The sequence below is a fragment of the Pseudomonas sp. PIC25 genome (genome assembly GCF_002286785.1).
Lineage (GTDB): Bacteria > Pseudomonadota > Gammaproteobacteria > Pseudomonadales > Pseudomonadaceae > Pseudomonas_M.
On record NZ_MUJY01000033.1, the window covers coordinates 1 to 55,632 of the forward strand.

Genomic DNA, 55,632 nt, shown 5'->3' on the forward strand with positions numbered 1-55,632 from the left:
CGCCCAAGGCCATCAAGGCCCAGGACGGTGAAGATTTCGAAGACCCGCTATCCAGTGGATCGGAAGGCTGCTCCGCTTAAGTGAACAGCATTACGCCGGGTGGCGGGCTTTATCTATGCGCTGACGTTTAGAACAGCGGCAAGGTGTAGCTGACGATCAGACGGTTTTCGTCCAGGTCGTTACCAAAGTTGGAGCGTACCGTCGCGTTACGCCATTTGACGCCCAGGTTCTTCAGCGGGCCGTCCTGGAAGACGTAGGCGATATCGGTGTTGCGCTCCCATTCCTTGCCTTCCGAGCCGCCACCGAGGTTGACGTTGTCGCCGCTGATGTAGCGGGTCATCAGGGTCAGGCCGGGAATACCGACGCCAGCGAAGTTGTAGTCGTAACGAACCTGCCAGGAACGTTCGTCACGGTTGGCGAAATCGCCGATCTGCACGAAGTTCACCAGGTAGGCATCGGTACCGCTGATATAGGCGAAGCCGGTGTCGCCGCTCATCTTCTGGTAGCCCAGGCCGAAGGCGTGATAACCCAGGGTGTAGGTGAACAGACCGCCGAGGGCCTTGTTGTCGACGTTGCTGCTGCCATCGTCGGTGGAGCGGGCGTAGCGCAGGTCGCTCTTCAGCGACTGCTTGTCGCCCAGCGGCAGGACGTGCACCAGGTTCAGGTAATGCTGTTTGTAGAACTCGTCCAGCGCACCGTAGTGATAGCTGGTGGTCAGGCTGTCGTTCCACTTGTAGGTCAGGCCGGCGAAGTTGAACTCATCGCTGTCCTGGCCGGTGGCGGCGGTGATGCCCTTGCCGCTGGTCACGATCATGGTTTCGTGGTCGGACGAATCACGCTGGTTCACACGGTTGATCTGGCCGGCGTCGAAGGTCAGGCCGTCGATCTCGGCGGAGTTCAGCCAGCCGCCCTGGAAGCTCTGTGGCAGCAGGCGCGAGTCGTTGGACATCAGCACCGGCATCTTCGGCATCAGGGTGCCAACCTTCAGGGTGCTTTTGGAGAGCCGGACCTTGGCGGTGGCGCCCAGGTCGCCATAGGTGTCCTGCGCTTCGCCGGTGTCGCGGTCCAGTTGCAGCAGGCCAGTCCCGGCGGTGCCGCGGCCGGAATCCAGCTTCACGCCCAGGGTGCCGATGGCATCCAGGCCGAAGCCGACGGTGCCTTCGGTGAAGCCCGACTCGTAACGCACGATGAAACCCTGTGCCCACTCTTCCGCCTTGCCGCGGAACTCGGCCGGGGTCTTGCCGGGAATGCGCGGCGGATTCGGTTCCCCCAGATCCTGGCGGAAATCGCGGTTCATGTAGAAGTTGCGCAGCTCCAGGCTGGCCTTGCCGTCCTTGATGAACTCGGCGAAGGCCAGGCTCGGCAGAGTGAGGCTTGCGCCCAGCGTGGCCAGGGCCACGGCACGGGCGAGGGGAGTCTTGCTCATTATTCTTGTCTCCTCGTTTGGGTGCTCAGGGCGGCCGCCGGCCGTCCTGTTACGGCGCGGTGACTAAACCACGACGCTTGGATGACGACTCTTAGACTTTAGTCGCCCAACCCACCAATACAAGGAGTTACGAGTGTCTTCTACTGTATCCATTGAGGATAAAAGCCTAACTGCTTATGCACGTTGGCATCGTGTGCTGGCACTATGACCAATTCCGGTTCCCGCTCGAGCAGGGCATGAACCTGTTCGAGCACTTGGCGGGTGGCGTCGCGATCCTGATCCACCAGCCGCCGGCTGAACCAGAACTTTTCCTTCGGGCCGGTGAAGCCCTCCAGACGCCAACTGGCGTCGCCGGTGAAGAAGAAACGGCGACCGTCGTCGAGGGTCAGGAACAGCCCGACGGAGCCGGGCGTATGGCCGCTGAGCGGCACCAGCACCAGGCTGCGGTCGCCGAACAGGTCGAGGCTCTCCGGGAAGCCCATGAAGGGTTCCGGCTGGAAGGTGAAGGGCACCCATTTCACCGCATGGCTGAACTGGCTGGGCAGTATCGCCGGCGGGACCGCGATCCGGCTGAACTCGATCTCTTCGTAGGGCGCCCAGACCGGTACTTCGGGAAAGTCCGCCAGCCCGGACGCATGGTCCCAATGGGTGTGGGACAGGAGGATGCGGTCGATGCGAATGCCGTCCGCGTCCAGGCGATCGCGTACCGGCTGGACCGGGCCGTATTGCAGCAGCTTGCGCTCCCACCAGGGGATTTCCTGGAACTGGCTATCCACCTGACGGCCGAGGCCCGTATCGAAGAGCAGGGTAGCGGCATGGTGCTCGATGAGGACTGCCATATGGTCGGCGATGGCTTTCTCGGTCCAGTCGCCGCCTTCCACGGTGAAGGCATCGAGGGTTTCGGTTTCCGAGGTTTTCACCAGGGTGAAGCGCAGACCGGCGGCTTCGCCGGGCAGGCTGGTCAGGCTCAGCAGGGCGAGCAGCATCAGGCTGAAGACGCGCATGGCTCAGATTCCTTGATCAGGTAGAAAAGGGGAGGCGGACGCCGCGCCGAACGCCAGGGGCAGGCGTGAGCGGCGCAGCAGCCAGCGTTCCGGGGTCAGCGCCAGCAGGCGCTCGGCGCCAGGCGGGAATGGTTGGCCGAGGCGAGCCGCATCCTCCGGCCAGAGCACCTCGGCGCGGGCTTGCAGGTGCAGCAGGTCGCCACTGGCGAAATCGACGAACAACAGGCCGCAACGGGGTTCGAGCAGCAGGTTGCCGAGGGTGTTGAACATGAAATTGCCGGTGTAGTCGGGTATCCACAGCCGGCCGTCGCTACCCAGGCGCACGAATCCGGCCGGGCCGCCACGGTGGGAGACGTCGACGCCACCGCTGTGCGGGTCATGGTTGTGACTGGCGATGAAGCAGGTATCGGCCGTACTCACCAGATGCAGCCAGGCCGGGTCCGGGCCTTCGCCCTGCAGCAGGGGGCCGGGTTCGCGCGGCGAGGCTTGCCAGTCGCGGGCCTGGATGTACTTCGGACAGTTGCCGAACGACTGTGCGACGCCCAGGGTGAAGCCGGCGGCATCCACTTCCAGCAGGGGACCATTGAGGCGGTTGCGCCGCCGGGTCGGCAGCTCGATCCCGAGCAGGCCCAGGCGTTCGCCGCTGCGCAACTGTTCGGCGAGCGGATCGTCCGCCTGTGGCCGGGCGTTGATCCGCAGCAGGGTCGGTTCCGGCGAGCGGACGAAACCCGGCGCGCCCCAGAGCACCGAGGCATGCGGCTGGCCTTCGGCGTCCACGCTACCGACCAGCAACCAGCGCAGCAGACCGAAGAACTCACGGTGTTGCTCCGGCATGTAAGGACGGATCACGCGACTGCCGATGTCCTCGATTTTTTCGCGGACTCCAGCGCGGTGCTGCATCGCCTGTTCGCCGGGATGGAAAGGACTGTTCATGGGCATGGCTCCTGAGAGCGGGCCTCCAGGCTGGAGGCCCGGGGAAGGACTCAGAGACCGGCCATGCCGATGTAGCCCGGCAAGGCACGCAGACGGCCGAACCAGGCATTCAGGTGGGCATAGGGTGCCAGGTCGAGGCCGCCATCGCCGGCCAGCGCGGCATACGGATAGACCGCCAGGTCGGCGATGCTCGGGGCGTCCGTCTGTGCCAGCCAGGGGTGACGGGCCAGTTGGGCGTCGAGCAGTTCCAGCGCCTGGATAGCCTTGGCGTGCACCTTGGCCTCGTCGATGGGGTAGCCGAACAGCTTGCCGACTCGCGCCATCGCCGGGCCGTTCTGCATCTCGTTGGCGGCGAAGCTCAGCCAGCTGGCGATGCGCGCTTGGGTGAGCGGATCGGCGGGTGCCCAGGCCGGAGCGTAGCGAGCCGCGAGGTAGACCAAGATCGCCTGGGAATCGCCGATGCGAAAATCGCCGTCCTCAAGGGCCGGCACCTGTCCGCGCGGATTGATGGCGAGGAACTCCGGGGTTTTCTGTTCGCCGCCCCGCAGGTTCAGTTCGACGTGCTCCGCTTCCTGTCCGATAAGGCTGAGGAACAGGCGCACCTTGTAGCAGTTGCCGGACAGGTGAAAGTCATAGAGACGCATGGTGAAACTCCTTGTTGTGGGGGTGTGCGACTGGATAATAGACAGACCTGTCTGTATATTTCAAGCGCACAAAAGCCAATCCATGGAGCCGGTCGCCCGCCAACGGGCATAATGGCTGCCCGAGGAGGCCCGACATGGCATCAAGCAAGCGCGATCAACTGATCAATACGGCGTTGGAGCTTTTCAAGCGCGAGGGCTACCACGCCACCGGCATCGACCGGATCCTGGCCGAATCCGGCGTGGCCAAGATGACGCTGTATAAGCATTTCAAGTCCAAGGACGAACTCATCGAGGCGGCATTGGAAAACCGCTCGCAGCAGATGGTCGAACGGTTGCGCGAAGCGCGTGAGCGCTTTGGGCCGCGCGAGGCGATCCTGCGTACCTTCGACGGGCTGCACGCGATGATTCACGGCGGGGACTTCTGTGGCTGCCTGTTCATCAATGCGTCGGCCGAGTTCCACGACCGCAACCACCCGGTGCATCGCCGCGCGGCGGCGCACAAGGCGTTTTTCGGCGACTACCTGCGGGAGCAATTGGAGCTGCTGGAGGCTCCCGAGCCGGTGCGGCTGGCGCGCCAACTGCAATACCTCGTCGAGGGCGCGATCACCATGGCCCACATAGAGGGGCCGGGCGGCCAGGCGCAAGAAGCCAAGGCCGCCGCCGAGGCGCTGTTGCAGGCGGCTGGCATCTGATCAGCGCCCCGCCAGCAGGCGTGCCTCGCAAGCCTCGATGGCGTCCAGCGGGCCGGATAGCAACACCGCATCCCCTTCGCTCAGGCAATCCTGCCCATCCAGCGGCAGGTCGTGGCCGTCCCGGCGCACGGCCTGGACTTCGACGCCGAGTTTCTCCAGCTCCAGGTCGGGCAGGGAATGCCCGCAGGCATAGGCGTCTTCACTCAGGTTGACCGCGTGCAGCAACAGTCGTGGCCGGCCCTGGGCATCCAGCAGGTTGGGCTGGGCGCCGTGATAGAAGCCATGCAGCAGGCGGTAGCGGCTACGGCGCACCTCATCGACGCGCATCTGGACGTGACGTTCCGGCAATCCGAGCATGACCAGTGCATGGGAGGCCAGCATCAGGCTCGACTCCAGCAGTTCCGGTACCACCTCGGACGCCCCGGCCGCCTGCAGATCGCTCAGCCGGCTGTCGTCGCGGGTACGCACCAGGATCGGCAGGTCCGCGCTCAAGCGACGTGCCTGCTCGACCACGGCAAGCGCCACGTCGGCCTTGTCCACCGCCACCACCAGCAGTCGGGCGCGCTCGGTACCGACCGCGCTGAGCAACTCGCCACGGCGCGAGTCGCCGTAGTGCACACTCTCGTCGCCGGCAGCGGCCTCCTGGACGCGCACCGGGTCGTCATCCAGGGCGATGAAAGGCTGTCGTTCGCGATGCAGGAAGCGCCCGATCGACTGACCGACCCGGCCATAGCCGCAGATCACTACGTGGCCGCTCAGTTCGGCGCTGGCCGCGGCGATTTCTTCCACCTGGCTTTCCATGCCGCCCAGCCGTGCACGCAGGTGCGTCGCCAAGCGCGGCGCCGCTCGCAGCATCAGCGGCGTGACCGCCATCGAACAGAACGTGGCGGCCAGCAGCAGGCCGCCGGTGCCGGCCTCCAGCAGGCGGTTCTGCTGCACCTGGGCGACCAGGGCGAAGCAGAACTCGCCGCCCTGGGCCAGGGCGATGCCGCTGCGCCAGGCGGTCTCGTTGTCATCCCCGCGCAGCTTCACCAGCAACGCCACCAGCGAGCCTTTGAGCAGCAACAGGGTGAGCGTCAGGCCGAGAATCAGCCAGCCGTGGCGGGCGAACAGGTGAATGTCGATCAGCATGCCGACGCTGACGAAGAACAGCCCGAGGAGGATGTCGCGGAACGGCCGGATGTCCGCCTCGATCTGATGGCGGTAATGGCTTTCCCCCAGCAGCATGCCGGCGAGGAACGCGCCCAATGCCATGGACAGGCCGAGCAGGTGGGTCAGCCAGGCGGTGAGCAGCACGATCACCAGCGCCAGCATCACGAACAGCTCGGCGGAATGGGCCGCCGCCACTTCCTGGAACAGCCGGGGCAGCAGCCAGCGGCTGGCCACCAGCAGGCCGATGAACAGCAGCACGGTCTTGCCCAGGGTGATGGGCAGCGCCCAGTACCAGCTCTCGCCACCCTGGCCGGAGAACACCGGGACCAGAGTCAGCAACAGCACCGCGACCAGATCCTGGAACAGCAACACGCCGATGGCGTTCTGACCGTGGTTGCTGAAGATTTCCCCGAGGCTGCCTAATTCCTTGCTGACGATGGCGGTAGACGACAGCGCCAGGCCTGCGCCGATCAGCAGCGACACTTCCCACGGCAGCGCGAAGCCGAACACCAGCAGGCCGCCGAGCACCAGGCCGCAAATCAGCACCTGCAGGCTACCCAGGCCGAACACCACGCGACGCAGGGCGAGCATGCGCGGTAGCGAGAACTCCAGGCCGAGGGTGAACAGCAGGAACACCACGCCCAGTTCGGCGAGGTGCGGCAGGTCCTGGTCGTAATCGACCCAGGCCAGCGCCGACGGGCCGAGCAGCAGGCCGACGCAGAGATAGCCAAGCACCGGTGGCAGGCGCAGGCGGCGGAACAGCGCAATCACCAGCAACGACGCAGCTAGAATGATCAAGAGATTGACGAACAAGCGGGTTCTCCCTGGAAACTGACCTGAGCATGCCGAAGCGCCACGGCAGCGTCCAGCCGACGATAGGCAGGCTCGATGCAGGTCAATGGGGCAGTCGGTGGTCCGTTCGTCGTCGTTGTGCCGTCGGCCCTCAAGTTTCGTCGCCGCCGGCCGCCACCCTTGTCGATACCCCGTCCCAGGTACGCTGCGATGAAACCGCTTACCACGCTTACCCCGTCGGCCACCCGTACTCCCCAGGCGCAGCACGCCAAGACCCCGGTGCGCAACGCCGACGACGCCCAGAAACTGCTGGCCAACCGCCTGGCCGAACGGCTCGGCCTGGAGCCCGGCGCCCTCAACGGCAAATCCGACGAATACACCCCGGAGAAAGTCGCTACGCGCATTCTCGGTTTCATCGAGGGGCGCCTGAAGAGCGCGGAAGCCAGCGGTGCCGATACCACCGAATTGCGCAAACTACTGGACCAGGCCCGTTCGGGCGTCGAGAAGGGCTTCGATGAGGCGCGCAAGATTCTCGATGGCATGGGCGTGCTGAACGGCAAGATCGCCACCGACATCGACGACACCTATAAACGCATCCAGGACGGCCTCAGCGACCTGACCCAGCGCTACGATCCCGAGCAGGCCGAGTCCACCACGCCGGCCACCACTGGCAGCGGTGCGGCCGCCGCCTACAGCTCTCGGTTCTCCGCGCTGGCGGAAACCTTCGATATGGAGGTGACCACCCGCGACGGTGATCGCCTGCGGATTTCCGTCGCCCAGGCCTCGGCCAACTGGTCGCAGACCGGCGTTGCGGTGGCCCGCGACGGCGACAGCCAGGCGACGGTCGCCACCAGCCGCTCCGGCAGCTTGCAGATCGGTGGTTGGCAAGTGCAGGTCGAGGGCGAGCTGGACGACGACGAGCGGGCCGCCCTGGAAAAACTCTTCGGCCAGGTCCAGGACCTCTCCAATCGCTTCTATTCCGGCGACCTCACCGGCGCCTTCGATCGCGCCATGGCCCTGGAATTGGATGGCGAGCAACTGGCGTCGATGTCGCTACGCCTGACCCAGACCAGCGTTCGCCAGGCCACCGACGCCTATGCCAGCGTGGCGCAGCAGGGCGGGCGGAGCGCCAGCGCGGTGAACGGCGCGCTGCTGGATTACGCCCAAGGCCTGCTGGATGCCCTGCGCACGGCCGACGACTTCGCCAAGGACGGTAAGCAAATGCTCAAGGATTTGCTCAAGGGGGGCTTCAGCCTTGACGAACGTTTCGACCTGCCGCGCCTGGAAAAGGCCGAGCGGCTCAACGGTCGCCTGCTGGATGGGTTGCAGGGGCTGCTGGATGCCGAGGGCGGGGCTTCGCCGGCGGAAGCCTGATCCGGAGCATGCTAGACTGCGCCTTCCCACCATCGGCAAGGCGCACCCATGATTCCCGAATGCCAACTGTTCGGTACCCTTGGCTGTCATCTCTGCGAGCAGGCCGAAGCCATCCTGATGCCCTTCGTCGAACACGGCCTGCTGGTCGAGCTGGTGGACATCGCCGATCGCGAATCCTGGGTCGACGATTACGGCTTGCGCATTCCGGTGCTGCGCCGTTGCGACACCGGCGCCGAGCTGGATTGGCCGTTCGAGGCCGAGCAGGTCGTTTCCTTTTTGCGTTGAAGCCGCTTGTCCGGCTCTGAACGCCGATCCGATTCGTTTCCCCTGCCTGTGCTATGGCTGTTGAAGGCACAGAGGAGGGCGAAGCCATGCCCAAGGCGATACTGCTCGACATCAGCGGCGTGCTCTACGAAGACGCCCGACCGTTGCCGGGCGCCGTGGAGGCCGTGCGCCACCTGTGCGACAAGGGCTACCCGCTGCGCCTGGTGACCAACACCTCGCGCCTGACCGCGGCGGAAATCCACCGGCAGCTCAGCGGCATGGGGTTCGGGTTGTCGCCCGGGCAGATTTTCAGCGCGCCGCAGGCCGCCCGCCGCTATCTGGCGGCGCATGGGTTGCGTCCTTACTGCCTGATCCACCCTAACCTCGAAGAGGAATTCGCCGACCTGCTCGATCTGCCGGAACCCAATGCGGTGCTGGTCGGCGATGCCGAGTCGCGTTTCGATTACGCCCACCTGGAACGCGCCTTTCACCTGCTGATCGACGGGGCGCCGCTGATCGCCATGGGGGACAATCGCTATTTCCACAGCCGTGGTGCGCTGCGGCTGGACGCCGGGCCTTTCGTCCGGGCGCTGGAGTATGCAGCGGATACCCAGGCGCTGGTGCTCGGCAAGCCGTCGGCGGACTTTTTCAACGGCGCCCTGCACGCCCTCGGCGTTGCCCCGCAGGACGCTCTGATGATCGGCGATGACGTCGAGGGCGACGTCCTGGGCGCGCAAAAGGCCGGGCTCCAGGCTTGCCTGGTACGCACCGGCAAATACCGCGAAGGCGACGAAGCACGGGCACCCGGCGCCGGTCTGGCCGCCGATCTGGCGGACGCGGTGCGGCGTTACTGTTGAAGACCTCGCGACCCGCGGCCGAGAGCGCAGGGTAGGCGCCGTTTTCCGGCAGCGAGAAAAAACTTTTCGCTAACCCCTTGTGAACCAAAAGTTTTTCGGTACAATGCGCGCCATCTTCGGAGCGTAGCGCAGCTTGGTAGCGCGTCTCGTTCGGGACGAGAAGGTCGCTGGTTCGAATCCAGTCGCTCCGACCAACACAGCGTTTCCGGTTGTCCCGCTTGTACCGGAAACCAACAAAAAACCCGCCTTGAGCGGGTTTTTTCGTTTCTGGGGATTGGCTCGGCCAATTTCGTGCGGCTTCGTGGATTTGATGGTTCCCACGCTCCCGCCTGGGCCCCTTGTGGACGCTCAGCGTCCGCTCACTGCAACGGACGCAGAGCGTCCGAGGCTGCATTCCCACGCAGTGGGAACAATCCGTATTGGGCCGGTTGCAATGATCGGTAGCCCGAATAAGCCCCAGCGCAATCCGGGAATGGTCTCCGGAAACAACAGGGCCCGCCGAAGCGGGCCCTGTTTCAGGTTGGGAAAGAACCGCCTCAGAGTTCCTTGACGGTACGTACCTGGTCCTTGTTGACCCGGGCGCGTTTGCCGTCCAGTTGCTCGAACTCGTAGAAGCCCGACTCTTCGTCGTACTCCGGCTGATCGACGGTCTGAATCTCGCGGCCGTCATTCAGGGTGATCACTGCCGGCGAGGAGCAGCCAGCCAGTGCGACAAGGCCCAGAGCGACCAGGAACGCGGGAAGGGTCCGTTGAATCATCACTACTCTCCTAGCTAAAAAAGGTACGTCTGTACCGACATCAGACGGAGATCCGCTGCTTAAGTTCAGTGATCGGCGGCCATCCCGCCATCCTCGGAAAGCAAATCCGGCGTGTTGAGGTTGGCCAGGCGCGGGTCGTCCACCGCGCAATCCAGGGCCTGGGCGCCCAAGGCAAAAAAGATGTGGCGCGGGCTGCGCTCGCCTTTTTGCCAGGCCTGTTCGAGGGCATCGGCGAGAATTTTCGGCACCACGCAGAACAGCGGCTCCCACTGCTCGCCACGGCGCAGCATCAGTGGACGCCCAGGGTGTGCGGCCGCAGCACGACGGAGGGCGAGCAGCAAGCCGGCATCCACCTTCGGCGCATCGCAGGGCAGCACCAGTAGCGTGTCGTGCCGCGTTGCCTCCAGTCCGGCACGGATGCCGGCGAGCGGGCCGGGGAAACCCTCTTCGGCATCCGTCACCAGGCGGTCGGCATAGACGGCATAACGGGCTTGGTTGCGGTTGCAGGAAATGATCAGATCATCGGTGAGCGGCCGCACCACACGGTGCAGGTGAGCGATGAGCGGTTCGCCGTGCCACTCCAGCAGGCCCTTGTCGCGGCCCCCCATGCGTTGCCCGCGACCGCCAGCGAGCAGCAGCACGGAGCAGGGGGGCAGGGCGGTCGAGTCGGTCATGGGCGGCGCTCCAGTCGGGGGCTGTGATATAACACCGGTCTGCCTCCCCCACAACCGGATCGAGCCTATGAACCACAAGGCTGAAGCGGCATTCGTCCCGCTGAACATCGCCGTCCTGACCGTCAGCGACACCCGTACCCTGGAAACCGATACCTCGGGTCAACTCTTCGTCGACCGCCTCACTGCTGCCGGCCACAACCTTGCTGCGCGGGTGCTGCTGAAGGACGACCTCTACAAAATCCGCGCCCAGGTCGCCACCTGGATCGCCGACGAAACCGTGCAGGTGGTGTTGATCACCGGCGGCACCGGCTTCACCGGCCGCGATAGCACGCCGGAAGCCGTGAGCTGCCTGCTGGACAAGACCGTCGATGGCTTCGGCGAGCTGTTCCGGCAGATTTCCGTGGCCGACATCGGTACTTCCACCGTGCAGTCCCGTGCCCTGGCCGGCCTTTCCAATGGCACCCTGGTGTGCTGCCTGCCTGGCTCCACCAATGCCTGCCGTACTGCCTGGGATGGCATTCTTGCCGAGCAACTGGACGCCCGTCACCGCCCGTGCAATTTCGTCCCGCATCTGAAACAGGCGGCGCCTTGCGAGAGCCGCGGATGAGCGGCTGCTGCGACAAGCCCGGCCTGCTGCCGGTCGAAACGGCGCTGGAGCGCCTCCTGGCGCTGGCCGAGTCGGCGCCGATCCGGGAGACCGAGCGCCTGCCGCTGGCGGCCGCCGAAGGCCGGGTGTTGGCCGAACCGTTGGTCGCCGGGCTGGACCTGCCGCCCTGGCCGAACAGCGCCATGGACGGCTACGCCCTGCGTCAGGCCGATGCCGGCGAGGCGTTGCCGGTAAGCCAGCGTATCTTCGCCGGGCAGGCACCCGAGCCGCTGCAAGCGGGCACCTGCGCGCGCATCTTTACCGGCGCCCCGTTGCCGGCGGGCGCGGACTGCGTGGAGATGCAGGAGAACGTCGAGGTCCTGGCCGACGGCCGGGTGCGTTTTCTCGAGGCCATCCGCGCCGGCCAGCATGTTCGCCCGCAGGGTCAGGAGACCCGGCGCGGCGAGACGGTGCTGGATACCGGTACCCGGCTGGGGCCGATCGAGTTGGGCCTGGCCGCCTCCCTCGGCGCGGCCGAACTGACGGTTCGCCGTCGCCCGCGCGTGGCGCTGTTGTCCACTGGGGACGAGCTGGTCGAGCCCGGCCAGCCGCTCGGGCCGGGACAAATCTACAACAGCAACCGCCGCCTGCTCGCCAGTTGGCTCCAGCGCCTGGGGTGCGAAGTGGTGGACGGTGGCATCCTGCCGGACGATCTCGACCGTACCCGTACTTGTCTGGGTGAGCTGGCCGATGTCGATCTGTTGCTGTCCACCGGCGGCGTGTCAGTGGGGGAGGCGGACTTCCTCGGTCAGGTTCTGCGCGAGGCCGGCGAGCTGGCGCTGTGGAAGCTGGCGATCAAGCCGGGCAAACCGCTGACCTGTGGGCATTACCGGGGTGTGCCGGTGATCGGCCTGCCGGGCAACCCGGCCTCGACCCTGGTGACCTTCGCCCTGCTGACCCGCCCGTACCTGTTGCGTCGCCTGGGTTGTGCCGAGGTCACACCGCTGCGTTTCAGCGTGCCTGCCGGCTTCACCTGGACGAAGCCGGGCAACCGCCGCGAATACCTGCGCGCGCGGCTGGAGAACGGTCGTGCGGTGATCTACGCCAACCAGAGCTCCGGGGTACTGCGCAGCGTCGCCTGGGCCGATGGCTTGGTGGAGGTGCACGAAGGCGCGACCCTGGCCGAGGGCGATGCGGTGACGTTCATTCCGTTGAGCGAGGTGTTGGCTTAAGTCCCAGGCAATGGCGGAGCGGGCTGGGGTTGGGATGCTCGGCGATGGTTCGTCGGGCGAATAAATTCTCCCCTACGCGGAATGAGTGCGAGAGATCGTCCCGGATTGCGCTTCGCTTATCCGGGCTAAGGGCTCGCTACGAAGTCCGGCGGCTTTCGCGGAATTCCCCGGGCGTCATGCCGGTCCAGCCCTTGAAGCTGCGGTGGAACGAGCGGGGTTCGGTGAAGCCCAGGTAGTGGGCGATGTCCTGGATCGGCAGGTCGCTGCGCAGCAGGTAGTGCTCGGCCAGTTCCTGGCGTAGCCGGTCGAGGATTTCCTGGTAGCTGGTCCCGGCCTGTTGCAGGTGACGTTGCAGGGTCCGCACGGTCATGGCGAACCGTTCGGCGACGCGCTCCTTGCGCGGCAGACCGTCCTTCAGCAGCAGGCGCAGGGCGTTCTTTACCCGTAGCGGCAGCGGTTCGTCGTCATCCAGCCCTGCCATCAGCGTCAGGGCATGTTCTTCCAGGGTGCGCAGCAGGTTGGCGTCGGCCTGGCGCAGCGGAATCCCCAGGTACTCCAGTGGCACCAGCAGGGCATTGCAGCTCTGCTCGAATTTCACCGGGCATCCGAAGACCGCCTCGTACTCCGCGAGTGGCGCGGGCTCCGGCCGCGCGTGTTCGAACCAGACCTCCCGCGGGGAGCGTTCCATGTCGGCGATCCAACGGGCATAGAGCAGCCAGGATGCGAGCACGTTCTCCACCATATGCCGGCGAATTTCCGCAGGCTGGTGGCGGCACGTCCAGATCAGCCGCACATGATCGCCGGCGGCCTCCACCCGGCTGACGCCCATGTCGCCCACCAGCTTTTCGTAAGGGACGATGCGGCTCATGGCCTCGCCCAGAGTGGCGCAATTCATCGTGATGTAGCCGAGCACGCTCCAGGAGCCGGGCTGGACGAAGCGTGCCGCGTGCAGGCCGAACAGCGGGTCGCCGGAGGCGCCGAGCAGGTGGCCGAGAAGCCTTTCATGGGCCTCTCCCGACACACGTCGGCTGTTATCGGCGAGGTCGGTGGCGCTGAGGCCGGCAGCGGTGAGCGCGGCGTCCTGGTCGAGGCCGAGGTGTTCGGCCAGACGCAGGTACTTGAGCAGGGCGGGAACCGAGGTGTGGCCGAGGCTGTGCATGCGGTCGTTCTTGTTGTCGTGATTGGCGACTCGGGCTGGCCCGATCCGACAGTGACGGTGGCCATTGGCCGATTACTATGCAGGCCATCAGGTTTCCGGACAAGGAGTGAGGCATGCGACGCTGGAACGGCTGGGGCGACGAGGCGACGGTGGTCGAGCTGCCGCCAGGCGGCGCGGATTTTCTCGCCGTGCGGATCGGCAGTGGGCGACCCCTGCCGGACGCCAGTCTGGAGAGTGTGCTGGCGCGTGTGCCGGCTTCGCGCCTGGAGGCTCATCCGCTGATCACCACCCGCGCCGAGGACCGGGTGCGCCACGCGCGCGGGCAGAGCCTGCCGGACTGGCTGGCGATGCGCGAAGGCGACTTCGGTGTGTTCCCGGATGGGGTCGCCTACCCGGAGAGCGCCGAGGACATCCGCAAGCTGCTGGCCTGGGCCGAGCATCAGGATCTGGTCCTGATCCCTTACGGCGGCGGCACCTCGGTGGCAGGGCACATCAACCCCGAAACCTCGACCCGGCCGGTGGTCACCCTTTCTCTGGAGCGGATGAACCGGCTGCTGGAACTGGACGAAGAGAGCCGGATCGCCCGTTTTGGTCCGGGTGCCAATGGCCCGCAGGTGGAGAGCCAGTTGCGTGCCCGTGGTTTTACCCTCGGGCATTTCCCGCAGTCCTGGGAGCTGTCCACCCTCGGCGGCTGGGTGGCCAGTCGTTCCAGCGGTCAGCAGTCCCTGCGCTACGGGCGGATCGAGCAGCTGTTCGCTGGCGGGATACTGGAAACCTTCGCCGGTCCGCTGGAGATTCCCACCTTTCCGGCCTCGGCGGCCGGCCCCGACCTGCGCGAGCTGGTGTTGGGCTCGGAAGGGCGTTTCGGAGTGATCTCCGAGGTTCGTGTGCGGGTTTCGCGCCTGGCCGAGCGGGAGGCGTTCTACGGGGTGTTCCTGCCGGACTGGTCGCATGCGCTGCAAGCTGTGCGCAACCTGGCCCAGGAGCGGGTGTCGCTGTCCATGCTGCGCTTGTCCAACGCGCTGGAGACCGAAACCCAACTGGCCCTGGCCGGGCATCCCGGCCGTATCGCCCTGTTGGAAAAGTACCTGGGCTGGCGCGGCGCGGGCATCGGCAAATGCCTGCTGACCTTCGGCGTCACCGGCAGCCGCGTGCAGACGGCCAATGCTCTAAAGCAGGCGCGGCAGTTGCTGAAAGCGTTCGGCGGAGTGTTCACCGGCACCCTGCTCGGCGCGAAGTGGGCCGAGGGTCGTTTCCGCTTCCCGTACCTGCGTGAAAGCCTGTGGCAGGCGGGCTACGCAGTGGACACCCTGGAGACGGCCACCGACTGGTCGAACGTCGATGCGCTGTTGCACAAGGTCGAACGCAGCCTGAACGAAGCCTTGGCGGCGGAGGGCGAGCGGGTTCACGTGTTCACCCACCTTTCCCATGTCTATGGCGAGGGTTCCAGCCTCTACACCACTTATGTGTTCCGCCCGGCGGCCAGCTACGCCGAGACCCACGAGCGTTGGCGCCGGCTCAAGCAGGCAGCCAGCCGGACCATCGTGGAAAACCGCGGCACCATCAGCCACCAGCATGGCGTCGGCCGCGATCACGCGCCCTATCTACCGATGGAAAAGGGGCCGCTGGGAATGGCGGCGTTGCAGGCGCTGGCGGTGCATTTCGATCCGCAGCGCCGGCTTAACCCCGGTGCGTTGCTGCAAGACGGCGACGCATGAACGCCTGGAATGCGGCCTGGCGAGACGCGGCCCTGCCCGAGCTGGCCGCCTGCGAATGGGACTTGCTGGTGATCGGCGGCGGCATCACCGGTGCCGGCATTCTCCGCGAGGCGGCCCGGCGCGGCTGGCGCTGCCTGCTGCTGGAGCAGCGCGATTTCGCCTGGGGCACTTCCAGCCGCTCGTCAAAGATGGTGCACGGCGGGTTGCGCTACATCGCCAAGGGCCAGTTTCGTCTCAGCCGCGCTTCGGTGCGCGAGCGCGAGCGCCTGCTGCACGAGGCGCCGGGGCTGGTAGAACCGTTGAGCTTCCTGATGGCGCATTACCGGGGCGGTTTTCCCGGACCCAGGCTGTTCGGTGGGTTGCTGGCGCTGTACGACGCCTTGGCCGGCAAGCGCAACCATCTCTATTACCCGCTGCAACAGCTCCGGTATTTGGCGCCGGGATTGAGGGAAGAGGGGCTGCTCGGCGGCACGCGCTTTTTCGATGCGGTGACCGATGACGCCCGGCTGGTTCTGCGTGTGCTCGGCGAGGCACGGGCCGCGGGTGGTGAGGCGCTGAACGGTGTCCGGGTAGTGACGTTGCACCGCGAGGAGGGTCGGGTCTGCGGGCTGCTCGCCGAAGACCGCGAAAGCGGCCGCTGCTTCGCCTTCCGGGCGAAGGCGGTGGCCCAGGCCACTGGCGCCTGGTGCGAGCGACTGCGCCCGTCGGCCGACGGCACGCGCATTCGTCCGCTGCGTGGCAGTCACCTGCTGTTGCCGGGGTGGCGGCTACCGCTGGCCCATGCCTTCAGCTTCATGCACGCCGCGGATGGCCGGCCGGTGTTCGCCTTTCCCTGGGAAGGGGCTACGGTGATCGGAACCACCGATCTCGATCATGATGAGGATCTGGATAGCGAAGCGCGCATCACCCCGGCGGAGGTGGATTACCTGCTGGCTGCCTGTGCCCAGGAATTTCCGTCCGCGAACATCGGGCGGGATGACGTGCTGTCGACCTGGGCCGGTGTGCGTCCCGTGGTCAGCGACGGCGATCTGAACCGCACGCCCCCGGCGGAAAATCGCGAGCATGCGCTGTGGGTGGAGCCCGGCCATGTGACCCTGGCCGGCGGCAAGTTGACCACCTTCCGCCTGCTGGCGCTGGATGTGTTGCGGGCTTGCGCGCCGTTCGTGGGGCGAGCGGTGGCGGAGGATAACGGGCCGGTATTCGGCCCGGTGCCGCCAGTGGATGTGCCCATGCTGTCTCCGGCCTTGCGCGCGCGACTGGTGGGGCGCTACGGATGGGAGATGCCGGCTTTGCTCCGGTTGATCGAGGCCCTTGGCACCGAGCGGGTGGGGACGACTGAGACGCTGTGGGCCGAGTTGGCCTTAGCCTGCGAGCGGGAGATGGTGCTGCATCTGGATGATCTGCTGCTGCGCCGCACCCGCGTCGGGCTGCTGCTGGCCAACGGTGCCGCCGCCGAGTTGCCGCGCGTACGCGCCCTGTGCCAAGCGCGGCTGGGCTGGGACGATGCGCGTTGGCGGGTTGAGGAAGAGGCGTATCGGGCGCTGTGGCGGAGGTGCTACAGCCTGCCGGACGGCGAGGGACCGTCGTCTTGATTCCCGGATGGCGCTGCGCTTAGCCCGGGCTACGGGAGACGGATGGCTCGTGGGGGCTGTTCTGCAAAGCTTACGCGCTGCCCGAATTGGCGAGCAGAGCCCGCTCCTACAGGTAACGGGTACCTGATTCATCCTTGATTTGAATGACGAAAGGGATTGGTCTTGAGCGAAACGAGCTACCTGCTGGCCATCGACAACGGTACCCAGAGCGTGCGGGCGCTGTTGTTCGATCTTGCCGGCAACCTGATCGGCAAGGGCCGGGTGGAGCTGGAGGCGTATTACTCCACTCAACCGGGCTGGGCCGAGCAGGACCCGGAATATTACTGGCAATGTCTGGGCGAGGCCTGTCGGCGGCTGTGGCAGCAGGTGGACATCGACCGGCATCTGATCAAGGGCGTCTCGCTGACCACCCAGCGTGGCACGGTGATCCATGTGGACGGGCAGGGCCGGCCGCTGCGTCCGGCGATTCTCTGGCTGGACCAGCGTCGCGCCGACGTGCGCGAGCGGATCAAGGGCCCTTGGGGTTGGCTGTTCAAGCTGATCGGCGCCGAGGCGACGGTGAGTCACTTCCGTAGCCAGGCGGAGATCAACTGGGTGGCTCAGCATCAGCCGGAGGTGGCGGCGCGGACGCACAAGGTGTTGCTGCTGTCCGGCTTTCTCACCCATCGGCTGGTCGGCGCCTTCGTCGACTCGGTGGGCTGTGCGGTGGGCTACCTGCCGTTCGACTACAAGCGGCTGAAATGGGCCGCACCGGGCGACTGGAAGTGGCAGGCGCTGGCGGTGCGGCCCGAGCAACTGCCCACCTTGCACAAACCGGGAGAACGGCTCGGGGGGATCACGGCCGAGGCCAGCCGGCACCTGGGTGTTCCGGAAGGGTTGTCGCTGATCGCCGCCGGTTCCGACAAGGCTTGCGAAGTGCTCGGTGCCGGTGGCGACCAGGCGGACATCGCCTGCCTGTCCTACGGCACCACGGCGACCATCAATACCACCCGTACCCGCTACCTGGAGACCATTCCGCTGATTCCGCCCTATCCGGCGGCGATGCCGGATCGCTACAACACCGAGGTGATGATCTACCGCGGCTTCTGGATGGTCAGTTGGTTCAAGCAGGAGTTCGGTCTGCGCGAGATGCAGCAGGCGCTGGAGCTGGGCATCGAGCCGGAGACGCTGTTCGACGAATTGGTCGACAGTGTGCCGCCGGGCTCCATGGGTCTGCTGCTGCAACCCTACTGGACCCCTGGCATCCGCGAGCCGGGCCTGGAGGCGAAGGGGTCGATCATCGGTTTCGGCGATGTGCATGGCCGCGCGCACCTGTATCGCGCCATTCTCGAGGGCTTGGCCTACGCCCTGCGCCAGGGCAAGGAGCGCATCGAGCAGCGCTCGGGGACGCGGATCAGCCGTTTGCGCGTCTCCGGCGGCGGTTCGCAGAGCGATGCGGCGATGCAGTTGACCGCCGACATCTTCGGCCTGCCAGCGGAGCGGCCGCATACCTACGAGACGTCCGGGCTGGGCGCGGCCATCGCCTGTGCCGTGGGCCTTGGCCTGCACCAGGATTTCCCCACTGCCATTGCCGCCATGACCCGGGTGGGCCAGGTGTTTCAGCCGAATGCCGAGGCGCAGCGCACCTACCAGCGGCTCTATCGCGAGGTCTACTTGCGCATGTACCGCCAGTTGCGCCCGCTGTACCGGAGCATCCGTGAGATCACCGGCTATCCGGCCTGATCGCGTTACGTTTTGTCGAAACCCCGTCATGACGATGCGCTTTTAGCGCGGCCGCGCTGTCAATACAGTGGAACGGACTCCGCAGGGGAGAGGAAACACGATGAGCGAACGCAGGGCATGGCTGATTCTGCATGGCAAGCAGGCCACCAACGACGAGGTGCGCGCGGCGGTGCAGGCCCGCCGGGAGCAGGGCTGGGATCTGGCGGTGCGGCTGACCTGGGAGCCGGGGGACGCCCAGCGGCTGGTGGCCGAGGGGTTGCAGGCGGGGTATCCGATCCTCATCGCCGGGGGCGGGGACGGCACCCTGCGCGAGGTCGCCGAAGCCCTGGCGAACGCCGGCGGCCAGGCCAGCCTGGCGCTGTTGCCGCTGGGCACCGGCAACGATTTCGCCCGCGCCGCCGGCATGGCGCTGCCGCCGGACGAGGCGCTGGCCGTACTCGATCAACCCGCTGTGCCGGTGGATCTGGGGCAGGTGGACGGCCAACTGTTCCTCAATATGGCGACCGGCGGTTTCGGCTCGAAGATCACCGCCAACACGCCGGAGGAGCTGAAGAAGCTGTTGGGCAGTGCCGCGTATTTCCTCACCGGCCTGAGTCGTTTTCCCGAGGTCCATGCATCGTTCGGTCGTTTTCGCGGGCCGGATTTCGAGTGGGAAGGAGAGTTCCTCGCCCTGGGCATCGGCAATGGCCGGCAGGCCGGCGGCGGCCATGTGCTCTGCCCGCAGGCGGTAGTCGACGATGGCTTGCTGGACATCTGCATCGTGCCGGCGCCGCAGGACATTCCGGCGACATTGGGAACCCTGCTTTCAGGGGGCATCCTCGGGTTGGAAACAGTGTCGGTCTGCGCACGCCTGCCCTGGATCGAATTGGACGCGCCGGAAGGGTTGGCGCTGAATCTCGATGGCGAGCCGATGCAGAGCACGCACTTGCGCTTCGATGCCAGGCCGGCAGCGCTGCGCATGCACCTGCCGGACGGCTGCCCGGTGCTGAGCCGGGCGTTGCAGGTGGTGGAGCCTGCCCCGCAGTAGAGGTCAGTCGTCCGGGCTGATGATCCCTTCCCGCACGGCATACAGCACCAGCCCGGGCACGTCGTGAATCTGCAGACGCTTCATGATCTGCGCGCGGTGCGCCTCTACTGTCTTGACGCTCAACCCCAGGCCGTTGGCGATGGAGCGGGTTGATTCGCCACGGGTGATCAGGCGAAGGATTTCCAGCTGGCGCTGGGTAAGGGTGTGCTCGGCGTTGGAGTTGACCTTCGACACCGCCTGTTCGATCACCGGTTGCACGATGGCCGAGCTGAGGTAGCGGTCGCCGCGCCGGACCGCCTCCAGAGCGAGGCGCAGCTCGAAGGCGGCGGCGTCCTTGAGCAGGTAGCCGTGGGCGCCTTTCTGCAGGGCTTCGAGCACCACTTCCGGGCCGGTGTGCATGGACAGGATCAGCACCTTGCACTCCGGCGAATGGCGGTTGAGCGCTTGCAGGGCTTCCAGGCCGCTGACTTTCTTCATCGAGATGTCCAGCAGGATGATGTCGGGCTCCAGTTCGCGAGCCATTTCGACGGTTTCCTTGCCGTCCTCGGCTTCGCCGACGATGGTGAAGTCGTCGATGTCCTGGATCATCGCTCGCACGCCGGCGCGGATGACCGCGTGATCGTCAGCCAGCAATACGCGGCAGGTCATGGGCGTGCCGCCTGTGTGTCGAACGGGTGGGCAAAGGGGGCGTAGAAGACAGGAACAGACATGGATAGCGCTCCTTTTGAGGCCGGACAATGCCCGGAGATCCGTGGTGAGCGGCTGGCCGATGACGCATGAAGGGGCCGTGATTTCGACCGTATGACTTAAAGGAGTTTCGGCGCCACGCGAAGTTCAGGATAGCTGAAGCTGTCCTGATGTCAGGTTCGGCTGGCAGGGCTTCGGTGCGGGCAGGCCCCGATATGGTTGCCGGGCGCTGTCGGAACAGTCAGCCCGAGCGCTTGCCGGCCTGGGCAACGGCGGGGAGGTCGGTGCGTCCGTACTGCTCGATCAGGCGCGGAATGCCTTGCAGCGACTCGGTGCTGTCCGCCGCCCCCATGCGCAGGGCTTCCTTGGGCATGCCGAACACCACGCAACTGGCTTCGTCCTGGGCCACGGTGCGGGCGCCGGCCTCGCGCATGCTCAACAGGCCGCGGGCACCGTCGTCGCCCATGCCGGTCATGATGATGCCCAGGGCGTTGTGCCCGGCGTGCCGTGCGACGGAGCGGAACAGCACGTCCACCGAGGGCTTGTGGCGGTTCACCGGCGGGCCGTCGAGCACTTCGACGAAATACTGCGCCCCGCTGCGCTGGAGCTGCATGTGCTTGCCGCCCGGCGCCACCAGCGCCAGCCCCGGGCGCACACGGTCCATGTGTTTGGCCTCGCGCACTTCGATGGCGCAAACGCTATTCAGCCGCTGGGCGAAGGCGGCGGTGAACTTCTCCGGCATGTGCTGGACGATGACGATGCCGGGGCAGCCCACCGGCAACTGGCGCAATACCACTTCCAGCGCCTGGGTACCGCCGGTCGAGGTGCCCAGCGCCACCACGCGGTCGGTGGTGGTCAGGTTGACGGGCGAGGGCTTTTCCGTATTCGCCGAGGCCGGCTGCTCGGCCACTTTTCGCGGCATCGCGCGGGGCTGGCTGCGGGCGGCGACCTCGATCTGGCGGATCAGGTCGCCGGACATTTGCTGCAGGCTCTCGCGCAGCCCCAGCCTGGATTTGGTGAAGATGCCCACGGCGCCAGCCGCCAGTGCATCCAGGGTCACCGCCGCGCCGGCTTCGGTGAGGGTCGAGCAGATGATCGCAGGCGTCGGCCGCTCCGCCATGAGCTTGCGCAGGAAGGTGATGCCGTCCATGCGTGGCATCTCGACATCCAGCACCAGCACGTCGGGCCACTGCTTGCGCATCTTCTCCAGGGCGAACAGGGGATCGGCGGCCTGGCCGATCACCTGGATGCCCGGGTGGTTGTCCAGGCAGGCGGTCAGCACCTGCCGTACCAGCGCCGAGTCATCGACGATAAAGACCTTGATCAACGGAGCGGTAGGCATGGTGCATTCCATCCAAGAACGTCATAGGCGCTCGAACACCGACGGGCGCAGGGTACGTAGCGGCAGGTCGAAGCCGTGCAGGCTTTCGGCATGGCCGATGAAGAACAGGCCGCCGGGGCGCAGACGCTCCAGCAGGCGGACGGCAATCGCGCGTTTCTGTTCGGAGGCGAAGTAGATCAGCACATTGCGCAGGAAGATCACGTCGAACGGGCCGATTTCCTGGGGCAGGGGGCGCATCAGGTTGACCTCGGCGAAGGTCACACGGTGGCGGAGCGGCTGGTTGATGCGCAGCAGTCCCTCGCTTTCTTCCACGCCGCGCAGGCAGTAGCGCTTGAGCCAGCCGGGGGGAAACTGGCCGGCCTGGTCGATGGAGTAGGTGGCGCTGCGCGCGCGATCCAGCACGCGGCGGCTGATGTCGCTGGCGAAGATCGACCAGTCTTGGGTGCGGGCATTCTCCGCGACCGTCATGGCCATGCTGAAGGCTTCTTCGCCGGACGAGCTGGCGGCGCTCCACATGTGCAGCGGGCGGCGCTGTGCGGCGACCCAGTCGCCGAGCACGGTGAAGTGCTGGGGCTCGCGGAAGAAGTAGGTCTCGTTGGTGGTCAGCAGGTCGATGACCGTGCGCCGCTCTTCGCGCGACTCGGGGCGCGTCAGCAGGCGCAGGTACTGGCTGTAGTCGCGCAGCTCCAGGGCCCGCAGGCGGCCCATCAGGCGCCCGGCCATCAGGGTGCGCTTCTGCTCGGCCATGCGGATACCGGATTCCTCCAGCATCAATTGCTGGAGGAAGCGGAAGTCCTGGTCGCTGAGCTTGGGCAGGTGGCTGCTGGACATCATCCGCTGGCCTGTTGGGCGAGGCTCAACTGGCGGATATCGTCGAGCGAGAGCACCCGTCGTACATCGAGGATGATGGTGAAACCGCGCTCGTCGCGGGCCATGCCAGCGATGAAGTCGGTGCGGATTCCGGCACCGAACGGCGGCGCCGGCTCCACCTCGGTGCTGTCGATGTCGAGCACGGCGTCCACCGCATCGACCACCAGGCCGATGCGTTGCTGCTGGTCGTCCAGTTCCAGTTCGATGATGACGATGCAGGTGCGCTTGCCCGGCTCGGTCAGCTCGAAACCGAAGCGCGCCGCCAGGTCGAGCACCGGCACCACGTTACCGCGCAGGTTGATCACGCCGTGGATGAAGGCCGGCATCATCGGCACGGTGGTGATCTGCCCGTATTCGATGATTTCCCGTACCAGCTCGATGGGCAGTGCATAGCGCGCCTGGCGCACGCGGAACGACAGGTGCTGGATGCTCGCCAGCGGCATCTCCGCTTTGACGATCTGAGGCAAATTCATCGCGCCCGTCCTCAGTTGAAGCTGACGAACTGGCCTTCGTCGGCCAACAGGTGGGCGGCCGACGGCTTGCGTTCGCTACGGCGGACCACCTCGCTGCGTGCCGGCTCGCGGCGTGGCGTGTGGTGCGATTCGCGGGCGCCGCTGGCGTCGATGCGGAAGTAGCTGATCAACTCCTGCAACTGGCCGGCCTGGGCATTCATCTCTTCGGCGGTGGCTGCCAGCTCCTCGGAAGCCGAGGCATTCTGCTGGGTGATCTGGTTCATCTGGCTCATGGCGATGTTGATCTGCCCGGCACCGTTGCTCTGCTCCTGCGAGGCGGCGGTGATTTCCTGCACCAGGTCGGAGGTTTTCTGGATGTTCGGCACGATCTGGTCGAGCAGCGAGCCGGCCTGTTCGGCCAGGTGCACGCTGTTGCTCGCCACGCCGCCGATCTCCTGCGCGGCGACCTGGCTGCGCTCGGCCAGCTTGCGCACCTCGGCGGCCACCACGGCGAAGCCCTTGCCATGGTCGCCGGCGCGGGCGGCCTCGATGGCGGCGTTCAGGGCCAGCAGGTTGGTCTGGTAGGCGATGTCGTCGATGATGCCGATCTTGTCGGCGATCTGTTTCATGGCGACCACCATATCGCGCACCGCCCGGCCGCCTTCGACGGCGTCGTTGGCTGCCTTGCCGGCAATGCCGTCGGTGATCTTGGCGCTTTCGGTGTTCTGCGCGATGGATGCCGACATCTGCTCCACCGAGGCGCTGGTCTGCTCGACGCTGGCGGCCTGTTCGGTGGCGGCCTGGCTGAGGGACTGCGAGGTGGCGCTGACTTCTTCCGAGGCGGAGGAGAGCGAGTCGGCCGCGCTACGCACGTCGCCGATGATGTTACGCAGGCGCTCGGTCATGTGTTTCATGGCGGCGAGCAGCTTGCCGGTCTCGTCCTTGCTGTCCACCTCGACCTGCACCCCGAGATCGCCGGCGGCCAGGCTGTCGGCCACGCTGACCGCACGGTTGAGCGGACGGGTGATGCTGCGGGTGACGAGGAGGCCGATGGCGAAGCCGAGCAGCGAAGCGATGACCACCAGGCCGATCAGTTCAGTGCGCGAGGAGAGATAGATGCGGGTGATTTCGTCGTTGGCTTCCTTGGCGCGTTGCAGTTTGCGCTCCACCAGGTTGGTCATGGTGTCGTCCACGCGCTGGCCTTCTTCGCGCATCCGCGGCAGGAGGGCGGTGACCGCGCTGGCTTCGGCGAGCGCGCCGGTGGCGGCGTGGGTGTTGAGAACCTCGTTGGCGGTGCGCTCGTAGTTGGCCATTGGTTCTTTCATGGCTTCGAACATGGCCTTGGCTTCCGGAGAGGAGAAGCTGGCAGCAGCCTTGTCGATGAACCCATGCATGTTCTTGAACGCCTGGCGAACCTGCTCCATGGATCGGTCGCGCTCCTCGACGCTGGTGGCCAGCAAGGCGCTGCGGATCGAGCGACCGGCATAGATCAGTTGCATGTTGGCGTTCTGCATGTCGTTCAGCGCGAGCATCTCGCGGTTGTACATGCTGTCGGAAAGATCGTTGACCTGCGCCAGGCTGGCGATGCCCATCAGCCCGACGGTGAGCGTGAGAATCACCACCAGGGTAAAGCCAGCGATCAGGCGGACGCCGATCTTGAGGTTGCGGATGAATTGCATGGCGGAGTTACTCCTCAGAAGCCACTAATGTCCATACGAGGTTGACGAAGATCGCCAGCACTGGCCTCGACGTGGTTTTGCAGATGACGGAACAAACTGGGGATATCCAGGATCAGGGCGACTTGCCCGTTGCCCAGGATGGTCGAGCCGCCGATGCCTTGCAGGTGCTGGAACAGCAGGCCGAGCGGCTTGATTACGGTTTGCAGTTCGCCGTGCAGGTTGTCGACGACCAGCCCGGCCTGTTGCCGGCCCTGGTTGACCACGACGATGTTGCGGCGCTTGCTGCGGCTGGCCGGCAGGTCGAAGTGCGCGGCCAGGGAAATGCACGGCAAGGGTTTGCCGCGCAGGTTGAGGTAGCCATAGGCGCTGTCGCCGAGTTGGCCGGCGTCCATCTCCAGGCATTCGGTGACCATGTCCAGGGGGACGACGAAGTACTCCTCGCCGAGGCTGATCAGGAAGCCGTCGATGATCGCCAGGGTCAGCGGCAGGCGGATGCGGAAGGTGCAGCCGGCGCCGAGCGCCGAGTCGATCTCGATGCTGCCGCGCAGACCGTCGATCACGCTGCGCACCACATCCATGCCGACTCCGCGACCGGACAGGTCGGAGACGTTGTCGGCGGTGGAAAAGCCGGCGGCGAAGATCAGCGCGTGGATGTCGTGCTCGGCGAGATTAGCCTGCGGATCGATCAGGCCCCGGTCGATGGCCTTCTGGCGGATGCGCTCGGTGTTCAGACCGCGTCCGTCGTCGGCTACTTCGATGACGATCTGGCCCGACTCATGGTAGGCATTCAACTGGAGCTGGCCCTCGGCCGGCTTACCGGCGGCGAGGCGCTCCTCGGCCGATTCGATGCCGTGGTCGATGGCGTTGCGCACCAAGTGGGTGAGCGGGTCGGCGAGTTTGTCGATCACCGACTTGTCCAGCTCGGTGTCGGCGCCACGAATCTCCAGGCGGATATTCTTTCCAAGCTGCTGGCTGACGTCGCGCACCACCCGGTGGAAGCGGTTGAAGGTGTCGCCGATCTCGATCATGCGTAGCTTCAGCGCGGCCTCGCGGATGAGTTCGACGTGCTGGTTGACGGTCTGGGTGGTCTCGACGCAGCCGGCATCGCCATGGGATTGCGCGCGCAACTGGGCGCCGGCGGCACTGATCACCAGCTCGCCGACCAGGTTGATGAGTTCGTCCAGCTTGTGCGCGGCGACGCGAATCTGGCTGCTTTCCAGGCTGCGCTTCTCGCGTGCCGATTGCTGCTTGGCCAGGGCGGCGTTGACCGCTTGCGGGGCGACCATGCCTTCCTCGACCAGCACGCTGCCGAGCTGCGGTTTCTGCTCGCTGGCCTGTGCCTGCAATGCCAGCCCTTGCTCCAGTTCGTGTTCGGTGAGCAGACCGCTGGCGACCAGGATGCGGCCGACGCGCTGATCGGTTTCCGGCAACTCGTGGATCAGTTGCAGGTAGTCCTCCAGCGCGCTGTTCGGCGGCAGGATGCGCAGGGTGGAGAAATCGTGGATGAACTCGAAGACTTCTTCGATTTCCGCCTTGCTGGCGTTAGTGCACAGGTCGATCTCGAGCCCCAGGTAGCAGCTTTCCGGGTCCATCCCGGTGAGCGACGGCAGGCTTTCGTCGATCACGTCGAGGTGCAGGATGTCGCCCAGGCGGTTCAGGTAGCGGACGAACGCGGCTGGATCGAAGCCATTGCGGAACAGGTCGGGGTGGAAACGCAGGGAGATGTGCCAGGCGCCGTCGGCATCGCAATTGGCGCACTTTTCCAGGCGCCCGCGGTTCGGGCAGGCGGAGGGAGCGGCGACCTGGGTGGCGGGAGTCTGCTCCACGGCCTGCCCGCTGTGCTCGGCGAGGGCGGCGAGCAGTTCGTTCTGGTGGGCTTCGTCCACCGGCAGTTCGCCGCTGTCGATGTCGATCAGGGAGACCATCGAGGCGATTTCGTCCAGGCAACGCAGCATCAGCGAGACCAACGGCGGCGTCAGCGTCCGTTGACCGTCGCGCACCGCCATCAGCAGGCTTTCCAGGTGATGGGTGAAGCTGACCAGGGGCGTCAGGGAAAACAGCCCGGCCGAGCCCTTGAGGGTGTGCATGGCGCGGAACAAGCCATTGATGGCGTCTTCGTCGTCAGGCGTCTGGTCGAGCTGCAGCAGGTACTCCTCGGCCTGTTTGATCAGGTCGCTGGCTTCTTCGATGAAACCCTGGAGCAGTTGGCTCCATTGATCTCCATTGAGCATGGGCGTCTCCAATCAGGCCTTCGCCGGCAGCACGTCGGGGTAGAGCGGCTGCAGACGGAGCAGTTCGAGCATGCCGAGGACCTCGCCGGCCGGGCCGGTCACCTCCAGGCGTGCCTGGTGCTGCGTCAGGTGGCGCTGCAGGGCGAGCAGCAATTGGGCGCCGGCGCTGTCCAGTTCCTCCAGCTCGCTGAGGTCCAGCAGCCAATGGCGTGTCTCGGCGGAAGAAACCAGGGCGCCGAGCAACGCCTCGTGGGCCTGCCTGACTTCGTAGATGGTCAGGCTGCCGACGAGGGCGAGGCGCTCGGGCTGGTGCTGGCTGTCGTGACGGACGTCGAACATGTCAGCCGGCCAGCTTGTCCACGGCCGCCAGCAGCTGCTGCGGCTGGAAGGGCTTGACGATCCAGGCCTTGGCCCCGGCGGCCTGGCCCTCGGCCTTCTTGCCCTGCTCGCTTTCGGTGGTGAGCATGACGATCGGCGTGAAGCGGTATTCGTTGCGCGCCTTCACTTCCTTTACCAGGCCGATGCCGTCGAGGTTGGGCATGTTCACGTCGCTGATGATCAGGTTGATCTTTTGCCCGTTGAGCTTGGTCAGGGCGTCGCGCCCGTCGACCGCTTCGATCACGGTGTGGCCGGCCCCGGAGAGGGTCATCTTCACCAGTTGGCGCATGGAGAGGGAGTCGTCGACGATCAGGATGGTCTTGGCCATGGCAGGTTGCTCCTTAGGTAATCAGAAAAAGGTCACGTCGTTCTGCGAGGCGCTGCGGCGGCTGCCGTGGCGTTCTTCGTCGGTGGTGAAGCGGTCGCGCAGGTCCTTCAGCCAGCGGCCGGGGTTGGCGAGGCTGCCATCCTGCTCGCGCACGGCCTGCTGCAGGCGGCCAAGGTCGATCTGCAAATGGTCGAGCATCTGGTCGGTACGGTCTTGGAATTGCAGGTTGACGATGATTTCCTGGATGTCCGCCTGGGTGGTACGGGTGTCCTGCTGCAACTGCAGGGAGGTGTCGGACAGTTCGTCGAGGTTGGCGCTGAGGCGCTGCATCACCTGGCCGGCGACCTCATCGAGGTAGTCGAGGTTGCTCTTTTCGCTGCCGGACAGCTCTTCGGCGGCGGTCACTGTGGAGCGGATCGCCTGGTTGATCTCGCCGACCTTCTCGCTCATGCGCTGGCCGGTTTCGGCGGACAGGCTGGACAACTTTCGCACTTCGTCGGCGACCACCGAGAAGCCACGGCCGTGTTCGCCGGCGCGGGCGGCCTCGATGGCGGCGTTGAGGGCGAGCAGGTTGGTCTGGCTGGCGATGTCCTGGACCAGCTTGGACATCTTCTGCAACTCGCTGGCGTAGCTGTCCAGGTGAGCAATGGTGCCGAGCAGTTCGTTCTTGCGGGCGCTGGCGCCGTGGAAGGAAGCGATCACTTCGTCGAGGCGCTGGTGGGCCTGGCGCAGGCTGTCGGCCACGCCGCCGCCGCCGATGACGTTCTCCGAGCGGCTGAGGGTATGCTCCAGGCGCTGGCTGAGCCCGGCGAAACGCTCGAACAGGCGCTGGATGTTGTCCTGCACCAGTTGGCGGACCTGGCCGAGATTCTGGCTCCAGGCCGGCAGCACTTCCAGCAGGAGCGGTTCGACGCTGGCGGGTGCCGGCGCGTCGAGCAGCGTGTCGGCGGCCGGGGGAAGGTCCGAATGGGCCGGTTTCTGTGGGCGATTGAACAGGGCGGCCAACGCGCTCAGCGCGCAGCCCGCGCCGGTCAGCCACGGCATGCCGGCGGCCAGCCCGGCGAGGCTGGTCGCTATTCCTAGCCAGAGGGCGGAGTAGGCGAGCACGGGTACGGTCTCTTTCGAATGACGATGTCCAAAACGATAGAGGCTGGTACGTCAGTGCGGTATCGGGGGCTCCCCTAGGGGGCCCTAGGGGCGCCCCGATGAGGTGTCGTAGAGCCGGGGAAGGCTGGTAACTCTGGCGAGCGGCGAGTATGGTGGCTAAAAGCCATGCTGTGGTTTTTTCGGGCGTTGCCGATAACCCCTTACCGGGCTCCGCGCCCCGATGCGATCAGTTCATTTTTCTGTAGGAGCAGGCTATGGCCGGCATTCTCGACTCCGTGGATCAACGTACCCAACTGGTGGGTGAGAACCGCCTGGAGATTCTCATGTTCCGCCTCAGCGGGCGTCAGTTGTTCGCGATCAACGTGTTCAAGGTGCAGGAAGTCCTGCAGATGCCCAAGCTGACCCTGATGCCGCAGCGGCACCCCTACGTGTGTGGCGTCGTCAACCTGCGCGGGCAGACCCTGCCGGTGATCGACCTGTCCCAGGCCATCGGCATGCGCCCGCTGGTGCCGGATGAGCGCAGCACCATCATCGTCACCGAATACAACCGTTCCGTGCAGGCCTTCCTGGTGGGCGGTGTCGATCGCATTCTCAACCTCAACTGGGAGTCCATCCTGCCGCCTCCGGGAGGTGCCGGGCGCCAGCACTACCTGACCGCGATCACCAAGGTCGACGACAAACTGGTGGAAATCATCGACGTGGAGAAGGTGCTGGCGGAGATCGTGCCGTACAACGCGAAGGTTTCCGCCGATCGCCTGGCCGATCCGTTGCTGGAGCAGGTCCGCGGCCGCGAGGTGCTGTTGGTGGACGACTCCAGCGTCGCCCTGGCGCAACTGCGCGAAACCCTGACCCAGTTGGGCCTGAAGATCCACACCGCCAGCGACGGCCTCAAGGGCCTGAATCAACTGAAGAAGTGGGCCGATGCCGGCGAGGTGATGACCGACAAGCTGCTGATGGTCTTCACCGACGCCGAAATGCCGGAAATGGACGGCTACCGCCTGACCACGGAAATCCGCCAGGACCCGCGCCTGCGTGACCTTTACGTGGTGCTGCACACGTCGTTGTCCGGCAGCTTCAACGACGCCATGGTGAAGAAGGTTGGCTGCGACGATTTCCTCTCCAAGTTCCAACCGGACAAACTAGTGGATGTGATCCGCGACCGGCTGCTACGCGGTGCGGCCGGGACCTGATTGGTCGACTGGAGGGCTCTGCGAAGGGGCTTGTGGCGACGGCGGGCAGCTCGTATAAGAGCGTTTTGCCTGAACAGGAAGTCGGTCCATGCGTCTCTCCGCGCTCTATCGTTATCCCCTCAAATCCTCCCTCGGCGAGCCCCTGCAACGGGCGGAGCTGGATGCCCTGGGATTGGTCGGCGACCGACGCTGGATGGCGGTCGACGCGGAGAGCGGCCGCTTTCTGACCCAGCGCCTGCTGCCGCAGATGACGCAATTGTGCGCGCGCTGGCAAGGGAGTGAGCACCTGTTGCTGAGTGCACCGGGGCTGGAATCGCTGAGCGTCGCCGTGCCGGACGAAACGGCGTCGCTGCGGGGTGTGGTCATCTGGCGCGATACGCTGCAGGTGCCGGATGCCGGCGATGCCGCAGCGGCCTGGCTGAGCGATCTGCTGGGGCGGCCGTGTCGCCTGGTCTACGTGCCGGAGGCCCGCGCCCGGCAGGTCAACACCCAATATGCCGAGCCGGGCGAGAAAGTGGCGTTCCCCGATGGCTACCCGTTGATGGTGATCGGCCAGGCTTCCCTGGACGACTTGTCGCGGCGGGTCGGCCGTCCGCTGGAAATGCTGCGCTTCCGGCCGAATCTGGTGGTGGAAGGCTGCGCGCCTTATGCCGAGGACAGTTGGAAGCGCATTCGCATCGGTGGCCAGACCTTCCGCATCGCAAAGGGCTGCTCGCGCTGCATCATCACCACGATGGACCCGCACACCGGCGAGCGCAGCGCCGACCGCGAACCGCTCACCACGCTCAAGACTTACCGCGAACGCGACGGCGAGGTGTACTTCGGCCAGAATCTGATCCACGGCGGTAGCGGCGCGCTCGAGGTTGGCATGGACGTCGAAGTGTTGGAGTGAGGTGAGGGAAGTCCTGGCGCGGCGGTTTTTCGCAGGCTACGCAGGCAGTCCCGGTTGCGCTGTAGGGGCGAATTCAATCGCCCGCCGTGGCCTGGATTGCCAGAAGAACCGCCTGCCCCGAATCACTGATCGTCAAAGAACCGTTCGTGCCAATCGACCAGTGGCTGCGGCGCATTGAGCTTCTGCCCGTAGATCACTGAATAGGACAGCACGTTCTGCACGTACTGGCGGGTCTCGTCGAACGGGATGGTTTCCACCCAGACGTCGAAGGCCAGGTGATTGGCCCCCCGCAGCCACTGGCGGACCCGGCCGGGGCCGGCGTTGTAGGCGGCGGAGGCGAGGACGCGGTTACCGCCGAACTGCGCATGCACCTGGCTGAGGTAGGCCGCGCCGAGCTGAATGTTGACGTTGGGGTTGAGGGCCTGTTGCGGTGAGGCCAGGGGGATACCGAACTTGCGTGCGGTTTCCTTGGCGGTGGTCGGCATCAGTTGCATCAACCCCATGGCGCCCACCGGCGAGCGGGCGTCGGCCATGAAGGCGCTTTCCTGGCGGGTGATGGCGAAGACCCAGCTCGAATGCAGTCCGCGCGCCTTGGCTTCGCTCACCAGACTGTTCTGGTAGGCCATCGGGAAGCGTACCTCCAGGTCATCCCAATACTGCGCCTGGCTGATGGTGCGGATGGCCGGGAAGTACCATTCGAGGTCGTAGGCCAGGCGGGCCTGGGCCACCAGTTCCTCACGGCTGAACAGGCGGCTGACGTGATACCACTCGCGCCGCCCGTCGACAATCTGGCCGCGGGCATGGAATTCCAGGGCGCGGCGGATGCCGGCGGTGTTGCGTACCTTCTGCACGACCTTCGGGTCGAGCGGCAGCGGCCGGTTGTTCAACTGGTAGGGCTCCTGGATGCGGTCGGCGGCGAGGAAGCCGTAGAAGTCGCGCTCGGCGGCCACTGGTTGGTAAAGCGTGATGGCCTGCTGGTTCTGCGGCTGGGCCAGTTGCAGACTGCGCGCCTGCCAGTAGCGCCAGCGGTTGCTGGTCGCAAGCTCTTGGGGCAACTGCCGGGTCAACTGATGAGCCTCGTCCCAGCGGCCGAGACGCAACAGCAGGCGGGCACGCCATTCGGAGACGGTGTTGTCGCGCAGTTCCGGGTCGTACTCGGCCATCACCTGCAACGCCCGGGCGTCGAAGCGCTTGGCCAGGGTCAGGCCGATCTCGCGGGCGATTGCCACCTTTTCTTCGGCGGAGAAGGGCAGTCGCTTGGCATAGATATCCAGCAGGGGCAGGGCTTTTTCCGGGTCCTGGCGGGCCAGCCGGCGCAGGCCGAGGCCGACCACGTCGGCCATGGCGCGGTCGGCGGGTGCGAAGCGGGCGGTCTGGCCGAGCAGCTCGGGCTTCTGCGCCACATCGACCAGTAGCTGTCCCTGTTTGGAGAGGGTTGGCAGCTTCTTCACCAGGAAGCTGGCCAGCCCATAGTTACGGGCTTCAGCCGCCAGCTTGGCGCGTTTCCAGCGCTTTTCCTCGGTCAACTGACCTTCGGCGGCCCAGCGGTCGAACAGGCGGTCGCACGCTTCCGGTTGCGACTTGCCGACCAGCCAGAGCTTCTCGGCGGTGGCGAAACCTTCGGCGCGCATGCCATGGCCCAGCTGATACTGGCCGTAGAGGCAGTCCAGCTCGGTGAAATTCATCGAGGGATCGTAGTACTTGATGAAGGTCTGCCACTCGCCCCGTTCGGCCAGCCAGCGCAGCCAGCGCAATTTCATCCAGTTGGCCTGGGGCAGGTCGCCGTGTTCGGCGAGGAACTTCTCGATTTCGTCGTTGCTGGCCCATTTCAGACGGGCGGTCAGCTCGTCGTACGCGAGGTACGGCTCGAGAGGGTAGTCGCGCAGGGCGCTGGCGTAGCGCTTGTATGGGCCGTTATCGCCCTTGGCTAGGGCGCGCTTGGCTTCGTCGTAGTACTGGCGTTGCTGGGCAAGACTGACGGCTTGCGCGGTGTTGAGGGTTGCAGCGGAGAGCAGGAAACAGGAAAACAGGCAAAACAGACGACCGCGCATGACACTTCCGAACGGATAACCAAAGGAGCGCCATCGAGGGCGCAGACAGCCCTAGCTTAGCCGTTGCCAGGGGGAGGTGAAAGCGTTCCTCGGCGGAGAAAAGCCGGTCTGCCGACCCTTCAACTCGGGTAGAATGCGCGCCCTGTTTCAGGAGATGCCCATGACTCTGCTCAAGTTCGCCGATGTGTCCCTCGCCTATGGCGCCATGCCCCTGCTGGACCATGTGTCCTGGCAGATCGCCCGCGGCGAGCGGGTCTGCATTATCGGGCGCAACGGTACCGGCAAGTCGAGCCTGCTGCGTCTGGTCAAGGGCGACCAGCCCGCCGACGATGGCGAAATCTGGCGGGCGCCGGGGCTGAAGATCGGTGAGCTGCCGCAGGAATTGCCGCGGGCCGACGAGCGTACCGTGTTCGACGTGGTGGCCGAGGGGCTTGCAGGGGGCGGCGAGCTACTCGCGCAGTATCACCACCTCAGCCAGAACATCCGCGACGACGCCGATCTGCAGAAGCTCACCCAGGTCCAGCATGAGTTGGAGGCGAAGGATGGCTGGCGTCTTCAGCAGTTGGTGGACAGCACCCTGAGCCGCCTCCAACTGCCGGCGGACAAGACCCTGGCGGAGCTGTCCGGCGGTTGGCGGCGGCGGGTCCTGCTGGCCCAGGCGCTGGTTGCCGAACCGGACCTGCTGCTGCTTGACGAACCGACCAACCACCTGGACATCGGCGCCATCGCCTGGCTGGAAGAAGCGTTGCTCGGTTTCCAGGGGGCCGTGCTGTTCATCACCCACGACCGCGCCTTCCTGCAGAACCTGGCCACCCGCATCCTCGAACTGGATCGCGGCCATCTGATCGACTGGAATGGCGACTATGCCAGCTTCCTGGTGCACAAGGAACAGCAACTGGCGGCGGAGGAAACCGCCAATGCGCTGTTCGACAAGCGTTTGGCCCAGGAAGAAGTGTGGATACGCCAGGGCATCAAGGCCCGCCGGACCCGTAACGAAGGCCGCGTCCGTGCGTTGAAGGCGATGCGCGCCGAGCGCAGCGAGCGTCGCGAGCGCCAGGGCAAGGCCAACATCCAGCTGGAAGCGGCGGACAAGTCCGGCAAGCAGGTGATCGTCGCCGAACATGTGAGCTTCGCTCATCCGGGCGGCGAGCCGCTGGTCCGTGATTTCTCTATCGTCATCCAGCGTGGCGACCGCATCGGCCTGCTGGGCGCCAACGGTACCGGCAAGACCACGCTGCTCAAGTTGCTGCTCGGCGAGTTGCAACCGACCAGTGGCACCATCCAGGCCGGTACCCGCCTGGAAGTGGCTTATTTCGACCAGTTGCGTCACCAGTTGGAGCCGGAGAAGACGGTCATCGACAACCTCGCCGAAGGGCGCGAGTTCATCACCATCGATGGCCAGAACCGCCATGTACTCAGCTATCTCGGCGATTTCCTGTTCAGCCCGCAGCGGGCCCGCACGCCGGTGAAGGCGCTGTCCGGCGGTGAGCGGGCACGCCTGTTGCTGGCCAAGCTGTTCAGCAAGCCGGCCAACCTGCTGGTGCTGGACGAACCGACCAACGATCTCGACGTGGAAACCCTGGAGTTGCTCGAAGAAGTGCTGCTCGGCTTCCAGGGCACTGTGCTGATGGTCAGCCACGACCGGGCCTTCCTCGATAACGTGGTGACGAGCACCTTGGTGTTCGAAGGCGAAGGGCGTGTCCGCGAGTATGTCGGCGGTTATCAGGACTGGCTGCGCCAGGGCGGTTCGCCGCGTCTGCTGGGTGTGGGCGAAGCCAAGCCGGAGAAGCTCGCCGCACCGGCGAAGGCGGAGGTCCCGGCCGCTACGCCGAGCGAGACGGCAGCGCCGGCCCGGAAGAAGCTGAGTTATAAATTGCAGCGCGAATTGGAAGCGATTCCCGGGCAGATCGATGTTCTGGAGGCCGAGCTTGCCGTATTGCAGGGCCAGATCGCCGACCCGGCGTTCTATCAGAAGCCGCCGGCGGAAACCGGGGCGGTCCTGGGGCGGATGGAGAGCCTGCAGCGCGATTTGGATGCCCTGCTGGAGCGCTGGGCTGAACTGGAGGAGTGATCAGGGAACGGTTATGGCCATCGAATATCGCATCACGCTCGATGATGAACATGAGTTCAACTATCGGATCGAGCTGGATCGCCAGTACGACCAGGAGCGTGCTGCCATCGCGCCGAAGTGGACGCGCCTGGATTACCAGCAGTGCAGCAACTGCCCGCTGAAAAAGGAGCAGTTCAGCCATTGTCCCGCGGCGGTGGACCTGTACCGGGTCATCGAGGACTTCCACGGTCTGCCGGCCATCACCAAGGCGCAGGTCTGGGTGCGTACGCCGGAGCGCGAGTACAGCAAGCTGGTCGGTCTGGAAGAGGGGTTGCGGGCGCTGCTCGGGGTGATCATGGCCACCAGCGCCTGTCCAGTGCTCGGTCGGTTGAAGCCGATGGCGCAGCACCACCTGCCATTCGCCAGCAACCAGGAATTCATCCTGCGCACGGTTTCCCTGTATCTGGCGCGCCAGTATTTCAACTACCGAGAAGGCCGCCATGCGGACTGGGAGCTGAAAGGCCTCGTACGCCTGTTCCAGCAGTTGCAACTGGTCAACCAGGCGTTCTGGCAGCGTATTCACGACACTTGCGAAGGCGACTCGAACCTCAAGGCGTTCCTGACCTTCTTCTCGATGTCGTCGAGCATGACCTATTCGCTGGAAACCCAGCTGCAGAAGATCCGGCCGTTGCTGATGAGCCCGGGAGATCTTCTCGAATAACTTCGGCCGTGCGGGCAGGGCGAGCCTGCCCGCCGGAACCTCACTCGGGTTTCTTCAGGCGCACGGCAAGCACGTCGCAGGGTGCGCCATGCAAGACGTCATTGGCGGTGGAGCCCAGCAGCAGGGCGAGGCCGTGCCGGCCGTGGCTGCCGACTACGATCAGGTCGCAACCCTGTTCAGTGGCCAGGCGATGGATTTCCTGGCGCGGTTGACCATAGGCAAGGTGGCGTTGATCGGCGGTCAGCTCGGGATAGCGACCGGCAAAGGTATTGAGGCGTTCGCGGGCCTGTTCGAACTGCTGCTGCTGCAGCATCGACAGATCCATGGGGACATCGCCACCGAACGCCATGGCCATGGGCTCCACGATGTGCACCAAGGACAGGCGGGCTTGGCAACTATTGGCCAGGGCCTGGGCGCGTATCACCACCGGGTGGCATTCCTCAGTCAGGTCGACGGCGACCAGAATGTGCTGGTAGGTCATGGCGAAGTTCTCCTCCAAAGTGTGGGGATTAATCACAAGTATGGCTGTAATGGCTGCTTGTAACAGCTTTCGGGTAACAAGGATTTCCGTCGTGACGCTCTGGTTGACTCTCGTACTCCTGGCTCTCCTGCTCAGTCCGCTTGCCTGGCTGTTGCCTTCCCACCGTCAACGGGGGCAGATGGAAATGCGCCTGGCTGCGCGCCGGATGGGCTTGGCGATGCAGTTGTCGCGCCAGGAATGGCCGCACTGGCTGGGCCGGCAACCGCCGAACCCGTGCCCGCAGTATCACCGTCCGCGCCGCGCCGGTCGTGGGGACAGTTGGTGTTTCTGGCGATCCGAATCCGGCGAATGGTTGAACCAGTGGCGCGAACCTTGCGCGGACGAGGCGTTGGCGGCCCGGCTCGCTGAGCTTCCGATGGATGTCTACAAGATCGAGGCAAATTCGCAGATGATAGCCCTGTGTTGGGGCGAGCGGGGCGATGCGGAGGCGTTGCAGCGGGTTGCGGATGTGCTGGCTGCGCTCGCCTGAGGCGCAGAAAAAAGCCCGGTGGGTTGCACCGGGCCGTAGCGTATGGCCAGACAGGCCGGAAATCGTGTTGCGCCGGGCCGGGTTCACAGGCTTTGCGCGGCATATTGGGCAGAGAGTACTTCAAGCGCTTCGATAATTCGATCCGAATATTTGCTGATGACGAAAGGAACGCTGTTCTCATTATAGTTTTTCAGCGATTTTTCGATGTAACGCCATTTCGTGCCGATGGCCTGCAAGCCCTGTCGGGTCTCTGCGGTGTTGGCCGGCGCCGCTTCCAGGCGCGTGAGTCCGGTCGAGAACTGTTCGGCCAGTTCGTCGATCGCCTTGCCCTCATTGCCGCCGAAGAATGTTGCCCCGACCGACGCGCTGCGTGAAGCGTAGTCCAGCGCGATATTCTGCATCAGCAGGCTCTGTTCGCGGCTTTGCTGAGTCAATGGCGGGACGTTGAAGGCACTCTCCCGCTGGATTCTGGCATACAGCTCTCCGCTCAGCTCCATCAGTTGCCGATTGCGTTCGGCCAGATCGGCGACGGGCTGGAGGTCGGTGAACCCTTGGCTCTTCAGCGTACTGACCAGCGCCTGGAGGTCATTTTCATAGCCTTGCCATTCTTGGGCGAGACGGGTGGCGAGTGCTTTCGAGCTTTCGCCGGGCAACTCCCCCAGCTTATCGAGGCGGCCACGGGACAATTGCAGCGACTCATCGATCATGCGCGCGTAGCGCTGGTCGCCTTCCATGCCATTGAACATGAAGAACGCCGCCAGGCTTCGTTGGGTGGCGAGGCGTTGCTGATGCAAATCGAGCAGCGTGGCGCTCGGGTCGGCCGCCCAGGCGGGCAGGGCCAGACAGAGGGCGAGGAGGGTGCTCGAAAGAGTGCGCAGACGGTTCGGCATGGACGACTCCGTTGGCCCGTTGATTCCCGTTTGTTGTTCTTCTGTTCACAGGCCTGGGCGGGCCGTGCGGGGCGACTCTACCTGTAGCCGGCAGGTTTGACCAGCTAGCGGACGGGCAGGGTGCCAGTATCGGTAGCGTTGGCGAATGCCTGCACATAGATGCTGTGAATGTTGCTTTCCAGGGCCTCGGTGGCTCCGTTGCCGGGCGAAAGCGAGCGCACAACGGCGGCGTCCTCCAATTGACAACGGCCGGATTTTACCCGATGGTGTGCACACCCAAATCAAACGGGCGTATGAATTGAGCGTTTGCCTCAGGCGGCGGCTCTAAAACAAAACCCGATTATCACGTCGGCGGGTGTACCAGACAGTTCGAGGCTATGCTCCGGCTGCGCCGCAGGTAAGTCCGCGGCTGGTGTCCGATGTGCACTGTTCAGCTTCCATACCGTGGAGATCAGTTGATGATTTACGAAGGTAAAGCCATCACGGTTAAGGCTCTTGAGGGCGGCATCGTCGAATTGAATTTCGACCTCAAGGGTGAGTCCGTCAACAAATTCAACCGTCTCACCCTGAACGAGCTACGCGAATCCGTGGATGCCATCAAGGCGGACGGTTCGATCAAAGGCGTGGTCGTCACCAGCGGCAAGGACGTGTTTATCGTCGGCGCCGACATCACCGAGTTCGTCGATAACTTCAAACTGCCCGACGAAGAGCTGGTTGCCGGCAACCTCGAAGCCAACAAGATCTTCAGCGATTTCGAAGACCTCGGCGTGCCGACGGTCGTCGCCATCAATGGCATCGCCCTCGGTGGCGGTTTCGAGATGTGCCTGGCCTGCGACTACCGTGTCATGGCGGACAGCGCCAAGGTCGGTTTGCCGGAAGTCAAGCTGGGCATCTACCCGGGCTTCGGCGGCACCGTTCGTCTGCCGCGTGTGATCGGCACCGACAACGCCATCGAGTGGATCGCCTCCGGTAAGGAAAACAAGGCCGAAGACGCGCTGAAAGTCGGCGCTGTCGATGCCGTTGTCGCCGCCGACAAGCTGCAGGCCGCTGCCGTTGACCTGATCAAGCGTGCCATCTCCGGTGAGCTGGACTACAAGGTCAAGCGCCAGCCGAAGCTGGAAAAGATCAAGCTGAATGCCATCGAACAGATGATGGCTTTCGAAACCACCAAGGGCTTCGTCGCCGGCCAGGCCGGGCCGAACTACCCGGCGCCGGTCGAAGCGATCAAGACCATCCAGAAGGCCGCCAACTTCACCCGTGACAAGGCGCTGGAGGTCGAGGCCGCCGGCTTCGTCAAGCTGGCCAAGACTTCTGTCGCGGAAAGCCTGATCGGCCTGTTCCTGAACGATCAGGAGCTGAAGAAAAAAGCCAAGAAGTACGACGAACTGGCCAAAGACGTGAAGATGGCTGCCGTACTCGGTGCCGGCATCATGGGCGGTGGCATCGCCTACCAGTCCGCCGTCAAGGGCACGCCGATCCTGATGAAGGACATCCGCGAGGAGGCTATCCAGCTCGGCCTCGGCGAAGCAGCCAAGCTGCTCGGCAAGCGCGTCGAGAAGGGCCGCCTGACTCCCGAGAAGATGGCTCAGGCACTCAATGCCATCCGTCCGACCCTGTCCTACGGCGATTTCGGCACTGTCGACATCGTGGTCGAGGCCGTGGTCGAGAATCCGAAGATCAAGCAGGCCGTGCTGTCCGAAGTGGAAGGGTTGGTGAAGGAGGACGCGGTCCTCACCTCCAACACCTCGACCATTTCCATCAGCCTGCTGGCCCAGGCGCTCAAGCGTCCGGAAAACTTCTGCGGCATGCACTTCTTCAACCCGGTGCATATGATGCCGCTGGTGGAAGTGATCCGTGGCGAGAAGACCGGCGAAACCGCTATCGCCACCACCGTTGCCTATGCCAAGAAAATGGGCAAGACCCCGGTCGTGGTCAACGACTGCCCGGGCTTCCTGGTCAACCGCGTGTTGTTCCCGTATTTCGGCGGCTTCGCCAAACTGCTGGAGCTGGGCGTCGATTTCGTCCGCATCGACAAGGTGATGGAGAAGTTCGGCTGGCCCATGGGGCCGGCCTACCTGTCCGACGTGGTCGGCATCGACACCGGCCACCATGGCCGCGACGTGATGGCCGAGGGCTTCCCGGATCGCATGGCCGTCGAGGGCAAGACTGCCGTTGACGTGATGTACGAAGCCAATCGTCTGGGTCAGAAGAATGGCAAGGGGTTCTACGCCTACGAAACCGACAAGCGCGGCAAGCCGAAGAAGGTCTCCGATCCGCAGGCCTACGAAGTGCTCAAGCCGATCATCCGCGAACAGCGCGAACTGACCGACGAGGACATCATCAACTTCATGATGATCCCGCTGTGCCTGGAAACCGTCCGCTGCCTGGAAGATGGCATCGTCGAAACGGCTGCCGAAGCCGACATGGGCCTGATCTACGGCATCGGCTTCCCGCCCTTCCGTGGGGGTGCGCTGCGTTACATCGATTCCATCGGTGTAGCCGAATTCGTGGCCCTGGCCGACAAGTACGCCGACCTGGGTCCGCTGTACCACCCGACCGCGAAGCTGCGTGAAATGGCCGCCAAGGGCCAGAGCTTCTTCGGTTAATCGCGGACAGATGAGAGCGAGAGTAGAACTATGAGCCTGAATCCGAGAGATGCCGTCATCGTCGACTTCGGTCGTACCCCGATGGGTCGTTCCAAGGGCGGCATGCACCGCAACACCCGTGCCGAGAACATGTCGGCACACTTGATCAGCAAGCTGCTGGAGCGCAACCCGCTGGTCAACCCGGCGGAAGTGGAAGACGTGATCTGGGGTTGCGTGAACCAGACCCTGGAGCAGGGTTGGAACATCGCCCGCATGGCGTCGCTGATGACCCAGATTCCGCACACCAGTGCCGGCCAGACCGTCAGCCGCCTGTGCGGTTCGTCCATGAGCGCCCTGCACACTGCGGTGCAGGCGATCCAGACCGGCAATGGCGATGTGTTCGTCATTGGTGGCGTGGAGCACATGGGGCACGTCGGCATGATGCACGGCGTAGACCCGAACCCGCACCTGTCGCTGTACGCCGCCAAGGCGTCCGGCATGATGGGCCTGACCGCCGAAATGCTCGGCAAGATGCATGGCATCAGCCGCGAGCAGCAGGACGCCTTTGGTGAGCGTTCGCACCGCCTGGCGCACAAGGCTACCGTCGAAGGCAAGTTCAAGGATGAAATCATCCCGATGCAGGGCTACGACGAGAATGGCTTCCTGAAGGTGTTCGACTATGACGAAACCATTCGTCCCGACACTACTCTGGAAAGCCTGGCGCAACTGAAGCCGGCCTTCAATCCGAAGGGTGGCACCGTGACTGCAGGCACCTCTTCGCAGATCACCGACGGTGCATCCTGCATGATCGTCATGTCCGCCCAGCGCGCCAAGGACCTTGGCATCCAGCCGATGGCCGTGGTGCGTGCCATGGCGGTGGCAGGCGTCGACCCAGCCATCATGGGCTACGGTCCGGTGCCGTCCACCCAGAAAGCACTCAAGCGTGCCGGCCTGACCATCGACGACATCGACTTCGTCGAGCTGAACGAAGCCTTCGCCGCCCAGGCTCTGCCGGTACTGAAGGACCTCAAGCTGCTCGACAAGATGGAAGAGAAGGTCAACCTGCATGGTGGTGCCATTGCGCTGGGCCACCCGTTCGGTTGTTCCGGTGCGCGTATCTCCGGTACCCTGCTGAACGTGATGAGGCAGAACGGCGGTACTCTGGGCGTGTCTACCATGTGCGTAGGCCTCGGCCAGGGCATCACCACCGTCTTCGAGCGCATCTGAGCGTCCTAAGCAATCGGTGGTACGAGCCGGGGCCTGGTGCCCCGGCTTTTGTTTTTGTGCAGAGAGGGAATCCGTGATGCGAGTTCAACCCGGCCTCTATCGCCATTACAAAGGGCCCGAGTATCGGGTATTTGGTGTGGCCCGGCATTCCGAGACGGAAGAAGAGCTAGTGGTGTACCAAGCGCTGTACGGCGAGTACGGACTCTGGGTGCGCCCGCTGCGCATGTTCACCGAGACCGTCGAGGTGGATGGTGAAAGTGTTCCGCGTTTTGCATTGATCAAGGCGGAAAAGACGCTGTTCGAGCAGCCTTGACCTCCTATCGCCGAACCGGGGCGCTTGACCTTGCCTCGGCCACCACTATATATAGCGGTGCCGCGCCAGGCGGCTCCCGCCTTTCATTTACCGAATTCAGGAATTTTCCGATCCATGGGCAAATCGCTGGTCATCGTGGAATCCCCGGCCAAGGCCAAGACCATCAACAAGTACCTGGGCAGCCAGTACGTGGTGAAGTCGAGCATCGGCCATATCCGTGACCTGCCCACCAGCGGTTCGTCCAGCAATGGCAAGGAGCCGGCGAAGCGCGGCAAGACTGCCGCCGAGGCTCCGGCGTTGTCGGCGAAGGAAAAGGCCAAGCGCCAGCTGTTCTCGCGCATGGGTGTCGATCCCGAGCACGGCTGGAAAGCCAAATACGAGATTCTGCCGGGCAAGGAAAAGGTGATCGACGAGCTTCGCCGCTTGGCCAAGGATGCCGACACCATCTATCTCGCAACCGACTTGGACCGCGAAGGGGAGGCCATCGCCTGGCACCTGCGCGAGTCCATCGGTGGCGACGAGAGCCGCTACAAGCGCGTGGTTTTCAACGAAATCACCAAGAAAGCGATCCAGGAAGCGTTCTCCGCACCCGGCGATCTGGACATCAATCGGGTCAACGCCCAGCAGGCGCGGCGATTCCTCGACCGCGTGGTCGGCTACATGGTGTCGCCGTTGCTCTGGCAGAAGATCGCCCGCGGCCTTTCCGCCGGCCGCGTCCAGTCGGTAGCGGTGAAGCTGGTGGTCGAGCGTGAACGCGAAATCCGCGCCTTCGTTCCGGAAGAATACTGGGAAGTGCATGCCGACCTGTCCACGGCGAAGAATGCCCAGGTGCGTTTCGAAGTGGTCCGCGAGCGGGGCGAGGCCTTCAAGCCGCTCAACGAAGCACAGGCCATGGCGGCGCTGGAGAAGCTCAAGGCTTCCAGCTATCGCGTGGTCAAGCGCGAGGACAAGCCGACCAGCAGCCGTCCGTCGGCTCCGTTCATCACGTCCACGCTGCAGCAGGCGGCGAGCAACCGTCTCGGCTTCGGTGTGAAGAAGACCATGATGATGGCCCAGCGTCTCTACGAGGCGGGCTACATCACTTATATGCGTACCGACTCGACCAACCTTTCGGCGGACGCCATCGGCATGGTCCGGGGCTTCATCGAGGGCGAGTTCGGTCAGAAATACCTGCCGGCGAAGCCGAATGTCTATTCCAGCAAGGAAGGCGCCCAGGAGGCTCACGAGGCGATCCGTCCGTCCGACGTCAATCTGCGGCCGAACCAACTGTCCGGCATGGAGCGTGACGCCGAGCGTCTCTACGAATTGATCTGGCGTCAGTTCGTCGCCTGCCAGATGCCTCCGGCCGAGTACCTGTCGACCACTGTCAGCGTAGCGGCGGGCGACTTCGAACTGCGTGCCAAGGGGCGCATCCTCAGATTCGACGGCTATACCCGGGTACTGCCCCAGCAGAGCAAGCCGGGCGAAGACGACGTGCTGCCGGAGATGAATGAAAGCGAGATGCTGAAGCTGATCAAGCTCGATCCCAGCCAGCATTTTACCAAGCCGCCGGCGCGCTACTCCGAAGCCAGTTTGGTCAAGGAGCTGGAAAAGCGTGGTATTGGCCGGCCGTCGACCTACGCGGCGATCATCTCAACCATCCAGGAACGCGGTTACGTCACTGTGCATAACCGTCGTTTCTACGCGGAGAAGATGGGCGATATCGTGACCGACCGTCTTTCCGAGAGTTTTTCCAACCTCATGGACTACGGCTTTACTGCCGGGATGGAAGAGCATCTGGATGATGTTGCCCAAGGTGAGCGTGACTGGAAGCACCTTCTCGACGAGTTCTATGCCGATTTCAAGAAAAAGCTGGAAACCGCCGAGGCCAGCGAGAAGGGCATGCGTGCCAACCAGCCGACACTGACCGACATTCCCTGCCGCGAATGCGGACGGCCTATGATGATTCGTACCGCCTCCACTGGGGTCTTCCTCGGTTGTTCTGGGTACAGTCTGCCGCCGAAAGAGCGTTGCAAGGCAACCATCAACCTGATTCCGGGTGACGAAATCGCGGCGGATGACGAGGGCGAGTCGGAATCCCGCGTTCTGTTGGGCAAGCACCGTTGCCCGATCTGCTCGACGGCGATGGACGCCTATCTGTTGGACGAGAAGCGTAAGTTGCACATCTGCGGCAATAACCCGGACTGCAGTGGCTACGAGATCGAGCAGGGCCAGTACCGTATCAAGGGTTACGAAGGGCCGAGTCTCGAATGTGACAAGTGTGGCAGCGAGATGCAGTTGAAGACCGGCCGCTTCGGCAAGTTCTTTGGATGCACCAACCCGACCTGCAAGAACACCCGCAAGTTGCTGAAGAACGGTGAGCCAGCACCGCCGAAGATGGATGCGATCAAGATGCCGGAGCTCAAGTGCGAGAAGGTCGACGACATCTATGTGCTGCGTGACGGTGCATCCGGTTTGTTCCTGGCGGCCAGTCAGTTTCCGAAGAACCGCGAGACCCGTGCGCCCTTAGTCAGTGAGTTGATCCCGCACAAGGATGAATTGGATCCGAAGTATCACTTCCTCCTGGAGGCGCCACAGAAGGACCCAGAGGGCCGCCCGGCAGTGATTCGTTTCAGCCGCAAGAGCAAGGAGCAGTACGTGCAGTCCGAGGTCGATGGTAAGCCTACCGGCTGGCGTGCGTTCTACGACGGCAATCGTTGGAAAGTCGAAGACAAGCGCTGATCGGACAAAACGTGCCTCCGGTTCTGCCGGAGGCGCGTATAGTCCGGTAGATTCTTCCGGCACTTTACGCGTACCTCTGGAGGCGCCGTATGGCCCACGAGCTTTATACCCGTACAAACCAGAAGCTCTACTTCGCCGGTCTGGCGCTGGAGGCGTGGAAACGTGCCGAAACCGGGCAGGCGATGAACGCCCAGGCACTGATCCAGGCCGAGCGCGAGTCCGCCTTGTTTCATCTCTATGGCGCCGTTCTGGGCCTTTGCCATGAAATCGCCGGTTTCTATCGTTTGCCCGAGGCGCGCGCGCCCAGGGTCGATATGCTGTTGAACCAAGCGGTCCTGAATGCTGCGCCCAGCCCTGAGCTGGCCGAGCTGGTGGAGTTGGCGCAGCAACCCGAAACATGGCTTGGGCGCCTCCTTGCGGCCTACACTGCGCTGTTCCAACCACCACAAGCGCCGAAGAAGGCCAAAGTCGACCCGACCGTGCCATTGATCGAATCGGTCGATCTGGAAGCGGAGGAGCCTTCGCTCGGTCGCGATGAGCTGGAAGAGTGGCGCAAACAGCTGAAAGGTCTGGCGCTACGTTTCCGTGAAACACTGACAGAGTGTTGAGCCGAACGGTTAGAGACGTATTCCTTCAGGCTGGTACAATGGCTAGCCTTCGCTTGAGATTGACTTATGCCTACTTCCTTCCTCGAAATTGTTGAGCTGCCCGATGGGCGCATTGCCTTGCGCCGAGCGGAGGATGAGGAAGCGTTGGTAATCCTCGACTTCTCGGCAGATGCCAAGGCTTTCCTGCAGGGTCACCATGTGGAAGTCGCCAAGGCCATGCTGAGCGTCGGCGTGCAGATGGCTGGCCGATTGGCCGAAGGGGATTTCGAGCGGGATGAGGAAGGACCTCGCGTCCTGCACTGAGCCAAGCTTCCTACCATTGATCGCCTGCTGCATCGAGGCGTGGCACCTCCGTGTGCCGTTGTGATCAACCCAGACGAATATTCAGGCTTTGCGCGCTACCCAGGCGGGCGGCGGAGGCAAGGTTCTGGCGTGCCTCGAAGTCGAGCGGGTTCAACCAACTGACGACGGTGTGGCTGCGGCCCAGGCGCAGGGCTTCGCAGGCCAGTTCAAGGCTGGTTTGCTGACCGCGTGGATGCAGCAGGAGAATCCGCTCACGGTTCAGGCCGGCCTCGCGCAACCAGCTATGGGTCAGGCTGGAAGGCGGAGCGATGAGCGTAAGCCAGCGTAGATCGGTTTCTTCGCTCAGCTCCCGAAGGATGGGCGCCAGCAGGTGGAGGCAGTGCCCGGCCGCTCCGCTCAGCGACAGTTCGCTGAAGGCCTCGGGTTCGGGCCAATGGGGCTCGGTTTCATCGGCCAGTAATGGCACGGCGGGTTGGCCGAGAAAAGCCTCGAACAGGGGAAGCTGGGGAAGGTCAAGCGGCTGCGAGAACTGCATAACGTCTCCTTAGCGGCGGATTACGCCGACACTCAAGCCTTCGATCGTCAGGTTCTGTTGTTCCAGATCGACTTCGATAGGGGCGAATTCCGGATTTTCCGCGATGAGCCAGACCTTGTTGCCCTCGCGCTTGAAACGCTTGACCGTGACGTCGTCATCCAGGCGAGCGACCACGACCTGGCCATTGCGGGCCTCGCGGGTGGCATGCACGGCCAGTAGGTCGCCATCGTAGATACCGATGTCCTTCATGCTCATGCCGCGGACACGTAGCAGATAGTCGGCACGGGGATGGAAGAAATCCGGATTGATCCGGCAGGATTCTTCGACATTCTGTTGCGCTAGAATCGGCGCACCGGCAGCGACCCGGCCAATGACCGGCAAGCCGTCTTCCTCGGCGTTGTTCGGCTCGAACCCAGGGATGCGAATGCCCCTGGAGGCACCGGGGGTCATTTCGATGGCGCCTTTGCGGGCAAGGGCCTTGAGATGCTCCTCGGCGGCGTTGGGAGACTTGAAACCGAGCTCCTGGGCGATTTCGGCCCGGGTGGGCGGATAGCCATTGTCTTCCAGGCAACGCTTGATGAAGGCGAGAATCTCGGCTTGGCGGGGCGTCAGTTTCAGCATGTCTTGGCTCTGTTTTTTTATACAGTGCCTGGGATTATATACAGTGGGAGGCGGTTGGCAATCCTTTCGCTTGTCGGTTCGTGCCTGGTCACGGCCGTCCGAGTGTGGTCGTCGCCAATCGTGACCGGCCGGCCAAAAGTCGGCTCGTGCGACTTGACAAGCCGGTGCGCTGAAACGTATGTTTCAAACAAGTGTTTGTCAGGTGGAGGATCCATGGCTCAGTCAGAAACCGTCGAACGCATCCTGGATGCTGCGGAACAGCTGTTCGCGGAGAAGGGCTTCGCCGAAACCTCCTTGCGCCTGATTACCAGCAAGGCCGGGGTCAACCTGGCTGCGGTGAACTATCACTTCGGTTCCAAGAAGGCCCTGATTCAGGCCGTCTTCTCGCGGTTCCTTGGGCCGTTCTGCCTCAGTCTCGAGCGTGAGTTGGATCGTCGCCAGACCAAGTCTGAAAGCCATGCCAGTCTGGAAGAGCTACTGGAAATACTGGTCGAGCAGGCTTTGGCGGTAAAGCCCCGCAGCGGTAACGATCTGTCTATTTTCATGCGTCTTTTGGGCTTGGCTTTCAGCCAGAGCCAGGGGCACCTGCGCCGCTATCTGGAGGACATGTACGGCAAGGTTTTCCGGCGCTACATGCAGTTGGTTCACGAAGCCGCGCCGAAAATGCCGCCCATCGAACTGTTCTGGCGCGTGCACTTCATGTTGGGTGCCGCTGCGTTCAGTATGTCCGGGATCAAGGCTCTGCGCGCCATCGCCGAGAATGATTTTGGCGTGAACACTTCGATCGAACAGGTGATGCGCTTGATGGTCCCGTTCCTGGCCGCCGGTATGCGGGCCGACAGTGCGGTGACCGACGAAAAGCTGGCCAACGCCCAGCTCAAACCGCGCAGCAAGACCGCTCCGGCGCCTGCCAAAGTTTGATCTGTCTGGGCGGCTCCGGTCTGATCGGCTAAGCTAGCCGCCCATGCGAACCCTCGATTTCCTGCACATTTCCATCGCCGATCAGTGCCTTTATGGCTTCGCTGAAGGGCGGTTGGTGTTGCGTCTTCCCGTTTCCACGGCCTTGAACGGCGCTGGCGAGTTGAATGGCTCCGGCTGTACGCCGCGGGGTCGGCATCAGGTGCGTGCGAGGATCGGGGAAGGGCTGCCATGTGGCGCCGTGCTGAGAGGACGACGCTGGACCGGCGAGGTCTGGTCGCCAGTGCTGCACGAACAGTTTCCCGGCCGCGATTGGATACTGACCCGGATTCTCTGGCTCAGCGGCTGCGAGCGCGGTCGGAATCGCCTGGGGAACGTAGACAGTTTTCGCCGTTATATCTATCTCCACGGTACGCCTGACAGCGAGCCGATGGGCGTGCCGCGCTCCCATGGCTGTATTCGCCTGCGCAATGCCGATCTCCTTGATCTATTCCCTCGCGTGCCGCTGCACTGTCCGGTACGTATCGATGAAGCGGCTTGCCCGGACTGGGCTCGGGCCGAACTTGACTAAGGAACATTCATGCAAGGTTCCCTGATGCTGGATATCGCCGGCACTTGGTTGACTGCCGAGGATCGTTGCCTGTTGCGGCAACCCGAGGTCGGCGGCCTGATTCTCTTCGCCCGCAATATCGAGCACCCGCGCCAGGTGCGCGAACTCTGTACTTCGATACGCGCTGTGCGGCCGGATTTTCTCCTCGCGGTGGACCAAGAGGGCGGACGTGTTCAACGCCTGCGCCAGGGGTTCGTGCGGCTGCCGGCGATGCGGGCGATTGCCGATAACGTCGACGGCGAGGTGCTGGCCGAGCACTGTGGATGGCTGATGGCGACTGAAGTGCTGGCGGTGGGCCTGGATATCAGCTTTGCGCCGGTTCTCGATCTGGATCATCAGCGCAGTGCGGTGGTTGGTAGCCGTGCTTTCGAGGGCAATGCCGAGCGGGCAGCCTTGCTCGCCGGGGCCTTCATTCGCGGTATGAACGCGGCCGGCATGGCGGCGACTGGCAAGCACTTTCCCGGTCACGGATGGGCCGAAGCCGACTCCCATGTGGCGATTCCGATCGACGAGCGCAGCCTGGATGAGATCCGGACGTGCGATCTGGTGCCGTTCGCGCGTTTGCATGGTCAATTGGCCGCCGTGATGCCGGCCCATGTGATCTACCCGGCGGTGGATACGCAGCCGGCGGGTTTCTCGCGGCGCTGGCTGCAGGACATTCTGCGTGGCGAGTTGGGTTTCGACGGCGTGATCTTCAGCGATGATCTCTCAATGGCGGGCGCACATGTGGTCGGCGATGCAGCCGATCGAATCGAGGCTGCGCTAGGTGCGGGATGCGACATGGGGCTGGTGTGTAACGATCGGGGCTCTGCCGAGTTGGCTCTGCAGGCGTTGCAACGGCTCAAGGTCGAGCGCCCGGCACGTCTCGCACGCATGCGTGGAAGGGGCTTCGTAACCACCGAGTACCGCCAGGACCCGCGCTGGCTGGCGGCCGTGGCGGCCCTGCGGAATGCTCAATTGATCGACTGAGGACGATAACAACGATGACTGTCTACGCCATTATCGGCGGCACTGGCCTGACCCAACTGGAAGGTCTGACCATTCGCCAGGCCCAATCCATGGATACGCCTTATGGCGCCCCGTCTGCGGACATCATGCGTGGCGAGTACGCCGGCCGCGAAGTGCTGTTCCTGGCAAGGCATGGCCAGCCGCACCGTATCCCGCCCCATCAGGTCAATTACCGGGCCAACCTCTGGGCGCTGAAACAGGCCGGAGCCAGCGCGATTCTTGCGGTGAATGCCGTAGGCGGCATCCATGCGGCGATGGGCACCGGGCATTTCTGCGTGCCGCATCAGATCGTCGATTACACCTCGGGCCGTGCGCATACCTTCTATGAGGGCGAGCTGGAGCACGTTACCCACGTGGATTTCAGTCATCCGTACGACGAGACGCTACGCGGCCGGCTCGTCGCGGCGTTGGTGGCAGAAGGCTGTGCCTATAGTGGCCACGGCGTCTACGGCTGCACCCAGGGACCTAGGCTGGAAACGGTCGCCGAAATCGCCCGCCTGGAACGTGATGGCTGCGATATCGTCGGAATGACCGGCATGCCGGAGGCAGCGCTGGCGCGGGAGCTGGCTCTGCCTTACGCCTGCTTGGCGCTGGTGGTGAACCCCGCAGCGGGCAAATCCGCAGCGTTGATCACCATGGCGGAGATCGAGCGGGCGCTGAATGAGGGGATGGGGAAGGTCAAGGCTGTACTGGGGCGGGTGCTGGCGGACTGATCGAGGTTTCAGGTTTCGGCAGCTCGAGCCCGAGCTGCCGCAGTTGCGTCTTCTTCCGCCTCAGAGAGGAGATACGCGGATCAGCAGCCCCAGGCTGCCGTGATCCAGATAGGTCAGTTCGCCATTCTTGAGCCGGCTGCCCTGCTTCATGTATTCACTGCCGACCAGTACACCATCCGCATCGAATTGGTTGACCCAGAACTCGGCTTCCAAATCCACCAAGCGGTTTTGGTTCATCGAGAGGGTACCTTCCACCGGGAAGTGCCCGAATTGCTCTTGCCCCGTGCTGACGATGATCTTGCTGGGTGTGGCACCGAGCATCTGTTGCCAGGCTTGATGTAGCAGCACCTGGTAGCCGTTGGCGGGGGTGAGCTTGGCTGCTTCGTTGTTCAGCGCCGTGGCTCGTTCGCTGCCGGCTCCCAGACGTTGTGCCCCGGCAGCCCAATCCTCGGGAGCGGGCTGGCTGGAAGGAATCGTCTCGCCCGCCTGGCGGAACAGGATCAGCTCGACTTGGTAGAGCCTATCGGCGAAGGCCGTTGGCGCGAGGAAAATGAGCAGCAGGGCAATGTAGCGAAGCGCAGGCATGTCGGGTCCTTAAGCGGATTGTGGAGTCAGGCGCTCGAGTAGCGCCTCCAGGGTGTTGAAGCGCTCTTCCGGGCGCTCCATCGGCACCTGGAATTTGAAGAGAGTGGCTCCTTCGAACTTGTAGCGATTGGGTTGGCTCTGGATCAATTTGATTAGCACTAGCGGATCGACGACGGTGTCGGCGGCGAATTCGATACGTCCGCCTTGCGGACCGGCGTCGACCTTGAGGATGCCGAGCTTCTCCGCCTGCAGTTTGAGCAGGGTCAGGCGCATCAGGTTCTTGGTCGGCTCCGGCAACAGGCCGAAGCGGTCGATCATCTCCACTTGCAACTCCTTCAGGCCGTCTTCGTCCGTGGCCGAGGCGATGCGCTTGTAGAGGATCAGGCGGGCATGCACATCGGGCAGGTAGTCCTCCGGGATCAGGGCCGGAACGCGCAGATTGATCTCTGGACCAGCACCCAGCGGCTGTTCCAGATTGGGCTGTTCACCCTTGCGGATGGCCTTGACTGCCCGCTCCAGCATTTCCATATAGAGCGTGAAGCCGACTGCCTGGATCTGCCCGCTCTGGCCTTCGCCGAGCAATTCGCCAGCGCCGCGGATTTCCAGGTCATGGGTGGCGAGAACGAAGCCGGCGCCGAGGTCCTGGGCATTGGCGATGGCCTCCAGGCGCTTTTCGGCATCCGGCGTCATGGCCTTGCGGGGCGGTGTCAGCAGGTAGGCGTAGGCTTGGTGGTGACTGCGCCCGACACGGCCGCGGAGCTGATGCAGTTGGGCCAGGCCGAACTTGTCGGCACGCTCGATGATGATGGTGTTGGCGCTGGGCACGTCGATACCGGTCTCGATGATGGTCGACGCCACCAGCACATTGAAGCGCTTGTGGTAGAAGTCGCTCATCACCTGTTCCAGTTCGCGCTCGCGCATTTGCCCGTGGCCGACGGCGATACGTGCCTCCGGCACCAGTTCGGCGAGGTCGCGGGCGCATTTCTCGATGGTCTTGACCTCGTTGTGCAGGTAATAGACCTGGCCGCCGCGTAGCAGCTCGCGCAGCAGGGCTTCCTTGATCACCGCGTTCTGCTGCTCCATGACGAATGTCCGTACCGACAGGCGCCGAGCAGGCGGTGTGGCGATGATCGACAGGTCGCGCATGCCGGCCACGGCCATGTTCAGGGTGCGCGGGATCGGCGTGGCGGTGAGGGTGAGGATGTCGACTTCGCTACGCAGGGCCTTGAGCTGTTCCTTCTGGCGAACACCAAAGCGGTGCTCTTCATCAATGATTACCAGTCCGAGGTTCTTGAATTTGACGTCATCTTGCAGCAGCTTGTGGGTGCCGATGACGATATCCACCTTACCTTCGGCGAGCTGCTGTACTGCGCCTTCGACTTCCTTGGTCGACTTGAAGCGGCTCATCACTTCCACCGTTACCGGCCAGTCGGCGAACCGGTCGCGGAAGCTGTTGTAGTGCTGCTGGGCGAGCAGGGTGGTCGGTACCAGCACGGCCACCTGCTTACCGCTGTGTACGGCGACGAAGGCGGCACGCATGGCGACTTCGGTCTTGCCGAAGCCCACGTCGCCGCAGACCAGGCGGTCCATCGGCTTTTCGGCCAGCATATCGGCGACCACGGAGTCGATGGCGGCCTGCTGATCGGGCGTTTCCTCGAACGGGAAACCGGCGGCGAAGGTAGCGTAGTCGGCGGCCGGGTCCTTGAAGGCATAGCCCTTGCGGGCGGCGCGGCGGGCATAGATATCGAGCAGTTCGGCGGCGACGTCGCGCACTTGTTCGGCCGCTTTGCGTTTGGCTTTCTGCCATTGCTCCGAGCCAAGCCGGTGCAGCGGAGCGAGAGCGTCGTCGCTGCCGGTATAGCGAGCGATCAGGTGCAGGCTGGCCACTGGCACATAAAGCTTGGCTTCGTCGGCGTATTGCAGGGCGAGGAATTCGGCGCTCTGTCCGTCTATTTCCAGAGTGATCAGGCCCAGGTAGCGGCCGACACCATGGTCGATATGTACTACCGGCGCGCCTTCACGCAGCTCGGTCAGGTTCTTGATGACGTTCTCGCCGCCATCGCGGCTCTTTTCGCGGCGCCGACGCTGCATGACGCGCTGGCCGAACAATGGACTTTCGGCGACCAGGGCGACGGCCGGTTCGTCGAGCAGCAGACCCTCATCCAGCGGCGCGATGCTGATGGCCAGGCGCTCCTGGCTTTTCAGGAACTGCGGCCAGCCGTCGACTTCCTGGGGCTTGAGTTTCAGGCGTGCCAGCAGTTCCAGCAGGACTTCGCGGCGGCCGGCGGACTCAGCGGTGAACAGCACGCGTCCGGGGAATTGATCCAAGAAGCGGCGCAGGGCGCCGAGTGGTTCGCTGGCCTTGGTCTCGATGGCCAGCTCGGGCAGTGGTTGGGCAGGGAAGCGTTCGCGGCCAACGCCGGGCTCGATGTCCTTCTGGTCAGCGACTATGCGCGGCCAGCTCTTCAGGCGGGCGAAGCAGTCTTCCACCGGTAGGAAAAGCTCGGCAGGCGGCAGGATCGGTCGCTCCGGGTCGACACGGCGATCTTCGTAGCGGTTGCGAACGTCGACCCAGAATTGTTCCGCTGCCTGTTCGATACCGGGCAGGGAAAAGACCTGGGTGTCCTGGGGCAGGTAATCGAAGAGCGTGGCTGTCTCTTCGAAGAACAACGGCAAGTAATACTCGATGCCCGCCGGGGTGATGCCGCTGGCAAGGTCCTGGTAGATCGGGCAGCGACGGAAATCGACATCGAAGCGTTCGCGAAAGCGCCCGCGGAAATCGGTGACGGCTTTCTTGTCCAGTGGGAATTCGCGGGCGGGCAGCAGGCGGATGGATTCCACCTTGTCGATCGAGCGCTGAGTTTCCGGATCGAAGGTACGCAGCGTTTCGATTTCGTCGTCGAACAGGTCGATGCGGTAGGGCAGGGGGCTGCCCATGGGGAACAGATCGATCAGTGCGCCGCGCACGGCGAACTCGCCATGCTCGTAGACGGTGTCCACGCATCGGTAGCCGGCCGCCTCGAGGCGTAGGCGCATCTGTTCGACATCGAGCCGCTGCCCTACGTCCAGCACCAGGCTCGATCCGAGCAGGAATCGGGTCGGCGCCAGACGATGTAGGGCGGTGCTGATCGGCACTACCAAGATGCCGTGCTTCAGCTCGGGAAGACGGTACAGGCTGGCGACGCGCTGCGAGATGATGTCCTGGTGCGGAGAAAAGACATCGTAGGGCAGCGTTTCCCAGTCGGGGAAATGCAGTACCGGCAGGTTTGGCGCGAAGAAGGCCAATTCCTGCTCCAGGCGCTCGGCGCTCTGGCTGTCGGCGGTCAGCAGCAGGGTGAAGCGTCGGGCCGCGCTGGCGGCTTCGGCAATGGCCAGGGACAGGACGGCACCGGGCAGGTTGCCCCAGTGCTGTTTACCGGTCGCAGCCGGCAGGGTCGGGAGGCGCAGTACGGATACGGACACGTGCAGTCGTGACTCCGGTCTAGTTTTGGCCGGAGCGATTGTAACTATCCGGCCGTTTCGCTGTCAGTGTTTCGTCCGCTGCAGATTGCCGCCGAATGAGCGCGCCGTCATAATGTAGCCCCTTTTTTCAGCCCCTACATGTGGAAGGTATTGCCCGTGACTCAGAAGCCCGACCAGTGTCTCGGTGAATGGATTGATCGTGAAGCCCTTGCGGAAGCGATGATTCCGCTGATCGGCCAGCTCTACCGTAACAACAACGTGGTGACGTCGATTTACGGCCGCGGCCTGATCAATCGCTCGGTGATCGCGATTCTCAAGGCCCACCGCTTCGCACGTCACCGTCTGGTGGACGAGACCGAGCTGTCGGTGCACGAGACATTCCCGATCCTGAAGATCATGAGCGAGCTCAAGCTGGGCGCCGCATCGGTCGACCTGGGCAAGATGGTCGCCAAGTTCAAGGCGGAAGGTAACGGTCGCAATATCGAGCAGTTCGTGCGTGACGAGCTGGCCGATGTGGTTGGCAAGCAGAGCAGCGCTCCTCGCGAGGGCACCGATGTCGTTCTGTACGGCTTCGGCCGTATCGGTCGCCTGCTGGCACGCATCCTTATCGAGAAGACCGGTGGTGGCGATGGGCTCCGTCTGCGGGCCATTGTCGTGCGCAAGGGCGCCGAGAATGATCTGGTCAAGCGTGCCAGCCTGCTGCGTCGTGATTCCGTGCATGGCCCGTTCGACGGCACCATCACCATCGACGAAGCGAATAACACCCTGACCGCCAACGGCAACCTCATCCAGGTGATCTATTCCAACGATCCGTCTTCGGTGGACTACACACAGTACGGTATCAAGGACGCTCTGCTGGTGGATAACACCGGCAAATGGCGGGACGCCGAAGGTCTTGGCCAGCACCTCAAGTGCCCGGGCATTGCTCGCGTCGTATTGACCGCTCCGGGCAAGGGCGCCCTGAAGAACATCGTGCACGGCATCAACCATGCCGAGATCACCGATGACGACAAGATCGTTTCCGCGGCGTCCTGCACCACCAACGCCATCGTTCCGGTGCTGAAGGCGGTCAATGACAAGTTCGGTATCGTAAACGGCCACGTCGAAACCGTTCACTCCTATACCAACGACCAGAACCTGATCGACAACTTCCACAAAGGAAGCCGTCGTGGTCGCAGCGCCCCGCTGAACATGGTGATCACCGAGACCGGTGCCGCTACTGCCGCCGCCAAGGCGCTGCCGGTACTGAAAGGCAAGCTGACCGGCAATGCCATCCGTGTTCCGACGCCGAACGTCTCCATGGCCATTCTCAACCTGAACCTGGAAAAGGCCACCAGCCGCGAGGAGATCAACGAGTACCTGCGCCAGATGGCCATGCACTCGGATCTGCAGAAGCAGATCGATTTCGTCAGCTCGCAGGAAGTGGTGTCCAGTGACTTCGTCGGCTCGCGTCATGCCGGTGTGGTGGATGCCGAAGCGACCATCTGCAACGACAACCGTGTCGTTCTCTATGTCTGGTACGACAATGAGTTCGGCTACAGCTGCCAGGTGGTGCGCGTGATGGAGGAGATGGCTGGCGTCAACCCGCCCGCTTTCCCGCGTGCCTGACGGTTGAGTCGGTAAGACGGAACGGGAGCTTCGGCTCCCGTTTTGCTTTTTCAGGGGCTGGATTTTTTTCGGTGCCAGCCAGGGGCGCGGGATTCGGCTCGAGAACTCTTGCTGCGGGGCGATGCTGCCGAGTTTCAGAGTGACCCGGGTCGTTTCGGTCGCGTCTTTCCGGGCATTGCCGCTTTGGCCTCCTGGTGTCCTCCGCTTGTCTCGTACGAAGGCCAGGGTAGGGGTTCGACCAATGGATAAGAGAAAAAATCAAAGGAATCGGGTAGCGGAGGACGTGGTTTTTCGCGACGTCTTTTTTCTGACCTTCTCCTTGCTTTTGATC

General features: G+C 64.1%; 50 protein-coding genes and 1 tRNA gene. 27 read left to right on the forward strand and 24 right to left on the reverse strand.

Translation table 11 applies throughout. The features are described 5' to 3' along the window. Positions 1-127 precede the first annotated feature (127 nt). The 4 genes from BZL41_RS01645 to BZL41_RS01660 all read right to left on the reverse strand — a co-directional run bounded on the left by BZL41_RS01645 (position 128) and on the right by BZL41_RS01660 (position 4,007). The gene (locus BZL41_RS01645) at positions 128-1,426 is read right to left on the reverse strand and encodes an OprD family porin (protein ID WP_095597688.1); all 1,299 of its coding nucleotides are present in this window, start codon (positions 1,424-1,426) and stop codon (positions 128-130) included. A gap of 140 nt (positions 1,427-1,566) precedes the next feature. Beyond that, entirely contained in the window at positions 1,567-2,430 is an 864-nt protein-coding gene (locus tag BZL41_RS01650; RefSeq protein WP_095597689.1) for an MBL fold metallo-hydrolase, read from the reverse strand. 3 nt (positions 2,431-2,433) lie between these two features. Next, entirely contained in the window at positions 2,434-3,363 is a 930-nt protein-coding gene (locus tag BZL41_RS01655) for a pyridoxamine 5'-phosphate oxidase family protein (RefSeq protein ID WP_095597690.1), read from the reverse strand. 50 nt (positions 3,364-3,413) lie between these two features. Further along, on the reverse strand, positions 3,414-4,007 hold the full coding sequence (locus tag BZL41_RS01660) for a glutathione S-transferase family protein (protein WP_095597691.1): 594 nt from the start codon (positions 4,005-4,007) through the stop codon (positions 3,414-3,416). A 134-nt stretch (positions 4,008-4,141) separates the two neighbouring features. Here BZL41_RS01660 and BZL41_RS01665 point away from each other — a divergent pair, with 134 nt between their 5' ends. Further along, positions 4,142-4,699, forward strand: coding sequence for a TetR/AcrR family transcriptional regulator (locus BZL41_RS01665; protein WP_095597692.1), 558 nt, complete (start codon positions 4,142-4,144; stop codon positions 4,697-4,699). Here the strand turns inward: BZL41_RS01665 and BZL41_RS01670 are convergent, their stop codons facing one another. After that, the gene (locus BZL41_RS01670; protein ID WP_095597693.1) at positions 4,700-6,664 is read right to left on the reverse strand and encodes a monovalent cation:proton antiporter family protein; all 1,965 of its coding nucleotides are present in this window, start codon (positions 6,662-6,664) and stop codon (positions 4,700-4,702) included. A 189-nt stretch (positions 6,665-6,853) separates the two neighbouring features. Here BZL41_RS01670 and BZL41_RS01675 point away from each other — a divergent pair, with 189 nt between their 5' ends. The 4 genes from BZL41_RS01675 to BZL41_RS01690 all read left to right on the forward strand — a co-directional run bounded on the left by BZL41_RS01675 (position 6,854) and on the right by BZL41_RS01690 (position 9,332). Beyond that, on the forward strand, positions 6,854-8,017 hold the full coding sequence (locus BZL41_RS01675; RefSeq protein ID WP_095597694.1) for a DUF5610 domain-containing protein: 1,164 nt from the start codon (positions 6,854-6,856) through the stop codon (positions 8,015-8,017). Between the two features lie 48 nt (positions 8,018-8,065). Continuing rightward, positions 8,066-8,302 (forward strand): glutaredoxin family protein, encoded by a 237-nt coding sequence (locus tag BZL41_RS01680; protein ID WP_084334075.1) that lies wholly within the window; start codon positions 8,066-8,068, stop codon positions 8,300-8,302. 86 nt (positions 8,303-8,388) lie between these two features. After that, positions 8,389-9,138: a TIGR01458 family HAD-type hydrolase gene (locus BZL41_RS01685; protein ID WP_095597695.1), complete on the forward strand. Its 750-nt coding sequence runs from the start codon at positions 8,389-8,391 to the stop codon at positions 9,136-9,138. 117 nt (positions 9,139-9,255) lie between these two features. Then, positions 9,256-9,332, forward strand: a tRNA-Pro gene (locus BZL41_RS01690). Between the two features lie 342 nt (positions 9,333-9,674). Here the strand turns inward: BZL41_RS01690 and BZL41_RS01695 are convergent. Together BZL41_RS01695 and mobA are read right to left on the reverse strand one after the other, a co-directional pair. After that, a complete protein-coding gene (locus BZL41_RS01695; RefSeq protein WP_084334072.1) occupies positions 9,675-9,896 on the reverse strand; it encodes a YgdI/YgdR family lipoprotein in 222 nt (73 codons plus the stop codon). Positions 9,897-9,961: 65 nt separating this feature from the next. Further along, positions 9,962-10,570: a molybdenum cofactor guanylyltransferase MobA gene (mobA, locus tag BZL41_RS01700; protein ID WP_095597696.1), complete on the reverse strand. Its 609-nt coding sequence runs from the start codon at positions 10,568-10,570 to the stop codon at positions 9,962-9,964. Between the two features lie 67 nt (positions 10,571-10,637). On the opposite strand from mobA, the gene moaB reads away from it, so the two are divergent. Both moaB and glp read left to right on the forward strand, forming a co-directional pair. Then, the gene (gene moaB, locus BZL41_RS01705; RefSeq protein WP_084334070.1) at positions 10,638-11,177 is read left to right on the forward strand and encodes a molybdenum cofactor biosynthesis protein B; all 540 of its coding nucleotides are present in this window, start codon (positions 10,638-10,640) and stop codon (positions 11,175-11,177) included. After that, complete coding sequence (gene glp / locus BZL41_RS01710; protein WP_095597697.1) at positions 11,174-12,388, forward strand: gephyrin-like molybdotransferase Glp; 1,215 nt, start codon at positions 11,174-11,176, stop codon at positions 12,386-12,388. Before moaB ends, glp begins: the two co-directional genes overlap by 4 nt. 136 nt (positions 12,389-12,524) lie before the next feature. On the opposite strand, the gene BZL41_RS01715 is transcribed toward glp, so the two are convergent. Beyond that, positions 12,525-13,547, reverse strand: a complete 1,023-nt coding sequence (locus BZL41_RS01715) for an AraC family transcriptional regulator (protein WP_095597698.1) — start codon at positions 13,545-13,547, stop codon at positions 12,525-12,527. 113 nt (positions 13,548-13,660) lie between these two features. On the opposite strand from BZL41_RS01715, the gene BZL41_RS01720 reads away from it, so the two are divergent. The 4 genes from BZL41_RS01720 (at position 13,661) to yegS (ending at position 19,606) form a co-directional block, all read left to right on the forward strand. Then, positions 13,661-15,265, forward strand: coding sequence for an FAD-binding oxidoreductase (locus tag BZL41_RS01720; RefSeq protein WP_095597699.1), 1,605 nt, complete (start codon positions 13,661-13,663; stop codon positions 15,263-15,265). After that, complete coding sequence (locus tag BZL41_RS01725) at positions 15,262-16,857, forward strand: glycerol-3-phosphate dehydrogenase/oxidase (RefSeq protein ID WP_095597700.1); 1,596 nt, start codon at positions 15,262-15,264, stop codon at positions 16,855-16,857. The genes BZL41_RS01720 and BZL41_RS01725 overlap by 4 nt, the downstream gene beginning before the upstream one ends. 162 nt (positions 16,858-17,019) lie before the next feature. Beyond that, entirely contained in the window at positions 17,020-18,579 is a 1,560-nt protein-coding gene (locus BZL41_RS01730) for an FGGY-family carbohydrate kinase (protein ID WP_095597701.1), read from the forward strand. Between the two features lie 100 nt (positions 18,580-18,679). Next, positions 18,680-19,606: a lipid kinase YegS gene (gene yegS, locus BZL41_RS01735; RefSeq protein WP_095597702.1), complete on the forward strand. Its 927-nt coding sequence runs from the start codon at positions 18,680-18,682 to the stop codon at positions 19,604-19,606. A 3-nt stretch (positions 19,607-19,609) separates the two neighbouring features. On the opposite strand, the gene BZL41_RS01740 is transcribed toward yegS, so the two are convergent. The 9 genes from BZL41_RS01740 to BZL41_RS01780 form a co-directional block, all read right to left on the reverse strand. Further along, positions 19,610-20,254, reverse strand: coding sequence for a response regulator transcription factor (locus BZL41_RS01740; protein ID WP_095597703.1), 645 nt, complete (start codon positions 20,252-20,254; stop codon positions 19,610-19,612). A gap of 280 nt (positions 20,255-20,534) precedes the next feature. Beyond that, positions 20,535-21,635 (reverse strand): chemotaxis response regulator protein-glutamate methylesterase, encoded by a 1,101-nt coding sequence (locus tag BZL41_RS01745; protein ID WP_095597704.1) that lies wholly within the window; start codon positions 21,633-21,635, stop codon positions 20,535-20,537. A gap of 21 nt (positions 21,636-21,656) precedes the next feature. Continuing rightward, complete coding sequence (locus tag BZL41_RS01750) at positions 21,657-22,466, reverse strand: protein-glutamate O-methyltransferase CheR (RefSeq protein WP_095597705.1); 810 nt, start codon at positions 22,464-22,466, stop codon at positions 21,657-21,659. Further along, the gene (locus tag BZL41_RS01755) at positions 22,466-22,978 is read right to left on the reverse strand and encodes a chemotaxis protein CheW (protein WP_095597706.1); all 513 of its coding nucleotides are present in this window, start codon (positions 22,976-22,978) and stop codon (positions 22,466-22,468) included. Before BZL41_RS01755 ends, BZL41_RS01750 begins: the two co-directional genes overlap by 1 nt. Before the next feature lie 11 nt (positions 22,979-22,989). Beyond that, positions 22,990-24,636, reverse strand: a complete 1,647-nt coding sequence (locus BZL41_RS01760) for a methyl-accepting chemotaxis protein (protein ID WP_095597707.1) — start codon at positions 24,634-24,636, stop codon at positions 22,990-22,992. 14 nt (positions 24,637-24,650) lie between these two features. Next, a complete protein-coding gene (locus BZL41_RS01765) occupies positions 24,651-26,867 on the reverse strand; it encodes a chemotaxis protein CheA (protein WP_095597708.1) in 2,217 nt (738 codons plus the stop codon). 12 nt (positions 26,868-26,879) lie between these two features. After that, a complete protein-coding gene (locus BZL41_RS01770) occupies positions 26,880-27,206 on the reverse strand; it encodes an STAS domain-containing protein (protein ID WP_095597709.1) in 327 nt (108 codons plus the stop codon). Between the two features lies 1 nt (position 27,207). Beyond that, entirely contained in the window at positions 27,208-27,573 is a 366-nt protein-coding gene (locus BZL41_RS01775) for a response regulator (RefSeq protein ID WP_084334057.1), read from the reverse strand. A gap of 21 nt (positions 27,574-27,594) precedes the next feature. Further along, positions 27,595-28,617: a methyl-accepting chemotaxis protein gene (locus BZL41_RS01780; protein WP_371916466.1), complete on the reverse strand. Its 1,023-nt coding sequence runs from the start codon at positions 28,615-28,617 to the stop codon at positions 27,595-27,597. A 317-nt stretch (positions 28,618-28,934) separates the two neighbouring features. On the opposite strand from BZL41_RS01780, the gene BZL41_RS01785 reads away from it, so the two are divergent. Together BZL41_RS01785 and BZL41_RS01790 are read left to right on the forward strand one after the other, a co-directional pair. Next, positions 28,935-29,870 (forward strand): chemotaxis protein CheV, encoded by a 936-nt coding sequence (locus BZL41_RS01785; RefSeq protein WP_095597711.1) that lies wholly within the window; start codon positions 28,935-28,937, stop codon positions 29,868-29,870. An 88-nt stretch (positions 29,871-29,958) separates the two neighbouring features. Continuing rightward, positions 29,959-30,762 (forward strand): MOSC domain-containing protein, encoded by an 804-nt coding sequence (locus BZL41_RS01790; RefSeq protein WP_095597712.1) that lies wholly within the window; start codon positions 29,959-29,961, stop codon positions 30,760-30,762. 122 nt (positions 30,763-30,884) lie between these two features. Here BZL41_RS01790 and BZL41_RS01795 read toward each other — a convergent pair whose 3' ends face one another. After that, positions 30,885-32,813 carry a transglycosylase SLT domain-containing protein gene (locus tag BZL41_RS01795; RefSeq protein WP_095597713.1) on the reverse strand — a complete coding sequence of 643 codons (1,929 nt, stop codon included), beginning with the start codon at positions 32,811-32,813 and terminating at the stop codon, positions 30,885-30,887. Positions 32,814-32,973: 160 nt separating this feature from the next. Here BZL41_RS01795 and BZL41_RS01800 point away from each other — a divergent pair, with 160 nt between their 5' ends. Both BZL41_RS01800 and BZL41_RS01805 read left to right on the forward strand, forming a co-directional pair. Continuing rightward, a complete protein-coding gene (locus BZL41_RS01800; protein ID WP_095597714.1) occupies positions 32,974-34,884 on the forward strand; it encodes an ATP-binding cassette domain-containing protein in 1,911 nt (636 codons plus the stop codon). Between the two features lie 13 nt (positions 34,885-34,897). Next, a complete protein-coding gene (locus BZL41_RS01805; protein ID WP_095597715.1) occupies positions 34,898-35,584 on the forward strand; it encodes a hypothetical protein in 687 nt (228 codons plus the stop codon). Between the two features lie 40 nt (positions 35,585-35,624). On the opposite strand, the gene BZL41_RS01810 is transcribed toward BZL41_RS01805, so the two are convergent. After that, entirely contained in the window at positions 35,625-36,065 is a 441-nt protein-coding gene (locus tag BZL41_RS01810; RefSeq protein ID WP_084334050.1) for a universal stress protein, read from the reverse strand. Positions 36,066-36,156: 91 nt separating this feature from the next. On the opposite strand from BZL41_RS01810, the gene BZL41_RS01815 reads away from it, so the two are divergent. Then, positions 36,157-36,594 (forward strand): hypothetical protein, encoded by a 438-nt coding sequence (locus BZL41_RS01815; RefSeq protein ID WP_095597716.1) that lies wholly within the window; start codon positions 36,157-36,159, stop codon positions 36,592-36,594. Between the two features lie 83 nt (positions 36,595-36,677). Here BZL41_RS01815 and BZL41_RS01820 read toward each other — a convergent pair whose 3' ends face one another. Further along, a complete protein-coding gene (locus BZL41_RS01820) occupies positions 36,678-37,484 on the reverse strand; it encodes a hypothetical protein (protein WP_095597717.1) in 807 nt (268 codons plus the stop codon). A 458-nt stretch (positions 37,485-37,942) separates the two neighbouring features. Between BZL41_RS01820 and fadB the strand changes: the two genes are divergently transcribed. The 6 genes from fadB to BZL41_RS01850 all read left to right on the forward strand — a co-directional run bounded on the left by fadB (position 37,943) and on the right by BZL41_RS01850 (position 45,241). Beyond that, positions 37,943-40,090: a fatty acid oxidation complex subunit alpha FadB gene (fadB, locus tag BZL41_RS01825; protein WP_095597718.1), complete on the forward strand. Its 2,148-nt coding sequence runs from the start codon at positions 37,943-37,945 to the stop codon at positions 40,088-40,090. A 30-nt stretch (positions 40,091-40,120) separates the two neighbouring features. Further along, on the forward strand, positions 40,121-41,296 hold the full coding sequence (fadA, locus tag BZL41_RS01830; protein WP_095597719.1) for an acetyl-CoA C-acyltransferase FadA: 1,176 nt from the start codon (positions 40,121-40,123) through the stop codon (positions 41,294-41,296). 76 nt (positions 41,297-41,372) lie between these two features. Further along, a complete protein-coding gene (locus tag BZL41_RS01835) occupies positions 41,373-41,609 on the forward strand; it encodes a DUF1653 domain-containing protein (RefSeq protein ID WP_095597720.1) in 237 nt (78 codons plus the stop codon). Between the two features lie 114 nt (positions 41,610-41,723). Beyond that, entirely contained in the window at positions 41,724-44,330 is a 2,607-nt protein-coding gene (gene topA, locus BZL41_RS01840; RefSeq protein WP_095597721.1) for a type I DNA topoisomerase, read from the forward strand. Positions 44,331-44,419: 89 nt separating this feature from the next. After that, on the forward strand, positions 44,420-44,938 hold the full coding sequence (locus BZL41_RS01845; RefSeq protein WP_095597722.1) for a DUF6586 family protein: 519 nt from the start codon (positions 44,420-44,422) through the stop codon (positions 44,936-44,938). Between the two features lie 66 nt (positions 44,939-45,004). Next, complete coding sequence (locus BZL41_RS01850; RefSeq protein WP_084334042.1) at positions 45,005-45,241, forward strand: hypothetical protein; 237 nt, start codon at positions 45,005-45,007, stop codon at positions 45,239-45,241. A 64-nt stretch (positions 45,242-45,305) separates the two neighbouring features. On the opposite strand, the gene sulA is transcribed toward BZL41_RS01850, so the two are convergent. Next, on the reverse strand, positions 45,306-45,776 hold the full coding sequence (gene sulA / locus BZL41_RS01855; RefSeq protein WP_095597723.1) for an SOS-induced cell division inhibitor SulA: 471 nt from the start codon (positions 45,774-45,776) through the stop codon (positions 45,306-45,308). 9 nt (positions 45,777-45,785) lie between these two features. Continuing rightward, positions 45,786-46,397 (reverse strand): transcriptional repressor LexA, encoded by a 612-nt coding sequence (lexA, locus tag BZL41_RS01860; protein WP_095597724.1) that lies wholly within the window; start codon positions 46,395-46,397, stop codon positions 45,786-45,788. 213 nt (positions 46,398-46,610) lie between these two features. On the opposite strand from lexA, the gene BZL41_RS01865 reads away from it, so the two are divergent. Genes BZL41_RS01865 through BZL41_RS01880 form a run of 4 tightly spaced genes read left to right on the forward strand, consistent with a single transcriptional unit; the run spans position 46,611 to position 49,646 of the window. Continuing rightward, a complete protein-coding gene (locus BZL41_RS01865) occupies positions 46,611-47,318 on the forward strand; it encodes a TetR/AcrR family transcriptional regulator (protein WP_095597725.1) in 708 nt (235 codons plus the stop codon). 43 nt (positions 47,319-47,361) lie between these two features. After that, positions 47,362-47,886, forward strand: a complete 525-nt coding sequence (locus BZL41_RS01870) for a L,D-transpeptidase (protein WP_095597726.1) — start codon at positions 47,362-47,364, stop codon at positions 47,884-47,886. Between the two features lie 9 nt (positions 47,887-47,895). Further along, positions 47,896-48,894, forward strand: coding sequence for a beta-N-acetylhexosaminidase (gene nagZ, locus BZL41_RS01875; RefSeq protein ID WP_095597727.1), 999 nt, complete (start codon positions 47,896-47,898; stop codon positions 48,892-48,894). A gap of 14 nt (positions 48,895-48,908) precedes the next feature. Then, positions 48,909-49,646, forward strand: a complete 738-nt coding sequence (locus BZL41_RS01880) for an S-methyl-5'-thioinosine phosphorylase (protein WP_095597728.1) — start codon at positions 48,909-48,911, stop codon at positions 49,644-49,646. 60 nt (positions 49,647-49,706) lie between these two features. Here the strand turns inward: BZL41_RS01880 and BZL41_RS01885 are convergent, their stop codons facing one another. Continuing rightward, positions 49,707-50,231: a CsiV family protein gene (locus tag BZL41_RS01885; protein ID WP_095597729.1), complete on the reverse strand. Its 525-nt coding sequence runs from the start codon at positions 50,229-50,231 to the stop codon at positions 49,707-49,709. 9 nt (positions 50,232-50,240) lie between these two features. Continuing rightward, positions 50,241-53,693, reverse strand: coding sequence for a transcription-repair coupling factor (gene mfd, locus BZL41_RS01890; RefSeq protein WP_095597730.1), 3,453 nt, complete (start codon positions 53,691-53,693; stop codon positions 50,241-50,243). Between the two features lie 138 nt (positions 53,694-53,831). On the opposite strand from mfd, the gene BZL41_RS01895 reads away from it, so the two are divergent. Then, positions 53,832-55,301: a glyceraldehyde-3-phosphate dehydrogenase gene (locus BZL41_RS01895; RefSeq protein ID WP_095597731.1), complete on the forward strand. Its 1,470-nt coding sequence runs from the start codon at positions 53,832-53,834 to the stop codon at positions 55,299-55,301. The last annotated feature ends 331 nt before the right edge of the window (positions 55,302-55,632 follow it).

Excerpts from the sequence above, each read along its gene's own strand:
- BZL41_RS01655 (WP_095597690.1), bottom strand. The coding sequence starts at position 3,363 with ATGAACAGTCCTTTCCATCCCGGCGAACAGGCGATGCAGCACCGCGCT.
- BZL41_RS01895 (WP_095597731.1), top strand. The coding sequence starts at position 53,832 with ATGTGGAAGGTATTGCCCGTGACTCAGAAGCCCGACCAGTGTCTCGGT.
- BZL41_RS01885 (WP_095597729.1), bottom strand. The coding sequence starts at position 50,231 with ATGCCTGCGCTTCGCTACATTGCCCTGCTGCTCATTTTCCTCGCGCCA.
- BZL41_RS01845 (WP_095597722.1), top strand. The coding sequence starts at position 44,420 with ATGGCCCACGAGCTTTATACCCGTACAAACCAGAAGCTCTACTTCGCC.
- mobA (WP_095597696.1), bottom strand. The coding sequence starts at position 10,570 with ATGACCGACTCGACCGCCCTGCCCCCCTGCTCCGTGCTGCTGCTCGCT.
- BZL41_RS01720 (WP_095597699.1), top strand. The coding sequence starts at position 13,661 with ATGCGACGCTGGAACGGCTGGGGCGACGAGGCGACGGTGGTCGAGCTG.
- BZL41_RS01740 (WP_095597703.1), bottom strand. The coding sequence starts at position 20,254 with ATGACCTGCCGCGTATTGCTGGCTGACGATCACGCGGTCATCCGCGCC.
- BZL41_RS01755 (WP_095597706.1), bottom strand. The coding sequence starts at position 22,978 with ATGAATTTGCCTCAGATCGTCAAAGCGGAGATGCCGCTGGCGAGCATC.
- glp (WP_095597697.1), top strand. The coding sequence starts at position 11,174 with ATGAGCGGCTGCTGCGACAAGCCCGGCCTGCTGCCGGTCGAAACGGCG.
- BZL41_RS01775 (WP_084334057.1), bottom strand. The coding sequence starts at position 27,573 with ATGGCCAAGACCATCCTGATCGTCGACGACTCCCTCTCCATGCGCCAA.
- BZL41_RS01715 (WP_095597698.1), bottom strand. The coding sequence starts at position 13,547 with ATGCACAGCCTCGGCCACACCTCGGTTCCCGCCCTGCTCAAGTACCTG.
- BZL41_RS01645 (WP_095597688.1), bottom strand. The coding sequence starts at position 1,426 with ATGAGCAAGACTCCCCTCGCCCGTGCCGTGGCCCTGGCCACGCTGGGC.
- BZL41_RS01865 (WP_095597725.1), top strand. The coding sequence starts at position 46,611 with ATGGCTCAGTCAGAAACCGTCGAACGCATCCTGGATGCTGCGGAACAG.
- BZL41_RS01695 (WP_084334072.1), bottom strand. The coding sequence starts at position 9,896 with ATGATTCAACGGACCCTTCCCGCGTTCCTGGTCGCTCTGGGCCTTGTC.
- BZL41_RS01745 (WP_095597704.1), bottom strand. The coding sequence starts at position 21,635 with ATGCCTACCGCTCCGTTGATCAAGGTCTTTATCGTCGATGACTCGGCG.
- BZL41_RS01650 (WP_095597689.1), bottom strand. The coding sequence starts at position 2,430 with ATGCGCGTCTTCAGCCTGATGCTGCTCGCCCTGCTGAGCCTGACCAGC.
- BZL41_RS01750 (WP_095597705.1), bottom strand. The coding sequence starts at position 22,466 with ATGTCCAGCAGCCACCTGCCCAAGCTCAGCGACCAGGACTTCCGCTTC.
- lexA (WP_095597724.1), bottom strand. The coding sequence starts at position 46,397 with ATGCTGAAACTGACGCCCCGCCAAGCCGAGATTCTCGCCTTCATCAAG.
- BZL41_RS01660 (WP_095597691.1), bottom strand. The coding sequence starts at position 4,007 with ATGCGTCTCTATGACTTTCACCTGTCCGGCAACTGCTACAAGGTGCGC.
- topA (WP_095597721.1), top strand. The coding sequence starts at position 41,724 with ATGGGCAAATCGCTGGTCATCGTGGAATCCCCGGCCAAGGCCAAGACC.
- yegS (WP_095597702.1), top strand. The coding sequence starts at position 18,680 with ATGAGCGAACGCAGGGCATGGCTGATTCTGCATGGCAAGCAGGCCACC.
- fadB (WP_095597718.1), top strand. The coding sequence starts at position 37,943 with ATGATTTACGAAGGTAAAGCCATCACGGTTAAGGCTCTTGAGGGCGGC.
- BZL41_RS01870 (WP_095597726.1), top strand. The coding sequence starts at position 47,362 with ATGCGAACCCTCGATTTCCTGCACATTTCCATCGCCGATCAGTGCCTT.
- sulA (WP_095597723.1), bottom strand. The coding sequence starts at position 45,776 with ATGCAGTTCTCGCAGCCGCTTGACCTTCCCCAGCTTCCCCTGTTCGAG.
- BZL41_RS01665 (WP_095597692.1), top strand. The coding sequence starts at position 4,142 with ATGGCATCAAGCAAGCGCGATCAACTGATCAATACGGCGTTGGAGCTT.
- moaB (WP_084334070.1), top strand. The coding sequence starts at position 10,638 with ATGAACCACAAGGCTGAAGCGGCATTCGTCCCGCTGAACATCGCCGTC.
- BZL41_RS01800 (WP_095597714.1), top strand. The coding sequence starts at position 32,974 with ATGACTCTGCTCAAGTTCGCCGATGTGTCCCTCGCCTATGGCGCCATG.
- BZL41_RS01760 (WP_095597707.1), bottom strand. The coding sequence starts at position 24,636 with ATGCAATTCATCCGCAACCTCAAGATCGGCGTCCGCCTGATCGCTGGC.
- BZL41_RS01770 (WP_095597709.1), bottom strand. The coding sequence starts at position 27,206 with ATGTTCGACGTCCGTCACGACAGCCAGCACCAGCCCGAGCGCCTCGCC.
- BZL41_RS01850 (WP_084334042.1), top strand. The coding sequence starts at position 45,005 with ATGCCTACTTCCTTCCTCGAAATTGTTGAGCTGCCCGATGGGCGCATT.
- BZL41_RS01795 (WP_095597713.1), bottom strand. The coding sequence starts at position 32,813 with ATGCGCGGTCGTCTGTTTTGCCTGTTTTCCTGTTTCCTGCTCTCCGCT.
- BZL41_RS01790 (WP_095597712.1), top strand. The coding sequence starts at position 29,959 with ATGCGTCTCTCCGCGCTCTATCGTTATCCCCTCAAATCCTCCCTCGGC.
- BZL41_RS01820 (WP_095597717.1), bottom strand. The coding sequence starts at position 37,484 with ATGCCGAACCGTCTGCGCACTCTTTCGAGCACCCTCCTCGCCCTCTGT.
- BZL41_RS01785 (WP_095597711.1), top strand. The coding sequence starts at position 28,935 with ATGGCCGGCATTCTCGACTCCGTGGATCAACGTACCCAACTGGTGGGT.
- BZL41_RS01880 (WP_095597728.1), top strand. The coding sequence starts at position 48,909 with ATGACTGTCTACGCCATTATCGGCGGCACTGGCCTGACCCAACTGGAA.
- fadA (WP_095597719.1), top strand. The coding sequence starts at position 40,121 with ATGAGCCTGAATCCGAGAGATGCCGTCATCGTCGACTTCGGTCGTACC.
- BZL41_RS01685 (WP_095597695.1), top strand. The coding sequence starts at position 8,389 with ATGCCCAAGGCGATACTGCTCGACATCAGCGGCGTGCTCTACGAAGAC.
- BZL41_RS01835 (WP_095597720.1), top strand. The coding sequence starts at position 41,373 with ATGCGAGTTCAACCCGGCCTCTATCGCCATTACAAAGGGCCCGAGTAT.
- BZL41_RS01780 (WP_371916466.1), bottom strand. The coding sequence starts at position 28,617 with ATGCCGTGGCTGACCGGCGCGGGCTGCGCGCTGAGCGCGTTGGCCGCC.
- BZL41_RS01805 (WP_095597715.1), top strand. The coding sequence starts at position 34,898 with ATGGCCATCGAATATCGCATCACGCTCGATGATGAACATGAGTTCAAC.
- BZL41_RS01810 (WP_084334050.1), bottom strand. The coding sequence starts at position 36,065 with ATGACCTACCAGCACATTCTGGTCGCCGTCGACCTGACTGAGGAATGC.
- BZL41_RS01765 (WP_095597708.1), bottom strand. The coding sequence starts at position 26,867 with ATGCTCAATGGAGATCAATGGAGCCAACTGCTCCAGGGTTTCATCGAA.
- BZL41_RS01675 (WP_095597694.1), top strand. The coding sequence starts at position 6,854 with ATGAAACCGCTTACCACGCTTACCCCGTCGGCCACCCGTACTCCCCAG.
- nagZ (WP_095597727.1), top strand. The coding sequence starts at position 47,896 with ATGCAAGGTTCCCTGATGCTGGATATCGCCGGCACTTGGTTGACTGCC.
- BZL41_RS01680 (WP_084334075.1), top strand. The coding sequence starts at position 8,066 with ATGATTCCCGAATGCCAACTGTTCGGTACCCTTGGCTGTCATCTCTGC.
- BZL41_RS01725 (WP_095597700.1), top strand. The coding sequence starts at position 15,262 with ATGAACGCCTGGAATGCGGCCTGGCGAGACGCGGCCCTGCCCGAGCTG.